The 57,671-nt window shown below is 72.2% G+C and carries 46 protein-coding genes (1 of these 46 running past the window's edge); 12 read left to right on the plus strand and 34 right to left on the minus strand.

Features of this window, described 5'->3' with window-relative positions; translation table 11 throughout:
• The 13 genes from K7862_RS05185 to K7862_RS05245 all read right to left on the minus strand — a co-directional run.
• Window positions 1-1,819, minus strand: partial view of a TIGR03767 family metallophosphoesterase gene (locus tag K7862_RS05185; RefSeq protein WP_222961083.1) — the 5' portion only. 35 nt of this gene lie to the left of the window's left edge; 1,819 of the gene's 1,854 nt are visible here — the first part of the coding sequence; its start codon is at window positions 1,817-1,819; the stop codon falls past the left edge of the window.
• Window positions 1,820-2,167: 348 nt separating this feature from the next.
• Window positions 2,168-2,776, minus strand: coding sequence for a response regulator transcription factor (locus tag K7862_RS05190; protein ID WP_222961085.1), 609 nt, complete (start codon window positions 2,774-2,776; stop codon window positions 2,168-2,170).
• Window positions 2,773-4,011, minus strand: coding sequence for a sensor histidine kinase (locus tag K7862_RS05195; RefSeq protein ID WP_308011849.1), 1,239 nt, complete (start codon window positions 4,009-4,011; stop codon window positions 2,773-2,775). Before K7862_RS05195 ends, K7862_RS05190 begins: the two co-directional genes overlap by 4 nt.
• On the minus strand, window positions 4,008-4,574 hold the full coding sequence (locus tag K7862_RS05200) for a hypothetical protein (RefSeq protein ID WP_222961087.1): 567 nt from the start codon (window positions 4,572-4,574) through the stop codon (window positions 4,008-4,010). The genes K7862_RS05195 and K7862_RS05200 overlap by 4 nt, the downstream gene beginning before the upstream one ends.
• A 106-nt stretch (window positions 4,575-4,680) precedes the next feature.
• A complete protein-coding gene (locus K7862_RS05205) occupies window positions 4,681-5,694 on the minus strand; it encodes a hypothetical protein (RefSeq protein WP_222961089.1) in 1,014 nt (337 codons plus the stop codon).
• Window positions 5,695-5,767: 73 nt separating this feature from the next.
• Window positions 5,768-6,934: a sensor histidine kinase gene (locus K7862_RS05210; protein WP_222961348.1), complete on the minus strand. Its 1,167-nt coding sequence runs from the start codon at window positions 6,932-6,934 to the stop codon at window positions 5,768-5,770.
• An 86-nt stretch (window positions 6,935-7,020) separates the two neighbouring features.
• The gene (locus K7862_RS05215; RefSeq protein ID WP_222961092.1) at window positions 7,021-7,761 is read right to left on the minus strand and encodes an ABC transporter permease; all 741 of its coding nucleotides are present in this window, start codon (window positions 7,759-7,761) and stop codon (window positions 7,021-7,023) included.
• Window positions 7,758-8,738 carry an ABC transporter ATP-binding protein gene (locus tag K7862_RS05220; protein ID WP_222961094.1) on the minus strand — a complete coding sequence of 327 codons (981 nt, stop codon included), beginning with the start codon at window positions 8,736-8,738 and terminating at the stop codon, window positions 7,758-7,760. Before K7862_RS05220 ends, K7862_RS05215 begins: the two co-directional genes overlap by 4 nt.
• Before the next feature lie 260 nt (window positions 8,739-8,998).
• Window positions 8,999-10,114, minus strand: a complete 1,116-nt coding sequence (locus K7862_RS05225; protein WP_222961097.1) for an ABC transporter ATP-binding protein — start codon at window positions 10,112-10,114, stop codon at window positions 8,999-9,001.
• 22 nt (window positions 10,115-10,136) lie between these two features.
• The gene (locus K7862_RS05230; RefSeq protein WP_222961099.1) at window positions 10,137-11,198 is read right to left on the minus strand and encodes an ABC transporter ATP-binding protein; all 1,062 of its coding nucleotides are present in this window, start codon (window positions 11,196-11,198) and stop codon (window positions 10,137-10,139) included.
• An 80-nt stretch (window positions 11,199-11,278) separates the two neighbouring features.
• Window positions 11,279-12,262, minus strand: a complete 984-nt coding sequence (locus K7862_RS05235) for an ABC transporter permease (RefSeq protein WP_222961101.1) — start codon at window positions 12,260-12,262, stop codon at window positions 11,279-11,281.
• A 99-nt stretch (window positions 12,263-12,361) separates the two neighbouring features.
• Window positions 12,362-14,149, minus strand: coding sequence for an ABC transporter substrate-binding protein (locus K7862_RS05240; protein ID WP_222961103.1), 1,788 nt, complete (start codon window positions 14,147-14,149; stop codon window positions 12,362-12,364).
• Between the two features lie 110 nt (window positions 14,150-14,259).
• Complete coding sequence (locus K7862_RS05245) at window positions 14,260-15,291, minus strand: ABC transporter permease (RefSeq protein WP_222961106.1); 1,032 nt, start codon at window positions 15,289-15,291, stop codon at window positions 14,260-14,262.
• Window positions 15,292-16,215: 924 nt separating this feature from the next.
• Between K7862_RS05245 and K7862_RS05250 the strand changes: the two genes are divergently transcribed.
• Window positions 16,216-17,112, plus strand: a complete 897-nt coding sequence (locus K7862_RS05250) for a hypothetical protein (RefSeq protein ID WP_222961108.1) — start codon at window positions 16,216-16,218, stop codon at window positions 17,110-17,112.
• Here the strand turns inward: K7862_RS05250 and K7862_RS05255 are convergent.
• Window positions 17,087-19,279 carry a S9 family peptidase gene (locus K7862_RS05255; RefSeq protein WP_222961110.1) on the minus strand — a complete coding sequence of 731 codons (2,193 nt, stop codon included), beginning with the start codon at window positions 19,277-19,279 and terminating at the stop codon, window positions 17,087-17,089. The two genes, K7862_RS05250 and K7862_RS05255, sit on opposite strands and share 26 nt — an antisense overlap.
• Before the next feature lie 278 nt (window positions 19,280-19,557).
• Here K7862_RS05255 and K7862_RS05260 point away from each other — a divergent pair, with 278 nt between their 5' ends.
• The 4 genes from K7862_RS05260 to K7862_RS05275 all read left to right on the plus strand — a co-directional run bounded on the left by K7862_RS05260 (window position 19,558) and on the right by K7862_RS05275 (window position 23,461).
• Window positions 19,558-19,752: a hypothetical protein gene (locus tag K7862_RS05260; RefSeq protein WP_222961112.1), complete on the plus strand. Its 195-nt coding sequence runs from the start codon at window positions 19,558-19,560 to the stop codon at window positions 19,750-19,752.
• Between the two features lie 32 nt (window positions 19,753-19,784).
• Window positions 19,785-20,675 (plus strand): N-acetyl-1-D-myo-inositol-2-amino-2-deoxy-alpha-D-glucopyranoside deacetylase, encoded by an 891-nt coding sequence (mshB, locus tag K7862_RS05265; protein ID WP_222961114.1) that lies wholly within the window; start codon window positions 19,785-19,787, stop codon window positions 20,673-20,675.
• On the plus strand, window positions 20,672-21,034 hold the full coding sequence (locus K7862_RS05270; protein WP_222961115.1) for a DUF6113 family protein: 363 nt from the start codon (window positions 20,672-20,674) through the stop codon (window positions 21,032-21,034). The genes mshB and K7862_RS05270 overlap by 4 nt, the downstream gene beginning before the upstream one ends.
• Before the next feature lie 153 nt (window positions 21,035-21,187).
• Window positions 21,188-23,461: a VanW family protein gene (locus K7862_RS05275; protein ID WP_222961116.1), complete on the plus strand. Its 2,274-nt coding sequence runs from the start codon at window positions 21,188-21,190 to the stop codon at window positions 23,459-23,461.
• Window positions 23,462-23,486: 25 nt separating this feature from the next.
• On the opposite strand, the gene K7862_RS05280 is transcribed toward K7862_RS05275, so the two are convergent.
• The 12 genes from K7862_RS05280 to typA all read right to left on the minus strand — a co-directional run bounded on the left by K7862_RS05280 (window position 23,487) and on the right by typA (window position 38,120).
• A complete protein-coding gene (locus K7862_RS05280; RefSeq protein ID WP_222961117.1) occupies window positions 23,487-23,765 on the minus strand; it encodes a hypothetical protein in 279 nt (92 codons plus the stop codon).
• Window positions 23,766-23,890: 125 nt separating this feature from the next.
• Window positions 23,891-25,114 carry an ABC transporter ATP-binding protein gene (locus K7862_RS05285; RefSeq protein WP_222961118.1) on the minus strand — a complete coding sequence of 408 codons (1,224 nt, stop codon included), beginning with the start codon at window positions 25,112-25,114 and terminating at the stop codon, window positions 23,891-23,893.
• The gene (locus K7862_RS05290; protein WP_222961119.1) at window positions 25,092-26,132 is read right to left on the minus strand and encodes an ABC transporter ATP-binding protein; all 1,041 of its coding nucleotides are present in this window, start codon (window positions 26,130-26,132) and stop codon (window positions 25,092-25,094) included. Before K7862_RS05290 ends, K7862_RS05285 begins: the two co-directional genes overlap by 23 nt.
• 9 nt (window positions 26,133-26,141) lie before the next feature.
• Window positions 26,142-27,146 (minus strand): ABC transporter permease, encoded by a 1,005-nt coding sequence (locus K7862_RS05295; RefSeq protein ID WP_222961121.1) that lies wholly within the window; start codon window positions 27,144-27,146, stop codon window positions 26,142-26,144.
• The gene (locus K7862_RS05300; RefSeq protein ID WP_222961123.1) at window positions 27,139-28,062 is read right to left on the minus strand and encodes an ABC transporter permease; all 924 of its coding nucleotides are present in this window, start codon (window positions 28,060-28,062) and stop codon (window positions 27,139-27,141) included. Before K7862_RS05300 ends, K7862_RS05295 begins: the two co-directional genes overlap by 8 nt.
• A gap of 64 nt (window positions 28,063-28,126) precedes the next feature.
• On the minus strand, window positions 28,127-29,761 hold the full coding sequence (locus K7862_RS05305; protein ID WP_222961126.1) for a peptide ABC transporter substrate-binding protein: 1,635 nt from the start codon (window positions 29,759-29,761) through the stop codon (window positions 28,127-28,129).
• A 297-nt stretch (window positions 29,762-30,058) separates the two neighbouring features.
• Window positions 30,059-31,099, minus strand: a complete 1,041-nt coding sequence (locus K7862_RS05310; RefSeq protein WP_222961128.1) for an ABC transporter ATP-binding protein — start codon at window positions 31,097-31,099, stop codon at window positions 30,059-30,061.
• Complete coding sequence (locus tag K7862_RS05315; protein ID WP_222961131.1) at window positions 31,092-32,120, minus strand: ABC transporter ATP-binding protein; 1,029 nt, start codon at window positions 32,118-32,120, stop codon at window positions 31,092-31,094. Before K7862_RS05315 ends, K7862_RS05310 begins: the two co-directional genes overlap by 8 nt.
• A 12-nt stretch (window positions 32,121-32,132) precedes the next feature.
• Window positions 32,133-33,068: an ABC transporter permease gene (locus K7862_RS05320; protein ID WP_222961133.1), complete on the minus strand. Its 936-nt coding sequence runs from the start codon at window positions 33,066-33,068 to the stop codon at window positions 32,133-32,135.
• On the minus strand, window positions 33,061-33,984 hold the full coding sequence (locus K7862_RS05325) for an ABC transporter permease (RefSeq protein ID WP_222961135.1): 924 nt from the start codon (window positions 33,982-33,984) through the stop codon (window positions 33,061-33,063). Before K7862_RS05325 ends, K7862_RS05320 begins: the two co-directional genes overlap by 8 nt.
• A 131-nt stretch (window positions 33,985-34,115) precedes the next feature.
• Window positions 34,116-35,753 carry a peptide ABC transporter substrate-binding protein gene (locus K7862_RS05330; RefSeq protein ID WP_222961137.1) on the minus strand — a complete coding sequence of 546 codons (1,638 nt, stop codon included), beginning with the start codon at window positions 35,751-35,753 and terminating at the stop codon, window positions 34,116-34,118.
• A 498-nt stretch (window positions 35,754-36,251) separates the two neighbouring features.
• The gene (gene typA, locus K7862_RS05335; protein ID WP_222961149.1) at window positions 36,252-38,120 is read right to left on the minus strand and encodes a translational GTPase TypA; all 1,869 of its coding nucleotides are present in this window, start codon (window positions 38,118-38,120) and stop codon (window positions 36,252-36,254) included.
• A gap of 204 nt (window positions 38,121-38,324) precedes the next feature.
• Between typA and K7862_RS05340 the strand changes: the two genes are divergently transcribed.
• Window positions 38,325-39,560, plus strand: coding sequence for a hypothetical protein (locus K7862_RS05340; RefSeq protein WP_222961151.1), 1,236 nt, complete (start codon window positions 38,325-38,327; stop codon window positions 39,558-39,560).
• 107 nt (window positions 39,561-39,667) lie between these two features.
• Here the strand turns inward: K7862_RS05340 and K7862_RS05345 are convergent, their stop codons facing one another.
• Entirely contained in the window at window positions 39,668-41,452 is a 1,785-nt protein-coding gene (locus tag K7862_RS05345) for an ABC transporter family substrate-binding protein (RefSeq protein WP_222961156.1), read from the minus strand.
• A 312-nt stretch (window positions 41,453-41,764) separates the two neighbouring features.
• Here K7862_RS05345 and K7862_RS05350 point away from each other — a divergent pair, with 312 nt between their 5' ends.
• From K7862_RS05350 to K7862_RS05375, 6 genes are all read left to right on the plus strand, one after another.
• A complete protein-coding gene (locus K7862_RS05350; protein WP_222961157.1) occupies window positions 41,765-42,052 on the plus strand; it encodes an Rv0250c family protein in 288 nt (95 codons plus the stop codon).
• 146 nt (window positions 42,053-42,198) lie between these two features.
• Window positions 42,199-43,029, plus strand: coding sequence for a succinate dehydrogenase subunit SdhC (gene sdhC, locus K7862_RS05355; RefSeq protein WP_222961160.1), 831 nt, complete (start codon window positions 42,199-42,201; stop codon window positions 43,027-43,029).
• A gap of 1 nt (window position 43,030) precedes the next feature.
• Window positions 43,031-44,980, plus strand: coding sequence for a fumarate reductase/succinate dehydrogenase flavoprotein subunit (locus K7862_RS05360; RefSeq protein ID WP_222961163.1), 1,950 nt, complete (start codon window positions 43,031-43,033; stop codon window positions 44,978-44,980).
• The gene (locus K7862_RS05365; RefSeq protein WP_222961165.1) at window positions 44,977-45,747 is read left to right on the plus strand and encodes a succinate dehydrogenase/fumarate reductase iron-sulfur subunit; all 771 of its coding nucleotides are present in this window, start codon (window positions 44,977-44,979) and stop codon (window positions 45,745-45,747) included. Before K7862_RS05360 ends, K7862_RS05365 begins: the two co-directional genes overlap by 4 nt.
• Before the next feature lie 107 nt (window positions 45,748-45,854).
• Window positions 45,855-47,987 (plus strand): TPM domain-containing protein, encoded by a 2,133-nt coding sequence (locus tag K7862_RS05370; protein ID WP_308011850.1) that lies wholly within the window; start codon window positions 45,855-45,857, stop codon window positions 47,985-47,987.
• Between the two features lie 40 nt (window positions 47,988-48,027).
• The gene (locus tag K7862_RS05375) at window positions 48,028-48,741 is read left to right on the plus strand and encodes a PspA/IM30 family protein (RefSeq protein ID WP_222961167.1); all 714 of its coding nucleotides are present in this window, start codon (window positions 48,028-48,030) and stop codon (window positions 48,739-48,741) included.
• A 65-nt stretch (window positions 48,742-48,806) separates the two neighbouring features.
• Here the strand turns inward: K7862_RS05375 and K7862_RS05380 are convergent, their stop codons facing one another.
• The 7 genes from K7862_RS05380 to K7862_RS05410 all read right to left on the minus strand — a co-directional run bounded on the left by K7862_RS05380 (window position 48,807) and on the right by K7862_RS05410 (window position 57,549).
• Window positions 48,807-51,380: a SpoIIE family protein phosphatase gene (locus K7862_RS05380; protein ID WP_222961169.1), complete on the minus strand. Its 2,574-nt coding sequence runs from the start codon at window positions 51,378-51,380 to the stop codon at window positions 48,807-48,809.
• A 235-nt stretch (window positions 51,381-51,615) separates the two neighbouring features.
• Window positions 51,616-54,129, minus strand: coding sequence for a SpoIIE family protein phosphatase (locus tag K7862_RS05385; RefSeq protein ID WP_222961170.1), 2,514 nt, complete (start codon window positions 54,127-54,129; stop codon window positions 51,616-51,618).
• Window positions 54,130-54,287: 158 nt separating this feature from the next.
• Window positions 54,288-54,689 (minus strand): (deoxy)nucleoside triphosphate pyrophosphohydrolase, encoded by a 402-nt coding sequence (locus K7862_RS05390; RefSeq protein ID WP_308011851.1) that lies wholly within the window; start codon window positions 54,687-54,689, stop codon window positions 54,288-54,290.
• Complete coding sequence (locus K7862_RS05395) at window positions 54,686-54,859, minus strand: SPOR domain-containing protein (protein WP_222961171.1); 174 nt, start codon at window positions 54,857-54,859, stop codon at window positions 54,686-54,688. Before K7862_RS05395 ends, K7862_RS05390 begins: the two co-directional genes overlap by 4 nt.
• Complete coding sequence (locus tag K7862_RS05400) at window positions 54,856-55,308, minus strand: RpiB/LacA/LacB family sugar-phosphate isomerase (RefSeq protein ID WP_222961172.1); 453 nt, start codon at window positions 55,306-55,308, stop codon at window positions 54,856-54,858. The genes K7862_RS05395 and K7862_RS05400 overlap by 4 nt, the downstream gene beginning before the upstream one ends.
• A 197-nt stretch (window positions 55,309-55,505) precedes the next feature.
• Window positions 55,506-56,258, minus strand: coding sequence for a GntR family transcriptional regulator (locus K7862_RS05405; protein ID WP_222961173.1), 753 nt, complete (start codon window positions 56,256-56,258; stop codon window positions 55,506-55,508).
• A gap of 121 nt (window positions 56,259-56,379) precedes the next feature.
• Complete coding sequence (locus K7862_RS05410; protein ID WP_222961174.1) at window positions 56,380-57,549, minus strand: DUF4190 domain-containing protein; 1,170 nt, start codon at window positions 57,547-57,549, stop codon at window positions 56,380-56,382.
• Window positions 57,550-57,671: the final 122 nt, after the last annotated feature.

The following is a 57,671-nucleotide window of genomic DNA, read 5'->3' on the forward strand; positions in this document are numbered from 1 at the left end:
CGCGCGCCGCGCCCGCCGAGGACTCCCGCACGCCACTCGTCATGGCCTCCGGCAGACCGGGCGCGTTGTAGGACAACTCCCGGTACAGCGAGGCGAGTCCGGTCTGCGAGAGGTCGCTCGTGTCGGTCCGGTAGGGCGCCGAGGACTCGATGAGGGTGGTGAACAGCGACACCGTCCCGTCGTGGTTGTCCACGAGTTCGAGCAGCCGGGCGTGGTGCGGATAGTCCACGTGCGAGGCCGTGTTGACCTCCCAGAAGGACCGGCTCGCGGTGGCGTGCGGGTGCGGGGTGATCTGGTTGACGTGGCTGTGGCCGTTGATCCAGGCCACCACGTTGGGGAAGCGGCTCAGCAGATCGATGACGTCCTGGCCGTCGTGGCGGTCCTCCTCCGGGCGGGCGGCGTCGCGGCGCCGGGTCATGCTGGGGCTGTGGTGGTGGCTGAACACCAGGATCAGCGCGTCGTCCGCCGCCGCGTTGCGCACCACGTGCCCGTCGGCGTCGTACGACACCGCGTTGTACGCGGTCAGCGTCCGCTCCAGCCAGTCCATCTGGGCGCTGCCCACCGAGCCCTGGAAGTGGCCGCTGCGGTAGGTGGTGTCGAGGCTGATGCCCATGACGCCGTCGGCGATCGGGAAGGCGTAGTACTGCAGGTCGTCGTTGAGGTGGTCCTCGGTGTAGCCGTGGCCGACGGGACCCGCGCCGCCGTACGCGGGGTCGAGGTGGGCGGCCAGGTACTCGTGCGGGGTGAACAGCGCCCGCGCGGGATCGGGGGTGACCGTGCGGGCCTTGGCGGCGTTGCGGGTCAGGATGTCCTTGAAGACCGTGCTCTTGGGATCGTCGCCACTGTTCAGCACCTTGGCGAAGGCGGCCACGTCGGCGTCCGGCACGGTCATCAGCTTGCGACCCGACACGGCGGCGTCCCGCAGTTGCTGGTCCTCGGGCGCCAGGCAGCCGCCGGGCAGGGCGTCGTGGTTGCCGGGTGCGGAGAACCACGGCACGGACAGGCCGGGGCTGGTCACCGGGCGGATCGCGGCCTCCAGGTAGCCGGGGATGTGCGGCATGCCGCGCAGCTTGTCGACATCGCGCAGGGCGCTCTCGGCCTGCCAGAACAGCCGCAGACCCGAGTTCTGCGTGCCCTCGTAGTGCGTGGGGTCCCCGGTGTTCGGCGTGATCCGGCCGCCGCTCATCGCGGTGAGGTACCACTGCAGCTCGATGGAGGAGTTGCTGTCGACGTTGTCACCGGTGGAGACCACGAACGCGGGCGGCAGGCCGGTGTGCGGGGCCGCGGTCAGCGCGTTGACCTGCTCGACGAGCGCGACCGCGCCCGGCACGGTCAGCGCCTCCTGCAGCCGCCACGAGCCGAGCGAGCCGGCCCGCAGGAACTCGGTGCGCAACGGGCTCTGCACGTCCGCGAGATGAAGGTCGGTGAGCTGCACGAAGCAGGCCAGCGGCGTGCGCCGGCCGGCCCGCTGGGCGCCGGCCGCGGCCAGATCGGTCCGCACCACCGTCGGCCAGCCGGGACCCTGGACGATCCTGCGGTAGCCGTGACCGCCGCTGATCCGGGCGGTCGTGTCGAGAGTGGTCAGGCCGTAGGGCGCGGCCCGGTGGACGGCGGCGCGGTGCGTCGCGCCCGCCACCGGGTGCGGGAGCGGGGCGGTGGGACGCACGGTGGCCGGGTGTGTCGCGGCGGCCGCGGCGGCATGGCCGCGGCCCTCGAGCGCGCCGAGCGGCCAGAGGGTGGCGGTGGCGGCCGCGGCGAGCGAGGCGCCCGAACTCAGAAGGAAATGACGGCGGTTGACAGCGGAACGGGTCCCGGTCATGAGGGGGTCCTCCGGTGCGGTGCGCCGCATCGGCACACGGTCACTGAACCGAATGTCTCCTCATGAGCGTGGGCGGCCGCGATGGCCCCGGCGTGAACGACGCCGGAACTCCACAGCGCCGTAAGCCGTCAGGTCAGGCCCGTGTCCGGCACGGCGGCCGTGCCTGGTGGGCGCCGGGGAAACGGCACTTGACGTGTGAGGGGGCGGCGCGGGAACGTCACCCGGCGTATGGGGGCTCGGGGGGTACGTCACCGGGCGTGCGGGGCTCGGGGATACGCCACCCGGCAGCGTGTCGGCGCCGGCGCGTCACAGCCCGCGCATCACACCCCCCGCATCACAGCCCGCGCATCACAGCCAGCCCCGCTCGTCGGCCACGCGCAGCGCCTCCGCACGGTTGCGGGTGGCGGTCTTGGCGATCGCGGCGGACAGGTAGTTGCGGACCGTGCCCTCCGACAGGTAGAGCCGCGCGGCGATGTCCGCCACGCCCGCGCCGGAGCGGGTGGCGTTGAGCACGTCGCGCTCGCGCGCGGTGAGCGGGGACTCGCCCGCCGCGAGGGTCGCCGCCGCCAGCGCGGGGTCGACGACCCGCTGTCCCGCCATCACGCGGCGGATCGCGTCGGCGAGCGTCTCCGGCGGCGCGTCCTTGACGACGAAGCCGACCGCCCCCGCCTCCATCGCGCGGCGCAGGTACCCGGCGCGGCCGAAGGTCGTCAGGATCACCACACGGCAGGCGGGAAGGCGTTTGGCCAGCACCGCGGCCGCGGCCAGCCCGTCCAGGCCCGGCATCTCGATGTCGAGCAGGGCGACGTCCGGCCGATGCTCGGCGGCGGCGTCGGCGACCTGGTCGCCCCGGCCCACGGAGGCGACGACCTCGAAGTCCTCCTCCAGTTCCAGCAGCGCGGACAGCGCGCCGCGGATGAGGTCCTGGTCGTCGGCGAGCAGCAGGCGGATCGTCATGCCGATGTCATGCCCATCCCGGCGAGTGACACGCGCAGCCGCCAGCCGCCCGGATCCGCCGGCCCCGCCTCCACGCTGCCGCCGGCCGCCGCCACGCGTTCCCGCAGGCCGGTCAGGCCGTTGCCCCCCACCCGGGCGGGCCGCCCGGCGGGCGCTGCGGGCCCGGCCGCACGGGGTACGGCCCCGACGCCGTCGTCGCGGATCTCCACGTGCTCGGCCGACAGCGTGATCGTGCACCGGCTGGCGTTGGCGTGCCGGACCACGTTGGTCAGGCCCTCGCGGACCACCCAGCCGAACAGCTCACGGTGCTCGGCGTCGACCATGTCGGTCGCGGTCGGCAGGTCGGCGACGATCCCTGCGGCCCGCAACAGCTCACGTCCGCGCGCGAGTTCACCGGCCAGGTTCACCTCGCGGTAGCCCGTCACGGCGGCCCGCACGTCCGCCAGCGCCTGGCGGCCGAGCTCCTCGACGGCGGTGATCTCGTCGAGCGCGCGGGACGAGCCGGCGGCGGCGAGCCGGCGGGCGAGCGCGCTCTTGACGGTGATGACCGTGAGCGAGTGGCCGAGCAGGTCGTGCAGGTCCCGGGCGATGCGGTTGCGTTCGGCCTCGGAGGCCAGCCGCGCGACCTCGGCCCTGGCCTCCACCAGTGCCAGGTTGGTGGCGGCGGTCTGCGCGAAGGCGTGCACGGTCAGCGCGGTGAAGAGCACCGCCAGGGCCTCGAAGGTGGCGGGACCGCTGTGCCACGAGGGCACGAGCGGCGGCACGACCAGGGGCGCCAGCGTGCCGGCCGCCACCACGGGCACGGCGTACCGCTGGAAGAAGATCGTGGCCAGGGAGACGGTCACCGCGGCGAGGAAGAAGGCGAACTCGCGGGCGAACGGCAGCTCGGCCACGAACAGCGCGGTCATCGCGCCCAGCAGGCACCGGTGGAACCAGGGGTGTTCGGTGACGGTGACGGCCTCCAGCAGGTAGCAGGCGCAGAAGGCCGCCACGATCAGATAGCCGGCCAGGGCCCGGTCGCCTGTGGAGTACTGCCCGAGCAAGCCCGCGGTGATGATCGGGTAGACCAGCATCCCCAGGGACAGCATCCGGCGGCGCCAGCCCTGCTGCCAGCGCAGTTCGGCGTCGGACGACCCGCTCCCCGGCCTCCCCGGCGAGGGGTCGGGGAGCGGGTCGCGCAGGGGTTCGGACGGCGGGGGGCCGGGCGGCCCCCCGCCGGGAGCGGTGGACGTCACGAGTGAGCCTTCCCCGCGGGCGGGCAGGTGAAGAGCTGCCGTACCCCGCGGCTGTTCGCGGAGGCGACGACGGCGGCCACGACCACGCCGCAGATCGCCTGGTCGGCCTTCATCCAGGCCGGGAACCAGCCCGGCAGGGTCAGGATGGCGACGATCGCGCAGAGCGAGGCGGCCGACAGGATGCGCAGCCGCCGGTAGGCGCCGCGCGAGCCGCGGGCCGCGCGGTCGGCGCACAGGAGCATCACCAGGGCGCCGCCGGCCACGAACGTGCCCCGGATCCAGACCGCGGGTTTCACCGCGGAGGCGTCGACGCGGCTGAGCACCGCGGCGGTCGCGAGGGTCAGCACGCCGACGGCCAGGTAGCCGCCGACGAGCAGCTTGATCCGGCGGAACGCCCGCACGCCCCGGACGTCGCCGAGGCGGGTGACGGAAGCGGTGACGGAAGCGGGGGAAGCGGGGGAAGCGGGGGAAGCGGGGGAAGCGGTGCCGCCGGGAGCCGCGGTGGCCTCGGCGGTGCGGGTGGACGGGGTGACGGTCGCGTGGTTCTCATCGAGTGCGTTCATACCGTCACAGTGGCCGCGGGCACCCGGGTGCGGGCAGTGTGATACCCCATCACCTCGCCATGACATTTGTCAGGGTCCGGCGGCGCGGACGGCCGCCGGGACGCGTTCAGCGGCGCTGCCACCAGTGCCGCTTGAGCGACGGCGTCACCGCGTGGATGGCCGGGCGCAGCAGGTCGAAGGTGACGACCGTGGCGCTGGCGGCCGGGGTGGTCGCCGCGGGGGCGCCCTCGGGCGCCTGCCGGGGGGCGACCGGCCGGATCGCGGGCAGCAGCAGGCCCAGGCAGACCAGCTTGATCTGGTCGTCGTCCATGGGCACGGCGGCGAAGACCGGGGCGCCGGCGAAGCCGTCCGGCAGCGGGGTGGTCCAGCGTACGGGCGCCGCCGGGTCGTCGGAGGTTCGGGTGACCGCGCCCGGCAGCAGCACCTGCGGGCGGTCGGGGTGCTTGCGCCCCGCCTGCTCCTCGACGGTGTGGCCGAGCGCGTAGGCGGGCAGCGGTTCTGCGCCGATCTGCGCGATGTCCGCCGGCTGTGCGGCGAGGCCCGCGGTGACCTCGTCGGTCGTCCAGTGCCAGCCGCGCTTCTCGGCGTGGATGTGCAGGTCGGTGGTGGGCATGACGGCCACCCCGAGGTCGCCGAGCCGCGTCCACTTGCGGGCGAAGGACGGCAGCACCAGCTCGTCGGCGGGCAGCTCGGGGGCCGCCAGGCCGTCGCGCAGCGTGAACTGGCCGAGCTCGTAGCGGGTACGGGACTCGGCGGTGACGAGGTACTGCCGGATCACCTCATGGCCGGCCGCGGTCTCGACGAGGTCGTTGTACCAGAACGCCGTGGCGAAGCTCCGGTCGGCGCGGGCGGCCTGGAACGGCAGCGTCACACGGGCGGCCGCCTCCAGCACGGCCGCCTCGACGAGGTTGACCGGCTCGGCGTCGTCCGGCGCGGCCGCGGCGGCGTCCTCCGCCGTCTCCGGCGCCTCGGCCTCCTCCGCCGCGTCGGAGCCCTCCCGGCCCCCGGCCGCGTCCGGGCTCGCGGATCCCTCCGCGGCCGCGGAGCCCTCCGGGGTCCCGGCCTCCGGGGAGGAGCCGGCGTCGTCGGAGCTGTGGGGCGTCTCAGGGGTCTCGGGCACGTCCCGGACCCTACTACCCGGCGTGCGGTGCGTCGGCCGCGCCCCACCGCCGCCGCCCGTACCGCGCGCCGGGCTACTCCCGGCCGCCGCCCGCGCGGCCGCCCTCCGCGCCCACCGGCGCCGGGTCCAGCGGGACCGACGCCCTGAGCACGAAGCCGCCGTCGCCGGAGCGGTCGGTGCGGAGAGTGCCGCCGGCCAGGATCAGGCGCTCGGTCAGGCCGGTGAGGCCGTTGCCCGGTTCGAGGTCGTCGCCCGGGCCGCGGCCGTCGTCGGAGACGGTCAGGGTGGCCAGACCGCCCGCGGTCTCCAGCGCCACCACGCAAGTGGCGGCGCCGCTGTGCCGGACGACGTTGGTGACCGCCTCGCGCAGCGCCCAGGCCAGCGCGCCCTCGGCCTCGGGGGCCAGACCGGGCGGCGGGCCGTCGGCGTGGACCCGGGCGGTGACCCCGGCCGAGGCCAGCGCGGTGCGGGCGCCGGCCAGCTCGGCCGTCAGGGTCGGCCTGCGGTAGCCGCTGACCGCCTCGCGCACGTCCACCAGCGCCTGGCGGCTGACCTTCTCGATGTCGGCGACCTGCTCGGCCGCGTCGTCCGGCCGGTCCGGCAGCATGCGGCCGGCCAGCTCACTCTTGAGGGTGATCAGCGAGAGCGAGTGCCCGAGCAGGTCGTGCAGGTCACGGGCGAGCCGCAGCCGTTCCTCGGTCGCGGCGAGCTGGGCCACCGTCTCCCGGGCCTCCCGCAGCTCCCGCATCGTGCGGACGAGCTGCTTGACCCCGACCATGGCGAACCCGCCGAGCAGCGCGGGGATGATCAGCGCCGGGTACAGGTCGCCGCCGCTGTCCACGCTCGCGCCGATCGCGGCCAGCACCGCGGTCACGGCGGGTACCGCCCACCGGGACTCCCGGAACGGCAGCGCGGCCCCGCAGGCCACCGCCACGTACACGAAGAGCACCAGCCAGGACTTGCCGAGCGTCGCCGACAGCAGGGCGGACAGCCCGGTCTGCGCGACCAGCACCGCGTACACCCACTGCTCGGGCTTCTCGCGGGCGTTGGTACGCAGGAAGACCAGCGCGAGGTAGGCGAGGACGAAGGCGGCCAGGCCCAGCGCGGCGGCCGTGGTCACCAGGACTCCGTGGCCGCCGTCGGCCAGGTCGCTGACCGGCGCGCCCAGGTACACCAGCCAGATGCCGACCCAGGCCAGCTTGACCAGCGCCTGCTTGCGGGTCTCCGGGGCGCGGCCCATGGAGGTGGAGTCGGTCTCCTCCACCTCCCGGCGCCACGCCGGCCACTGTTCCTTCTGCCGGCCCGTCTGGCTGCCCATGGGACCGATCATGCCTTCCGGGTGTCCTTGCGGTACAGCCAGGCGGCCGCCCCGGCGAACAGCAGCAGGTACACGAGGAGGACGGTGACGTCCTTGGCGTGCGGGGCGTGGCCCAGCTCGATCGACCTGCCGAGGTTGGCGTACGGCCCGGCAGGCAGGTAACCGGCCAGCGTCTGCAGCCAGTGCGGGAAGTTGTACAGCGGAACCCACAGGCCGCCGAGGATGGCGAGGCCGAAGTAGAAGATCATCGAGATCGGGCGGGCCGCGTCGGCGGTCGCGAGGTACCCGATGGCCACGCCGAGCGCGGCGAAGACCAGGCTGCCCGCCCAGGTGGCGACGCCGATGCCGACCCACTGCCAGGCGTCCAGGCGGACGTTCTTCACCGTGGCGCCCAGCACCAGCACGATCAGGATCGAGGGGAGGCTGACGGTCGCCGCCGAGGCGATCTTCGCGGCGACGTAACCCCGGCCGGGCAGCGCGGTCAGCCGGAGCTGGCGCACCCAGCCCTTCTCGCGCTCGCGGGCGATCCGCTCGGCGTTGCCCATCAGCACCGCCGTCATCGCGCCGAACGCCGCCATCGCGGTCATCAGGTAGGCCAGTGCGCTCAGGCCGGTGTCCCCCGCCGTGGCGCCCTTCTTGTAGCCCAGGCTGACGCCGAGGAAGAGCATCGCCGGGTACATCACCGAGAAGAACATGAACTTGCGGTTCCGCAGGGTACGGGTGATCTCCAGCTTGACCAGGGTCTTCATCGGTTACCCGCCTCCTCGGCGGTAGCGGCGTCGGTGATCGCGAGGAAGGCCTGCTCCAGGCCGAGGCCGGAGACCTCCAGGTTGCGCGGGTACAGGCCGAGGCCGTACACCGCGTGCATGGTCGCGTCCGCGTCGTCGGAGCGGATGCGGACCGTCGGGCCGGTGACGTCCAGGCCGACCAGGTGCGGCAGGGTGCCGAGCAGGTCGCTGTCGACGGTGCCGTCGAGGTCGAAGGTGATGCGCCGGGCGCCGGCCCTGGCCTTGATCTCGGCGGCGGTGCCGTCGGCGATCAGGCGGCCCTGGTGCAGCACCAGGACGCGGTCGGCGATGGCGTCGGCCTCTTCGAGGTAGTGGGTGGCGAAGAGCACCGCCTTGCCCTCGTCGACCTGGGCGCGCATGGTCGCCCAGAACGCCTGCCGGGCGGAGACGTCCATGCCGGTGGTCGGCTCGTCCAGCACGATGAGGTCGTTGGCGCCGGCGGTCGCCAGGGCGAACCGCACCCGCTGCTCCTGGCCGCCGGAGAGCTTGTTGACCTTGCGGTCCCGGATGTCGGTGATGCCGGCCGCGGCCATGACGTCCGCCACCGGGTAGCGCCGCGGGTGCAGGTCGCAGGCCAGGCCGACCAGCTCGCGGACGGTGACCTCCTCCATCAGACCGCCGGACTGCAGCATCGCGCCGACCCGGCCGGCCGCGATGGCCTGCGTGGGGGTCTGCCCGAAGAGGCGGACCGTGCCGTGGTCGGGGTTCTTCAGCCCGAGCAGCAGGTCCAGCGCGGTGGACTTGCCGGCGCCGTTGGGGCCGAGGAGGGCGACGGTCTCGCCCGGGTGGAGGCTCAGGCTCAGGTCCGAGACGGCCCGGACGGGCCCGAAGCTCTTGGCGACGTCGGTGAACGAGACGACGGGCTCCGCCGGGGCGGCGCCGTCCGCGGGGCTGACGGGACGCTTCCCGGTCCCGGTCTGTGCGGCAGGTGCGGTCATGGCACCCAGGGTCGCGGTCGCGGCCCCTTGCCCGGCAGTGCCGGGGGTCGTGTCTTCCGCATGACAGATGTCATGCGGCGCGGCGGACGCCCGTCACGCGGTCGGGCGTGCGGCGGGCGTGCGGGCCGGTGGCGACAGGCGCCTGCGGCCGACCCGGACGCGGGCATGGAACAGCCCGTACCCGGTCTGTTTGGGGTGTCCGGGTACGGGCTGCTTCCGAGTGGAGGACGGACTGAGCCCGGGTCAATGGGTGGAGGACGTCAGTCCTCCTCAGTCGCCGCCTCCTCGATCGCGGCCAGCGCCGGGTCGAGCACGATGTCCTCGTCCCGAGCCGTGATCGTCGGCTCCTCCGGGAAGTGGCAGGCCGTGAGGTGGCCTTCCTTGTTCCCGCCGATCTGCAGGAGCGGGGGCTCCTCCGTCGCGCACTTGTCCTGGGCCTTCCAGCACCGGGTGCGGAACCGGCAGCCGGACGGCGGGTTGATCGGCGACGGGACGTCACCGGCGAGCCGGATGCGCTCGCGGCCGTCGTCGTCCGGGTCCGCCTCGGGCGCCGCGGACAGCAGCGCGTGGGTGTACGGGTGCCGCGGCCGGTTGTAGATCGAGTCGCGGTCGCCGATCTCGACGATCTTGCCCAGGTACATCACCGCGATGCGCTGCGAGAAGTGCCGGACGATCGCCAGGTCGTGGGCGATGAACAGGAACGCGATGCCGAGTTCCTTCTGCACCTTCTGCAGCAGGTTGACGACCTGCGCCTGGATCGACACGTCCAGGGCCGAGACGGGCTCGTCCGCGACGATCAGCTTCGGGTCCAGGGCCAGGGCCCGGGCCACACCGATGCGCTGCCGCTGGCCGCCGGAGAACTCGTGCGGGAAGCGGTTGTAGTGCTCGGGGTTGAGGCCGACGATCTCCAGCAGCTCGCGCACCCGGCGCTCCCGGCCGCCGGCCGGGTTGACGTCGTTGATCTCCATCGGCGCGGAGATGATCGAGCCGACCGTCTGCCGCGGGTTCAGCGACGCGTACGGGTCCTGGAAGATCATCTGGATCTCGGACCGGATCGGCGCGAGCTGCTTGCGGTTGCGGTGCGTGATGTCCTGGCCGGCGTAGGTGATGCTGCCGCCGGTCGGCTCCAGGAGCCGGGTCACCAGCCGGCCGGTGGTCGACTTGCCGCAGCCGGACTCGCCCACCATGCCGAGCGCCTCGCCGGCGTTGATGTGGAAGTCGACGCCGTCGACCGCCCGGACGTCCCCGACCCGGCGCTTCACCACGAAGCCGCCGTGGATGGGGAAGTACTTCTGCAGGCCGTTGACCTCGAGCAGCCGCTCACCCGTCTCGGGGCGCGGAGCCGGGACCTTGTCCAGGGTCTGCTGTTCACTCATTGCTTGTGTCCTCGAGTCCTGGTCAGCGCAGCCGCGGCTGGATCTGCTCGGTGAAGATGTCGCGCTTCTGGGCCACCGTCAGGTGGCACGCGGACCCCCGCCCGGCCGGAAGCAGCGGCCGTTCCGTACTGCACCGGTCGCCGCCCACGGTGTCCACGAAGGCGCACCGGGTGTGGAACGGGCAACCCGACGGCGGGTTCAGCAGGCTCGGCGGCGAACCGGGGATCGGCGCCAGCGGCACGTCCACGTCCGCCGACAGCCGCGGGATCGAGCCCAGCAGTCCCCACGCGTAAGGGTGTTCCGGCGTCTTGAGGATGTCCCGGACGGTACCGCGCTCGACGGCGCGGCCCGCGTACATCACCAGGACGTCGTCGGCCATGTTGGCGATGACGCCGAGGTCGTGCGTGATGAAGATGATCGCGGTGCCGGTCTCCTGCTGGAGGTCCTTGAGCAGGTCCAGGATCTGGGCCTGCACGGTGACGTCCAGCGCGGTGGTCGGCTCGTCGGCGATCACCAGCTCCGGGTCGCAGACCAGCGCCATGGCGATCATCGCGCGCTGGCGCATACCGCCGGAGAACTGGTGCGGGTAGTCGTCCACCCGGGTCTTGGGCTGCGGGATGCCGACCCGTGCCAGCATCTCGATGGCGCGGTCCTTGGCCTCCTTCTTGGAGGCGCCCATGTGCTTCATGTAGGGCTCGGCGATCTGGCGCCCGACCGTGTAGTACGGCGACAGGGCGGTCAGCGAGTCCTGGAAGACCATGGACATCTTCTTGCCGCGCATCTTTTCCAGCGTCCGCGGGGAGGCGCCGGTCAGCTCCTGGCCGTCCAGCACGATCTCGCCGGCGATGGTGGTGTTGCGCGGGTTGTGCAGTCCCAGGATCGCCAGGTTGGTGACCGACTTGCCGGAGCCGGACTCGCCCACGATGCCGAGGGTCTTGCCCCGGTCGAGGTCGAACGACAGGCCGTCGACGGCCTTCACGGTGCCGTCCTCGGTGGCGAACTGCACGTACAGATCACGCACCGAAAGGAAGTGCTCGGATCCCTGAGGCGTGGGCTGGGCCTCGGGCTTCGTCAGAGTGGTCACGGGCGGGTTCTCCTACCGGGTGGTGCGCTTGTCGCGGTCGGGGGCTCCCCCGCCGGAGGCAGGGGGCGTGGCTACCGCGGTCATGCGAGCCGGATCCGCGGGTCGATGATGGCGTAGGCGGCGTCGACGACGATGTTGAAGATGACGATGGCGCTGGCGCTGAAGAGCATCACGGCCATCTCCAGCGGCAGGTCGCGCTGACCCACGGCGTTGACCGCGAGGTTGCCGAGACCGTGCAGCCCGAAGGTGTACTCGGTGATGATCGCGCCGCCGAAGACGCTGCCCAGGTCGATGCCGAAGATCGTGATGATGGACGCGGCGGCGCCGCGCAGCGCGTACCGGTAGAACACGTACTTCGAGCCCATGCCCTTGGCGCGGGCGGTGCGGATGTGGTCCTCGGAGAGCTGCTCGACCATCAGGGAGCGGGTCTGCCGACTGTAGTTGGACCAGAAGATGACCGACATCACCAGGCAGGGCAGCACGAGGCCGTTGAGCGAACCGATCGGGTCGGACGTCCACGTCGGGTCGTGACCGTGGTCGAACCAGCCCAGGTTGTCGGCGAACAGGGCGATGGCCAGCGGGCCGATGAAGTAGATCTGGACCGAGTTGCCGATCAGCGAGATCGAGCTGGCGAAGCGGTCGAAGGTCTTGCCCTGCTGCCAGGCGGACAGCATGCCGAGACCCACACCGATGATGAGGAACGCGGCGGAGCCGCCGACGGCCAGCGAGAAGGTCGTCGGGTAGCGGTCCTTCAGGAGGGGCCAGATCGCCGTGTCGTTGGCGAAGGAGAACCCGAAGCAGGGGGCCCCGCAGTTCTGCCCGTCGGGCATGGTGCGACCGACGAAGATGCCCTTGATGTAGTCCCACCACTGCTGGTAGATCGGCAGGTCCAGGCCCATGCGGTGGTGGATCGCCGCCACCAGGTCGGGGTTCGAGCAGTTCTTGCCGCACGCGAGCCGGGCGGGGTCCGCCGGCAGCACGAAGAACAGGAAGTACGTAACGATCGAGATGAGCAACAGGATGATGATCGCGCCGAGGACGCGTCGTGTGAGGAAACGGAGCATCGGGAGGCTCTTCCATGGGAGCGCGAGCTGCGGCCGCGCGGTCAGATCCGGGACCAGCCGGCCCCGGCGGGGCGCCGGGGCCGGCTGGTCGAGGAGGAACTACGGCTGCTTGACGAACACCGTGTTGGCGTTGATGACGCCGGTCACCGTGTTGTAGGTGACACCACCGAGGTTGGTGCCGTAGATGTTGAAGTACTTGTCGAACAGGAACGGCACCTGGGCGGTGTCGTTCTGCAGCGAGTACTCCGACAGCTTCTCCCAGTCAGCGGTCTGCTGCTTGAGGTCGGTCTCCGCCTTGATGCGGTCGATCTCGGAGTTGATGTGGTCGTCGTTCAGGAACGAGTAGTTGTTCGTTCCGTCCTGCAGGTTGCGGCCGTCCATGGTCGGCGGGATGACCGTCGAGGCGTTCGGCCAGTCCGCGCCCCAGCCGGTGCGGTAGATGTCGTACTGGTTGTTGACCTTGCCGACGACCGTGTAGAAGGAGGTCGGGTCGATCGGCTTGCGCACGACCTGGAAGCCCGCCTTCTCCAGCGCGTTCGCGATGGTCAGCGAGATGTTCGTCCAGCGCGGGGTGTTGGCGTACGGGAAGACCAGCTTCGGGTGCGGCTGACCGGCCTCCTGCAGCAGCTGCTTGGCCTTCTCCACGTCACCGGTCGGCTTGGCGAGCTTGCCGAACGGGTCGAACTGCTTCCAGCCGCCCACGGTCGGGCTCATCAGCGTGGTGCCGAGGTCGCCCTGCGCCGCGCCACCGAACGCCTGCTGCACCTGGGCCATCGGGAACGCGTAGGCGATGGCCTGGCGGACCTTCGGGTTGGTGATGCGCTTGGTGTTGATGTCGAGGGTCTCGACGTACGGCTGGTACTGGTTGATCGTCCGCGCCTTGTACTGGGCGCCGTTGACCAGGGTGCTCATCTGCGACACGTCGGCGGTGCCGGACAGGTCGATGGCGTTCTTGTCGGTGCCCGCGGCGGCCATGATCCGCTGGGTCAGGCCAGGCTGACCGATACCCAGGTTGAAGTTCCACGAGTCCGGGTAGGCGTTGCGGATCGGGTCCGTCTTCGGGTCCCAGTTGGGGTTCCGGACGAAGACCAGGGACTTGCCCGGCTTGTACGAGGAGATCTTGTACGGGCCGGAGGAGACCGGGTGGTTGTTGTATGCGCCCTTGTCGTCCTTGGACTTCTCGACCGGGGCGGTCACCGGCATCGCCATCGCGTACGGCGCGTCGGCGTGCGCGTCCTTGAAGTGGAAGACGATGGTCTTCGCGTCCGGCGTCGCCAGGACGCTGTCCGGGATCTCCTGGCCGGAGTACGGGCCCTTGTAGAGCTTGCGGTAGTCGGGACCGTACAGCCACTGCTGGATGTACTGCGGGCCCTGGGTCTCGAAGTCGGCGTACAGGCGCTCGATGCTGTACTTGATGTCCTTCGAGGTGATCGGCGTGCCGTCCTCGAACTTCAGGCCGTCCTTGAGGGTGTACGTCCAGGTCTTGCCGCCGTCCGACATCTTGCCGGTGTCGGTGGCCATGTCGCCGACGAGGATCGTCTTCCCGGTCTTCGGGTCGATCTTGTAGCCCGTCAGCGTACGCGCGTAGAGGACCGAGACCGACAGCTGGTCGCTGACGTACTGCTGACCCGGGTCCAGGTAGTCGAAACCGGCCTGGTCCAGGTCCTGGACCGTGCCGCCCTTGACAGCGCCGGCGACGGCCGGGGCCGGGCCGGTGGAGTCGGCCGCGGTGCCGAGGCCGTAGTTCGGAACCGTCGCCTTCGGGCCCCCCGAGCCGCCCTTGCTGCCGCCGGTGCCGCCGCCGTTGCCGCTGCTGCACGCGGCGGTCAGCGACAGCGCGCCGGCCGCCACGAGGGCTGCCGCCAAGCGAACCTTGCTGTTTCTCATGAAATCCTGCCTGTCACTGGTGAACTGCCACCGATGCCGACGTCCGTACCCGCAGGAGATCGGGCCGGTTCCGACGACCTGGACAACTTGTGAGTGGTGCTGCTAGCGGACTAGCGAAGGGTCTTCGGGTCGAGAGCGTCCCGGACCGAGTCCCCCAGCAGGTTGAAGGCGACCACGAAGATCACCATCGCGATGCCGGGGAAGAACATGAAGGTGATGTCGCTGGAGTAGTAGGTGGCGCCGGTCTGGAACATCAGGCCCCAGTCCGGAGTCGGCGCAACGATGCCGACACCGAGGTAGGACAGACCGGCCTCCGCCGTCACGAACACCGGCAGCATCAGAGTCGCCTGGACCAGGATGGTGCTCCACAGATTCGGCAGCAGCTCCTTGCGGATGATCCGCCAGGAGGACGCGCCGCTGATCCGGGCCGCCTCGACGAACTCCCGCTCCCGCAGGCTGAGGACCTGGGCGCGCACCAGGCGGCCGATGCTCATCCAGCCGAGCAGGAACTGAACACCGATCAGCACCAGAGGACGGACCCACCAGGGCTCCTGGTCGCCGATGCCGACGAACAGGGAGATGGCCACGGGGGAGAACGCGATGAAGAACAGCTGGGACGGGAAGGACAGCATGAAGTCCGAGAACCGGCCCATGAAGTAGTCGACCTTGCCGCCGATGTAGCCCTGCGTCAGGCCGAACAGCACACCGGTGCCGACGGAGATGACCGTCACGACGGCGGCGATGCCGAGCGAGGTACGGATGCCGTACATCAGCAGGGCGAACACGTCGCGACCCAGGTTCGGCTCGATGCCGAACCAGTGGGTGCCGCTGATGCCGCCGTTGGGGGCGATCGGCAGACCATAGCTGTTGAGCAGGCCGTCGTCCTGACCGTAGAAGTCATAGGCGTTCTGGCCGTAGAGCTTGACGATCAACGGCGCGGCGACGGCGATGAGAATGAAACAACCCACGATGACCGCGCACACGATGCCGGTCTTGTCCCGCTTGAAACGGAGCCAGGCGAGTTGGCGCGGCGTCCGTCCGGCGAGATCCGGGGTGCCCTTTCCACCCGGTGTGCCGGGTATGCCCTCGGGCTCGAGGGTGAGGCTGTCGGCGTCCGCCGCAGCCTGGCTTGGACTCGTCATTGGTTACATCCCCCGGGACCGAGAGCGTGCGTTGCGACGCCTTGCGTGCGTCGCGGGTTGAGCGGACTTTCGCAATGGAATCAACTTCCAGTCAAGGGGTGACGGGGGGAAGAAAGCTTGTTGTTTGGCATCTTGAGCGAAGGTTTTGCAGATCGTCCTCCGAAAGTGCTTGACATCGATCGACAAGAACGGACACACCGGATATGTCAGGGCAGAACGCGTTTACATGCTGGCAACTTGACTGTCGCGACTCCGATATACGGACCGAGCAGTCTGAACAACGTACGGCCGTGCGGGTGCCGTAAGCCGGCCGGGGGCGTTCGAGGCCCCGGCCGGCCCCCGCCGCCGACGACCCCGGAAGGGGTCCGGCGACGCCCCCCCCAACGCCCCTTTTCCGGTTGCCTGTCGGCGTTCCGCCTCCCGCGGGACGGGTATATCCGAGGCAACGACAGGCCCTCGGGGGAGGCAGGCCGATGCGACAGTCGATGCAGCCCGGCTGGGGAAGCGCCGGGTACGGGACCGGACCGGGTCCCGAAGGGGGAAGCACCGCGGGCGGGACGCTCACCCAGGGCGCCCGGATCGCCGGAGCCCTGATCTGCGCCGTCCTGCTGGGGGTGGAGATCGCCTGGATGGTCCGGGACGCCGACGCCCTCGGGTTCCACGGCGCCCTGCGCATCTGGCTCGGACTGAAGCTGCCCGGCCGCGCCGAGGACGTGCCCGCCGCCGGCGGACTGGACATCGCGCTCGCGGTGGTGCTCGCCGGCGCGCTCGTCGCGGCCCGCCGGCCCGCAGCCACCTGGGCGTTCCTCACCGCCGGACTGCTGGCGCTGGTCTACCGGGTGCCCGGGCTCTGGGTGTTCACCGCGACCTGGACGAAGGGCACGCCGCTGCGCGACCGGGCGCTGACCACGGCGGGTGCTCTTCGTGGTCGCCGGAGCCGTGCTGGTGCTGCTCGCCCTGGCGGGGCGCCGGCCGCCCGCCGGTCCGGCCGGGGAGCCGGCGCGGCCCGCAGCCGCCCCCGCGGTGCTCGGCGGACTGCTGCTCGTGGTGGTCGCGCTGGAGACCGCCGGCTGGCAGGTGTACGACATCCGGAAGTACGGCGGCCCCGACTATCCGCCCCATCTGTACAGGCACCTGCTGACCGGCGAGACCACACTCTCCTCGATGCTGTCCGCGCCCTTCGCCTATGCCGCCTGGCTCACCGCGGCGCTCACGGTGCTCGGCGCGGTCCTCGCCTTCCGCCGGGCGCCCGCCGCCCGGCCGCTGGGCATGGCCCTGGGTGTGCTGACGCTGCTCGACGGGGTCGTGGACCTGTGCTCCTGGCACGCCGAGCACGCGCTGTTCAAGGGCGGGATGCCCGACGCGGTGCTGACCGAGCAGGGCTTCGCGGTGTTCCACGTGGTGGCCGGGCTGCTGCTGGCCGTCTTCCTGGCCCAGCGCGGCGCCGCACCGGCCGCACCGCCGAGCGGGCCCGGGTGGACCCCGCAGCCGCCGCCCGCGTGGCAGGCCGGGAGCCGAACGCCGGTTTGGGGCCCGCCGTACCAGCAGCCCCAGGTGCCGCCGGGGTATCAGGTGCCCCACCAGGCGCCGGGCAGCGGGGCGTTCGGCCCGCCGTCGGAATTGCCGCCCAATCTGCCGCCCGGCACTCCCCCGCCGCCGGCCGGGCCTCCGTCCGTCCCCCCGGGCTCCGCCGGCTCCCCCGGTTCGTCCGGGCCGTCAACCCCGAAGCACGACCGTCCCTCGGGCTCCCGTCAGCGGTCGCGGCAGTGCGAAGGAAGCAGTCCGGGGCGGCGGCTCAGAGCAGCCCGAGCGCCCGCTTGAGGAAGTCCACCTGGAGCAGCAGCAGGTTCTCCGCGACCTGCTCCTGCGGGGTCATGTGCGTGACGCCGGACAGCGGCAGCACCTCGTGGGGGCGGCCCGCCGCCAGCAGGGCCGTCGACAGCCGCAGCGAGTGGGCGACGAGCACGTTGTCGTCGGCCAGGCCGTGGATGATCATCATCGGCCGGTGCGGTTCCGCCGCGTCCCGCAGGCCCTCCTCGGTGACGACGGCGTTCGCGTCGTAGACCTCGGGCTGCTCGTCGGGGTGGCCGAGGTAGCGCTCGGTGTAGTGCGTGTCGTACAGCCGCAGGTCCGTCACCGGGGCGCCGACCACGGCGGCATGGAAGACGTCCGGGCGGCGCAGCGCGGCGAGCGCCGCCAGATAACCGCCGTACGACCAGCCGCGGATGGCCACCCGCTCCAGGTCCAGCGGGAACATGCCGGACAGCGACTGCAGCGCTTCGACCTGGTCCTCGACGGAGACGTCCGCGAAGTTCCCGGCGATCGCCTTCTCCCACTCCGGGGAGCGGCCCGGGGTGCCGCGGCCGTCCGCGACGATCACCGCGAACCCCTGGTCGGCGAACCACTGCGACACCAGGTGGGGGTTGTGCGCGGCGACCACCCGCTGGCCGTGCGGCCCGCCGTAGGGGTCGAGGAGCACCGGCAGCGGACCGTCGGACTCCCGGTAGTCGGTCGGCAGCAGCACGGCCGCCGGGATGCGCCGCTCGCCGGCCTCCAGGAGTTGCGGGCGGGCGGTCAGCGACGGCGTCTCGGCGTGCGAGGCCACCTCGGCCACCACCGTGCCGCCGCGCAGCACCCGCGTCACCGTGCCGGGCCGGTCCAAGGCGGCGGAGCTGAGGACGGTCACGTCGCCGGAGCGGACCGCGCCGTGCAGTCCGGGCTCGGACGAGACGCGCACCGCGCCGGACTCGTCGACCCGGTAGACGTGCACCTGACCGGTCTCCGGGTCCTCGGCGGCGGCGCCGGCCGAGGCGGCGACCAGGATGCCCGGGCCGCCCGCGTCCAGCACCGCGCGCACGTGGAGTTCGGGTCCGGTCAGGGTCGCGTCGCCGGCCTTGAGGACGCGGGCGCCGTTCTCGTCGGTGATCCGGACCAGTTCGCCGGCCGGCGTCCGGACCGGAGTCCCGGGGAAAAGATCAAGCCAAATTCGATCTTCCTCGACGGCGAGAGTGCTGGTCGCGCCCGTCGCGGTGTCGACCTCCAGGTAGCGCTGCTCGCGCTGGTCGCGGGTCTGCACCAGGAGCAGCGGCGGGCCGCCGGCCGACCAGTGCACCGCCGCCAGGTAGGGGTGGCGGGCACGGTCCCACTCCACGTCCACCCGGCTGCCGTCGGCGAGCCGGAACAGGCTCAGCGAGACGTCGGCGTTGGCGGTGCCGGCCGCCGGGTAGGGCACGGCGACGGGCTCGCGGTCCGGGTGCGCGGGCTGGGCGATCCACCACCGCTGCACCGGGGACTCGTCCACCCGGGCCGCCAGCAGCGCCGTGCTGTCGGGCGACCACCAGTAGCCGCGGCTGCGGCCCATCTCCTCGGCCGCGATGAACTCCGCGAGGCCCCACGTCACCTCGTCGCCGTCGGGTTCGGCGATCGCCCGGTCACCCGATCCGGTGGCCTCCACGGCCCGCAGCGCGCCCTGCGCCGTGTACGCGACCCACCGCCCGTCGGGCGACGGACGCGGGTCGACGACCGGGCCCGGCACGGCCAACTCCCGCGCCCCGCCCCCGCCGGGCGTCAGGTCCGCGGTGAACAGCCGGCCGGAGAGCGCGAACGCGGCCGTCCCGGCCGCGTCGTCCACCGCGAAGGCCACGATGCCCGCCGAGCCCTCCCGGCTGCGCTCGCGGCGGGCCCGCTCGGCGGCCGGCAACTCCTCGTCGGCGCCGTTCAGCAGGGCCACGGGATCGGCCGCCACCCGCTCGGCCGGCGCCTCCCCGGCCTCCCCCTCGGCGGGCAGGTCCAGCACCCACAGCAGGTGCTCCCCGCCCCCGGCGTCCTCCGAACTCCGGCTCCCCGCGCGTGCTCTGACGAACACCACCCGCCCCCCGGCGCCCGCCGTTCCGCCCGGCTCCGCGGGCGCCACGACGAACCCCCGCGGCACCCCCAGGGTGAACCGCTGCGTCCGTGCGTGCTGGCGGGGGAATGAGAGGTACGTCATAGCCGTGACCCTAGAGGGTGCCTCCGACAATCGCCCCTCCATTTCCCGCGACGCCCCGGCCGGCTCGCCCGTGCGGCGCTGACCTGCGCGGGCGCGCCGGCCCGCGCCCCCGGCGCCCGGGCCGCCGCGCCGGCCGTTGGCCGGATCCCGTCATGCGCCCCCGCGTGCTTCCATGCCCCGACCTATGCGGTCACACGGAAAGTTATGATCCGTTGCCGTGGGTGGGTAATAAGCATGTGGCAACTGACATGACCCTGCGTACTGGGAGGTGAGCCGCTGTGGCGCTCTCGATTTCGGCGGTGCTGCTGCTGCTGATCGTCGTCGTCCTGTTGATCCGCCGGTCCGGGCTCAAGACCGGGCACGCAGTGGCCTGCACACTGCTCGGCTTCTACTTGGCGAGTTCGTCGTGGGCACCTCAGATCAACGACCTCACCACCAACGTCGCGCAGACCATCTCCAACATCAAGTTCTGAGCGCACCCCCGGGCGGGACGTAGGCTTCCCCCATGACCGACCTTCCCGCCAGGCGACTGCTGCTGGTCCACGCACACCCGGACGACGAGACGATCAACAACGGCGCCACCATGGCCAAGTACGCGGCCGACGGCGCACTCGTCACCCTGGTCACCTGCACCCTGGGCGAGGAGGGCGAGGTCATCCCGCCCGGGCTGGCACACCTGGCGGCCGACCGGGACGACACCCTCGGCCCGCATCGCATCGGTGAACTCGCCGCCGCCATGGCCGAGTTGGGCGTCACCGACCACCGTTTCCTGGGCGGCCCCGGCCGCTACCGCGACTCCGGCATGATGGGCGTCCCGCAGAACGACGTGCCGGGCTGCTTCTGGCAGGCCGACCTGGACGAGGCCGCGGGACACCTGGCCGACGTCATCCTCGAGGTCCGCCCGCAGGTGCTGGTCACCTACGACAGCAACGGCGGCTACGGCCACCCCGACCACATCCAGGCGCACCGCGTCGCCCTGCGCGGCGCGGAACTCGCCGCCCGACGCGGCCACCGCATCGCCCGCGTCTACGAGATCTGCTATCCCCGCTCGGTCGTCGAGGCGGGCTTCGAGCGGCTGGCGGCGGCCGGCAAGGACTTCCCCTTCGAGGGCGTCGCCACCGTCGACGACGTCCCCGGCGTGGTGGCCGACGACCTGGTGACCGTGGCCGTGGACGGCCGCGCGTACGCGGACCGGAAGACCGCCGCGATGCGCGCGCACGCCTCCCAGATCGCCGTGGACGGCCCGTTCTTCGCGCTCTCCAACGACCTGGGGCAGCCGTTCTTCGCCGTCGAGTACTACCGCCAGGTGCAGGGCGAGCCGCCCGCGCACTCCGGAGCGGGCCGCGCCACCGACCTGTTCGGCGACGCCGGCACGGACGAGGGGGCCGCCGCATGACCGCCCGGCCGACGCGCGTCCTCCTCTACGTGGCGCTGGGGATCCTCGGCGCCCTCGTCGCGCTCGCCGGCGGGCTGGTCCAGGACGGCTGGTTCCCCGGCGGGCTGGTGCTGGCCCTCGCGGGCTGCGTGGCGCTGTTCTACGGCGGGCTGAAGGCCACCGGCACCCGGCTGGGCGCGGTGGTGCCCGCCACGGTGTGGGTGATCTGCGTGATCCTGCTGAGCACCAGCCGTCCGGAAGGTGACTTCCTGTTCGCCGCCGGTGCCGGACCGTACATCTACCTGCTCGGGGGCGCGCTGTCGGCGCTGGTCTGCGCCACGGTGCCCCAACTGCCCCCATCTGGGCGGAACAGGGCCTGACTTGGCAGGCGGGGGGGCGCTCATGGTTGGGTGACCCCGAGCGTTCCGCCGCACCAGGGATGCCCTTCCACGACGGTCGGTATCGTGGTGCGCGCCGGCGAGCCGCCCGCGAAGAACCGTCCAGGGTGGCGAAGCACACCGGGAGAGCCTGCTTTGAGTCGTGAAACAGACAGTTCGTCCTCGGGTCCCCAGGGACGCGGCGGTGCCGCGTACCCGTCGGGCACCCCGCCGTACGGCGCCCGCCCGTTTCCGTCGCTGCACCCCCAGGAGCGCCCCCGTCCCACCGGCACTCCGGACCCGGCCGACGGCCAGGACGCGGCCGGGCCCGACGGCACCGGCGCCACGGGAGCGGACCAGCCCGCCGGGGACGGCCCCAAGACCGAGACGACACTGACCACGCGGATCCGGATCAACATCCCCGGGTCGCGGCCGATCCCGCCGGTCGTGGTCAGGACCCCGGTCGAGGAGGGCACCCAGGTCCCGGAGAGCGGCACCGCCGGTCCGGGCGGCGCGAGCGGCGGCCCCGGCGGCACGGCAGGCGCCGACGAGCAGGCCGCGGCGCCCGCCGAGGCCCCGGCGGAGCCCGAGGCCGAGCCGGAGAAGCCGGCCAGCGACTGGTTCGCGCCGCGCAAGCCGGTCAGCGCGCAGCCGCCCGCCGCCGAGCCCGGCCCGTCCTTCGGCGACGCCCCGCAGGCACCGCCCGCCGCGTCCTCCCCCGCGCCCGGCGATTCGTCCGGCGGCTTCGCGCTGCCCGACGACTTCTTCCGCCCGGCGGACCCGGCGCCGTTCCCGGAGTCCGACACCGGCTCGGGCCCCCGGCCCTTCCCGCCCGGTCCCGGCCAGGGTCCCGGCCTGTTCCCGGAGTCGGACACCGGTTCCGGCCCGCGGCCGTTCCCGCCCGGTCCGGGCCCGGTGCCGGGTGCCTTCGGCGACCCGGACACCGGCTCGATGCCCAACCCCTATCTGCCGCCTCCGGTGGGCTCCGGCTCCACCGCCGGTCCCGGGGCGCGCGCCCCCCACGACTCCCCGGCCGGAGGTATCCCCGCGCCGTTCGGCACCGAGGACTTCCCGCCCGGCGTGCCGCGGCCCGTCGACCCGCTGGCCGGGCAGGACCGCCCCGTCGACGCGTCCGGCGCGTTCGCGCCGCCCGCCGGGCCCACGACCGGTCCGGCGACCGGTTCCATGCAGGTGCCGCCGTTCGCGCCCAACGGGACGGGCGGCGCCGCGGTGCCCAACGGCCCGGCGGGCCCGGCGGGTTTCCGCCCGCCCGTACCCGGCGCCGGCGGTCCCGGACGCCCGGGGGTTCCCGGCGGCCCTGGCGTTCCGCCCGCGGACCGGGTCTCGGGCGACACGCTGGTCAGCGGCATCCCGGCGGTCCCGCCGGGTGAGGTGCGCGGCCCGCGGTCCGGCCCCGGCGAGGGTGCGGCTCCGGCTCCGGTCCCCGCGCCCGCTCCCGAGCGGGTACCCGCCTCCTCCGGCCGAAAGGGCCGCTCCAAGGTGGTCCTCGCGGGGGTCGCGGTCGGCGCCGTGGTCGTCCTGGCGTACGGCGCGGGCCTGTTGATGAACCACGCCGAGGTACCGCGGGGCACCACCGTGCTCGGGGTGAGCATCGGCAACATGACCAAGGACGACGCCGTCCAGACCCTGGACAAGGCGCTCGGCAACCGGACGACCGCGCCGCTGACCCTCACCATCGGCGGGAAGAAGCAGTCGCTCAAGCCGTCGGTGGCGGGCCTGTCCCTGGACACCGACGCGACCGTCCGCTCGGTCGCGCACACCGACTACAACCCGGTGTCGGTGATCGGCTCGCTCTTCGGCGGCAGCCGGACCGCCGACCCGGTGATCCGGGTCGACAACGACAAGCTGAAGGCCGCACTGCAGGGGATCGCCGGCCGGAACAGCAGCGGCAGCGACGGCATGGTCCGTTTCGCCGACCACAAGGCGATCGCCGTCCCCGGCAAGCCGTCCACGTCCTTCGACGTGAACGCCGCCGCGACGCAGGTCGCCGCGGCGTACCGGAACCGGGCGGCCACGGGTGCCGACCAGCCGATCCCGCTGACCGTCACCACGGTCCCGCCGAAGGTCACCCAGGCCGAACTGAACCGCGCGGTCGACGGGTTCGGGAAGACCGCGATGGCCGGCCAGGTCACCGTGCGGGCCGACGCGGCCCACAAGCTGCCGTTCAACAACTCGCTGCCGACGTTCCTGACGATGGTCCCGGACGCGCAGGGCAAGCTCGTCCCGCACATCGACCTGACGGTGCTCAAGTCGAAGTACGGCCACACCTTCGACGGGGTGCTGCTGCGGCGGAGCGACGGCAGCAAGACCGCGGTCACCCCGCAGGACGTGGCCACGGCCCTCATCCAGGCGCTGGGTTCCAGCAGCCCCGCGGGCCGCGTCGTCACCCTGCCGCACGTCGCCGGCTAGCCGGTCCGGGAGCCGGAACGGGAGGTCAGCGCCCCCCGCTCCGGCCCTCGGCCACGAGCCGCAGCCGGTCGAGGCGCGGCAGTTCGGGCGGCAGCATGTGGCGCTGCAGGGCGACGGCGAGGTCGACGCGGGCCTGTTCCACGGTGATCCGCTCCCTGGTCTGCTCGACCAGGCCGCTCAGCGCGGAGAGCAGTTCCTCGGTGCTCTCCGGCATGCCGTCGGTGCCGGCGGACGGGGCGTCCGCGCCCGTGGGCAGACCGGTCCGCCGCCCGTGCGGGCGCTCATGGTCCTGACGTCCGCGCATGACCGCCCCCAGGGGGTACGTGTCCGCTTCTGGTCTCACGATGGTCCCGCTGGGGCCTGGCCACCGGGTGAGCCGGAACCGCCGGACCCGGGACGTCAGACCCCGGGACGTCAGACCCCGGAACGTCAGACCCCGGGACCCCCGGGCGGCCCCTGCGGGTTCGCGGGCGGGCCCCCCTGGTCCCCGGGCGGGCCTTCGGGACCCCTGGGCGGCCCCTGCGGATCCGAGGGCGGGCCTCCCTGGTCCCCGGGCGGACGCCCGTCGTTCCCGGGCGGCCTCTCCTCCGGCACGACCTCCATCTCCTCCGCGAAGTGGCACGCGGAGTCGTGTTCCGCCGGGCCGCCCGTGCCGCGGAAGACCTCGGGCACGGCCAGCAGGGGCTCCTCCACCACGCAGCGCTCCTGGGCCTTCCAGCAGCGGGTGCGGAAGCGGCAGCCGGACGGCGGGTTCGCCGGCGACGGCACGTCGCCGGCGAGGATGATCCGCTCGCGCTCCTCCCGGGCCTCCGGGTTGGGCACGGGGACGGCGGACAGCAGCGCCTGGGTGTACGGGTGCGTGGGGTGCTCGTAGATCGCCGCGTCGGCCCCGACCTCGACGATCTTGCCGAGGTACATCACGCCGACCCGGTCGGAGATGTGCCGGACGATCGACAGGTCGTGGGCGATGAACATGTAGGAGAGCTGGAACTCGTCCTGCAGCTTCTCCATCAGGTTGACGACCTGCGCCTGCACCGAGACGTCGAGCGCGGACACCGGCTCGTCGGCGACGATGATCTCCGGGCGCAGGGCCAGCCCGCGGGCGATGCCGATGCGCTGCCGCTGGCCGCCGGAGAACTGGTGGGGGTAGCGGTTGATGTACTCGGGGTTGAGGCCGACCACGTCCAGCAGGTCCTGCACCCGCTTGCGGCGGTCGCCCTTGGGGGCGACCTCGGGGTGGATCTCGAACGGTTCGCCGATGATGTCGCCGACCGTCATCCGGGGGTTGAGCGAGGTGTACGGGTCCTGGAACACCATCTGGATGTTGCGGCGGACCGCCTTCAGGGCGCGGCCCTTGAGCCGGGTGATGTCCTCGCCCTTGTAGCGGATCGATCCGGCGGTGGGCTGCTCCAGGTTCATCACCAGCTTGGCGACCGTCGACTTGCCGCAGCCGGACTCGCCGACGATGCCCAGCGTCTCGCCCGGGTACAGGTCGAAGTCGACGCCGTCGACCGCCTTGACCGCGCCGATCTGCTTCTTGAACAGGATGCCCTGGGTGAGGGGGAAGTGCTTGACCAGGCCGCGGACTTCGAGGATCGGTTCGCGGGCGGTGGTCGGGGCCGGCGCCGGCTCACGTGTTGTCGGCTGACTCACCGAGGCACTCCTTCCAGAAGTGGCAGGCGCTCGCCCGGGTCGAACTCACCTGGTACAGCGGCGGGACGTCGGTGCGGCACACGGGCTGGGCCATCGGGCAGCGCGGGTTGAACGCACAACCCGGCGGGATGTGCAGCAGGTTGGGCGGCAGGCCCTTGATCGCGTACAGCTCCTGGCCCTTCTGGTCGACCCGCGGGATCGACTCGAGCAGCCCCCGGGTGTACGGGTGGGCGGGCGCGGCGTAGATGTCGTGGACGGGCGAGGTCTCGACGATCCGGCCGGCGTACATCACCGCGATCTTGTCCGCGACGTCGGCGACCACGCCGAGGTCGTGCGTGATCAGGATGAGGCCCATGTTGTACTCGCGCTGCAACTCGGCGAGCAGGTCCATCACCTGCGCCTGCACGGTGACGTCGAGGGCGGTCGTCGGCTCGTCGGCGATGATGAGTTCGGGCTCCAGCGCCATCGCCATGGCGATCATGACGCGCTGCCGCATACCGCCGGAGAACTGGTGCGGGTACTGCCGGACGCGTTCGCGGGCGGCCGGGATGCGCACCCGTTCCATCAGCTCGATCGCCTTGGCCCGGGCGTCCTTGCGGGACATGCCCCGGTGCACGGTGAACATCTCGCCGAGCTGCTCGCCCACGCTCAGCACGGGGTTGAGGGCGGACAGCGCGTCCTGGAAGATCATCGCCATCCGCGCGCCGCGTACCTTGCGCCGCTCCTCGGCGCCGAGGGTGAGCAGGTTCTGTCCCTGGAACAGCACCTGCCCGGCGGTGACGAAGCCGGGCGGGGAGTCCAGGATGCCCATGATGGCCTGCGCGGTGACCGACTTGCCCGACCCGGACTCGCCCAGCACCGCGAGCGTCTCCCCCGCGTCGACCGAGTAGTTGACGCCGTTCACCGCCTTGGCGGTGCCCTCGCGGGTGCGGAACTCCACGTGCAGGTCCCGGACGTCCAGCAGCGGGCCCTCGTCGGAACCGGCCGGCTCCGGGCTCAACTCGGCACTGGTGGCCATACGTGCTCCTCAGCGCAGCTTGGGGTCGAGGGCGTCGCGCACCGCGTCGCCGAGCATGATGAAGGCCAGCACGGTGAGGCTGAGCGCGCCCGCGGGCCACAGCAGCATGTGCGGGGCGTTGCGGATCTGGTTGGACGCGTCGGAGATGTCGATCCCCCAGGAGACGGTGGGCGGTCTGAGGCCGACACCCAGGTAGGACAGGGTGGCCTCCAGCGAGATGTACGTGCCGAGCGCGATGGTGCCGACGACGATGACCGGCGCGACGGCGTTGGGCGCGATGTGCCGCAGCAGCATCCGGGAGTTGCCGGCGCCGAGTGCCCTGGCCGCCTGGACGTAGTCGTTCTGCCGGGCGGTGATCACCGAGCCGCGCGCGATACGCGCGATCTGCGGCCAGCCGAGCAGCACCATGAAGCCGACCACCGGCCACACCGTGCTGTTGGTGACCACGGACAGGAACACCAGGCCGCCCAGGATGACCGGGATGCCGAAGAAGATGTCGCTGATCCGGGAGAGGACCGCGTCCCACCAGCCGACGAAGAATCCGGCCAGGCCGCCGAGGACGCTGCCGAGGATCACCACGCCGAGGGTGGCGCACACGCCGACGGTGACCGAGGCCCGCGCGCCGTACACGACGCGCGTGTAGACGTCCCGGCCCTGGCTGTCGAAGCCGAACGGGTGCCCGGGCTCCGGGCCGGCCTGCGACTTGGCGAGGTTGGCCTTCAGCGGGTCCTGGGTGGCGATGGTGCCCGGCCACAGCGAGATGAAGACCAGGAACAGGATGATCAGCGCGGAGATGATGAAGATCGGGTTGCGCCGCAGGTCGTGCCAGGCGTCGGACCACAGACTGCGCGGCTTGCCGGCCGGGCCGCCGGGTTCCTGGCCGTGGCCGGGCGCCTTCTCCAGGGTCTCCGCGTCGGCGTTGGCCAGGTCGAACCCGCCTCCGTAACCGCCGGCGGGAGCGACCGATCCCTTGCTGGGGTCGATGGGTTCGAGGGGGTCGTGTCCGTCAGGCATACCGAATCCTCGGGTCCAGGACCGCGTAGAGCAGGTCGACGAGCAGGTTCGCGATCAGGAAGACCAGCACCAGGATGGTGACGAAGCCGACGACCGTCGGCGCGTTGTTGCGCAGGATGCCCTGGTAGAGGTTGTAGCCGACGCCGTGGATGTTGAAGATCCGCTCGGTGACGATGGCGCCGCCCATGAGCGCGCCGATGTCGGTGCCGATGAAGGTGACCACGGGGATCAGCGAGTTGCGCAGCAGGTGACGGATGATCACCCGGCGCCGCGGCAGGCCCTTGGCCACGGCGGTGCGCACGTAGTCGCCGCGGGTGTTCTCCGCGATCGAGGTGCGCGTGAGCCGGGTGACGTAGGCCAGCGAGACCAGGGCGAGCACCAGCCCGGGCAGGATCAGCTCGTTGAGCGGGGCGCTGGGCGACACCGAGGGGGCGGTCCATTTGAGCTGGACGCCGAAGACGTACTGGAGCACGTAGCCGGTGACGAAGGTGGGGATCGAGATGACGACCAGGGTCAGCAGCAGCACCCCGGTGTCGACGGGCTTGCCGCGCTTCATACCGGTGAGCACGCCCAGGCTGATGCCGATGATGATCTCGAAGACGATGGCCACGATGGTCAGCCGGATGGTCACCGGGAACGCGTCGCCCATGAGCTGGAGCACCGACTGGCCGTTGAAGGCCACGCCGAAGTCCCCCTTGAACAGGTTGCCCATGTAGTGCACGTACTGGGCGGGCAGCGAGTGGTCGAGGTAGAGGTCGTGCCGGATCTGCGCGGCGGTGGCCGGGTCGGGCGCCCGGTCGCCGAAGAGCGCGGCCACGGGGTCGCCGAGCGCGTACACCATGAAGAAGATCAGGAAGGTGCTGCCGATGAAGACGGGGATCATCTGCAGCAGCCGCCGGATCACATAGCGTCCCATCGAGCCTCCCGGAAAGGCGGGCGGAGGCCGCACCGGGCGGACCCGGTGCGGCCTCCGGCCGGCGTCACTTGACCTTGATCTCGTTGTAGACGGGGACGCTGAACGGGTTCAGGAACACGTTGCTGACGTTCTGCGAGTAGCCCGCGCTGCCGTTCTGGTACCAGAGCGGGATCGCCGGCATGTCGATGACGAGCTGCTTCTCCGCGTCCTGGAACTTGGACACGGACTCCGAGGAGCTGGGGGCGGCGTTGGCCTGGTTCACCAGGTTGTCGAAGTTGGCGTTGCTGTAGTGCGAGTCGTTCGACGACGCGTTGGTGTAGTACTGCGGCTGCAGGAAGTCCTGGATCAGCGGGTAGTCCATCTGCCAGCCGGCCCGGAACGGGTCGTTCATCTGCTTGTTGGTGATCTTGTTCCGGAAGTCGGCGAAGGTGCCGACGGGGGCGCCGACGCAGGCGTTCTGGTTGCCCAGCGAGTTGTTGATGCTGTTGCACACCGCGTCCACCCACTCCTTGTGGGAGCCGGTGTCGGCGTTGTACGAGATGGTGATGTGGCCGCCGGGCAGGCCGCCGGCCTGCTGGATCGTCTGCTTGGCCTTGCTGGGGTTGTACGTGCACTCCTGGCCGCACAGCCCCTGCTTGAAGCCGCCGGCGTCACCGAGCACCGGCGAGGTCCAGTCGCTCGCGGGGGTGCGGGTGTTCTGGAAGATCTGCTGGGTGATCTGCTGGCGGTTGATCGCCATCGACAGGCCCTGCCGGACCTTCGCGGAGTTCGCGGTGTTCCAGCGCGAGCTGTAGAGCGGGAACGAGATGGTCTGGATGATGCCGGCCGGGACGTTGATGTACCGGCTGCCCAGGTCGCTCTTGACGTTCTTCAGCTGGGAGGCGGGGATGTCGTCGACCAGGTCGAGGTTGCCCGCCTGCAGGTCGGTGTACGCGGTGTTGTTGTCGGTGTACACCCGCAGGTCGACGCCCTTGTTGACGGCGGCGTCCGAGCCCTTGTAACCGTCCCACTTCACCAGGTTCATCCCGGTGCCCTTGGTGTACGACTGGATCTCGTACGGGCCGTTGCCGATCGGCTTCGCCAGCCACGCCGCGTGGTTGGTGAAGAACGCCTGCGGCAGCGGGTAGAACGCGGAGTACCCCAGGGTGTCGGGGAACAGTGCGAACTTCGAGCTGAGCTTGACGGTGAACTCGGTGTCCGAGACCTTGTGCAGGCCCGACAGCTTGGTGGCGGCGGTGGCGCCGGAGGTGTTCGGGTGCACCTGGGCGTAGCCCAGGATCGGCTCGAAGAACGACGCGTTGAGCTGAGCGTTCTTCAGGGCGGCGCCGTAGTTCCAGGCGTTGATGAACGAGTCGGCGTTCACCGGTTCGCCGTTGCTGAACGTCCAGCCGGACTTGAGCTTGATGTCGAAGGTCTGCGAGTCGCTGCTGGTGATCGACTGGGCGATCCAGTTCTCGGCCGCGGCGGTCTTCGGGTTGTACTTCTTCAGGCCGCGGAAGATCATGTCGAGCACCTTGCCGCCCTGCACCTCGTTGGTGTCGGCCGGCTCAAGGGGGTTCTGCGGGTCACCCCAGGAGGCACGCACGACGCCGTTGGAACTGCCGCTGCTGCCGCCGCTGCTGCCGCCGCCGCAGGCCCCGGCCGTCAGGGCGACCGCAACCGCACCCGCGGCCCACTTCACGCGCGTGGCTCCGCGCATCGTGTGCCTCCTCCATGGTCACAAATGAGACTTCATCACCCATGACACAGCAATCGAGGCAAACTGGCACTCATTCACCTCCGTGTCGCGTCGCCCAATGTGTTGGCCAGAGATCGACAGGTGGTGACACGTTCCCGCGGGCGACGGCGCGAAAGGCCGCTGTACGAGCCGGCGGCGTCCCGGTGGGAGAGCGGGACCGTCCGACCGCGCAGGCAGCACGAAGAGGGGTGCCCCGGCCCTTCCCTCCCAGGCCGGGACACCCCTCGTCACCGGCGGCCGTCAGGCCGCCGCCCTCTGCTACGCCGCGTGCACGACGTCCTTCTCGGCCGCGAAGTGGCAGGCCGACTCGTGCGCCGCCGGGGTGTCCTGGCCGGCGAAGACCGACGGGACGGCGAGCAGCGGCACCTCCTGGGAGCAGCGCTCCTGCGCCTTCCAGCAGCGGGTGCGGAAGCGGCAGCCGGACGGCGGGTTCGCCGGCGACGGCACGTCACCGGTGAGGATGATGCGCTCGCGGTGCTCACGCGCCTCGGGGTCCGGCACCGGCACCGCGGACAGCAGCGCCTGCGTGTACGGGTGGGTGGGGTGGTCGTAGATCTCGGCGTCGGTGCCGATCTCCGCCATCTTGCCCAGGTACATCACGCCGACCCGGTCGGAGATGTGCCGCACAATCGACAGGTCGTGCGCGATGAAGATGTACGACAGGCCGAACTCGTCCTGCAGCTTCTCCATCAGGTTGACGACCTGCGCCTGCACCGAGACGTCCAGCGCCGAGACGGGCTCGTCGCAGATGATCACCTCGGGGTTGAGCGCCAGCCCGCGGGCGATGCCGATGCGCTGCCGCTGACCGCCGGAGAACTGGTGCGGGTAGCGGTTGAGGTACTCGGGGTTGAGGCCCACGACGTCGAGCAGCTCCTGCACCCGCTTGCGGCGGTCGCCCTTGGGCGCGACCTCCGGGTGGATGTCGAAGGGCTCACCGATGATGTCGCCGACCGTCATCCGCGGGTTGAGCGAGGTGTACGGGTCCTGGAACACCATCTGGATGTTGCGGCGCACGGCCTTGAGCGCGCGCCCCGACAGCCGGGTGATGTCCTGGCCCTTGTAGAACACCTCACCCGAGGTGGCCTGCTCCAGGTTCATCAGCAGCTTGGCGACCGTGGACTTGCCGCAGCCGGACTCGCCGACGATGCCCAGGGTCTCGCCCGGGTACAGGTCGAAGGAGATGCCGTCGACGGCCTTGACCGCGCCGATCTGCTTCTTGAACAGGATGCCCTGGGTCAGCGGGAAGTGCTTGACCAGGTTCCGCACCGACAGGATCGGCTCCAGCGTGGAGTCACTCACCGAGGGTCTCCTTCCAGAAGTGGCAGGCGCTGCCACGCCCGGGGCCGGCCGTGTGGAGCACGGGGACCTCGGTACGGCAGATGTCCTGCGCCATCGGGCAGCGCGGGTTGAAGGCGCAGCCCGACGGGATGTGCAGCAGGTTGGGCGGCAGGCCCTTGATCGCGTAGAGCTCCTGGCCCTTGCGGTCCAGGCGCGGGATCGACTGCAGCAGGCCCTTGGTGTACGGGTGGGCCGGAGCGGCGTAGATCTGGTGCACCGGGGCGGTCTCGACGATCCGGCCGGCGTACATCACCGCGATCTTGTCCGCGACGTCGGCGACCACGCCGAGGTCGTGGGTGATCAGGATGAGGCCCATGTTGTACTCGCGCTGCAGCTCCGCGAGCAGGTCCATCACCTGCGCCTGCACCGTCACGTCGAGCGCGGTCGTCGGCTCGTCGGCGATGATCAGGTCGGGCTCCAGGGCGAGCGCCATCGCGATCATGATGCGCTGGCGCATACCGCCGGAGAACTGGTGCGGGTAGTCGTTGACCCGCTCCGCCGCGGCGGGGATGCGCACCCGGTCCATCAGCTCGATGGCCTTGGCCTTGGCCGCCTTGCGGGACAGGCCCTGGTGGACCCGGAACATCTCGCCGAGCTGGTAGCCGACCGACAGCACCGGGTTGAGCGAGGACAGCGCGTCCTGGAAGATCATCGCGATCTTCCGGCCGCGGATCTTGCGCCGCTGCTCGCCGGACATGGCGAGCATGTCCTGGCCCTGGAACAGGATCTGGCCCTGGGGGATGCGGCCGGGCGGCATGTCGAGGATGCCCATGATGGCCTGCGCGGTGACGGACTTGCCCGAACCGGACTCACCCAGCACCGCGAGCGTCTCCCCGGCCTGAACCGAGTAGTTGACGCCGTTCACGGCCTTGGCGACCCCGTCACGGGTGTGGAACTCCACGTGCAGGTCGCGTACTTCCAGCAGAGGGGCGGTCTGCGCGGCCTGAGGGGCCGCGGTCGCGCCTTCGGAGATGACAGTCAACGTACGCCTCCCTCAGCGCAGCTTGGGGTCGAGGGCGTCGCGCACCGCGTCGCCCAGCATGATGAACGCCAGCACCGTGATGCTCAGCGCGCCCGCGGGCCACAGCAGCATGTGCGGGGCGTTGCGGATCTGGTTGGACGCCTGCGAGATGTCGATGCCCCAGGAGACGGCCGGCGGCTTCAGGCCGACGCCCAGGAACGACAGGGTCGCCTCCAGCGAGATGTAGGTGCCGAGCGCGATGGTCGACACCACGATGATCGGCGCGAGCGCGTTGGGCAGGATGTGCCGCAGCAGCATCCGGGTGTTGCCCGCGCCCAGCGCTCTGGCCGCCTGCACGTAGTCCTGCTGCTTGGCCGTGATCACCGCGCCGCGCGCGATACGCGCGATCTGCGGCCAGCCGAGCAGCACCATGAACAGGGTGACGGTGGCCACCGAGCCGCCCTTGACGACGGACAGGAACACCACGCCGCCGAGCAGGATCGGAATGCCGAAGAAGATGTTGCTGACCATGGAGATCAGCGAGTCCCAGATGCCGCCGAAGAAGCCGGCCAGGCCGCCCAGCAGGGAGCCGAGCACGGTGGCGCCCAGGGTGGTCAGGATGCCGACCGCGACGGAGTCGCGGGCGCCGTACACCGTGCGGGTGTAGACGTCGCAGCCCTGGGTGTCGAAGCCGAAGGGGTGGCCGCCGGTCGGGCCCATCTGCGACTTGGCCAGGTCGCACGCGAGCGGGTTGCCGCTGGCGATGGCGCTCGGCCAGATCGCGATGACGATCAGGAACAGGATGAGCAGGCCGGAGATGTAGAACATCGGCTTGCGCCGCAGGTCGCGCCACGCGTCGCCGGCCAGGCTGCGCGCCTTCTCCCGCTGCGGGTCCGCCGGTGCCGCCGGCACCGCGACGCCGGCCACGGTGGCCTCGGTCAGGGGCTTGGGGTCGGTCAGTTCAGGCATACCGGATCCTCGGGTCCAGGACCGCGTACAGCAGGTCGACGAGCAGGTTGGCGGCGAGGAAGATCAGCACCAGGATGGTGACGAAGCCGACCACGGTCGGCGGGTTCTGCCGCAGGATGCCCTGGTAGAGCTGGTAGCCGACGCCGTGGATGTTGAAGATCCGCTCGGTGACGACGGCGCCGGCCATCAGGCCGCCGATGTCGGTGCCGAGGAAGGTCACCACGGGTATCAGCGAGTTGCGCAGCAGGTGGACGGTGACCACGCGCCGCCGCGGCAGGCCCTTGGCGACCGCGGTGCGCAGGTAGTCCGCGCGCGAGTTCTCGGCCACCGAGGTCCGGGTCAGGCGGGCGACGTACGCCAGCGAGACACCGGCGAGCACGATGCCGGGGAGTATGAGGTCGCCGATCGGGGCGCCCTCGGCGACCGCCGGGTTGGCCAGCCCCCACTTGAGGCCGACGAAGTACTGCAGCAGGTAGCCGGTGACGAACGTCGGGATGGCGACGACGAGCAGCGTGAACGCGAGCACGCTGCTGTCGGCGAACCGGCCGCGGCGCAGTCCGGCGAGCAGACCCAGGCCGATGCCGACGACCGCCTCGATGGCGAACGCGACCAGCGTCAGCCGCAGGGTGACCGGGAAGGCCGTGCCCATGAGCTCGGTGACCGGCTGGCCCGTGGCGGACTTGCCGAAGTGACCGGTGAAGATCTGCCCCATGTAGTGCACGTACTGCAGCGGCAGCGGGTGGTCGAGGTAGAGGTCGTGCCTGATCTGCGCCGCCGTTGCGGGGTCCGGCGCACGGTCTCCGAACATGGCGGCCACCGGGTCGCCGAGTGCGTAGACCATGACGAAGATCAAAAAGGTGGTGCCGATGAAGACCGGAACCATCTGGAGCAGTCGCCTGATGACGTAGCGCCCCATCTGCCCTCCAGGGATCGGGCAGATGCCGGCCGGGGCTCGTGACCCCGGCCGGCATCCGCACCGCGAGCGGTTGCTGTCAGTTCCCCCCAGCGCGCCCGCCCCGGTGCGGGGCGGGCGCTCTGTGCATCAGGTCAGCCGTTGTTGACCGTGATGTCGGTGTAGACGGGGTAGCTGAAAGCGTTCTCCGTCACGTTGGACACGCGCGACGACCAGCCGGCCTCGCCGTTCTGGTACCAGAGCGGGATGACGGGCATGTCCTTGAAGAGCAGCTTCTCGGCGCTCTGGTAGAGCACCGTCGCCTTGGCCGTGTCCGGCTCGGCGTTCGCCTTCTTGATGAGGGCGTCGAACTGCGGGTTGTTGTAGTGCGAGTCGTTCGAGCTGCCGTCGCTCGCGTAGAGCGGCGTCAGGAAGTCGTCGATCAGCGGGTAGTCCATCTGCCAGCCGGAGCGGAACGGCTGGGTCATCTGGCCCTTGGTGATCTGGTTGCGGAAGTCCGCGAAGGTGCCGGTCGGGGCGCCCACGCAGGCCTTGTCGTTGCCCAGCACGTTGTTGATGCTGTTGCACACCGCGTCGACCCACTGCTTGTGCGAGCCGGAGTCGGCGTTGTAGCCGATGGTCATGTGACCGCCGGGGATGCCGCCGCCCTCCTGGATCAGCTGCTTGGCCTTCGCCGGGTTGTACGTGGTGGCGTCACCCGCGATGTCCGAGCTGTAGCCGCCGGCCGTGCCCAGCACCGGGGAGGTGAGGTCGTTGGCCGGGGTACGGGTGCCCTGGAAGATCTTCTGGGTGATGGTCTTGCGGTCGATCGCCATCGACAGGCCCAGGCGGACCTTGTCCATGCCGGGGGCGTTCCAGGACTTCTGGTTCAGCGGGAACGAGATGGTCTGGATGATGCCGGCCGGCTGGTTCAGGTAGCGGCCGCCCAGGTCGGACTTGGCGTGGCTGAGCTGCTCGGCCGGGATGTCGTCGAGGACGTCCAGGTTGCCCGCCTGCAGGTCGGCGTAGGCGGTGTTGCTGTCGGTGTAGACCTTCAGCAGCACGCCCTTGTTCTTGGGCTTGCTCGGACCGGTGTAGTACGGGTTCGGGACCAGCTTCATGCTGGAGCCCTTCGTGTACGACACGATCTTGTACGGACCGTCGCCGACCGGCTTGTTGAGGTAGCCGGCGTGGTCGGTGAAGAAGGACTTCGGCAGCGGCGCGAACGCCTTGTAGCCGAGGCGGTCCGGCCAGGTCGAGAACTTCTGCGTCAGCTTGACCGTGAAGGTGTGGTCGTCCACGACCTTCAGACCGGACATGGTCTTGGCGGTCGGGGCCGCGCCCTCCTTCGCCGGGTGCACGGCGTCGTAGCCGTCGATGTCCGCGAAGAAGTACGAGTTCAGCTGCTTGTTCGTGACCAGCGCGCCGTAGTTCCAGGCGTCCACGAACGAGCTGGCCGTGACCGGCGTGCCGTCCGAGAACTTCAGGTTCGGCTTCACCTTGATCGTGAAGTTCTGCTGGTCGGTGGTGGTGATCGAGTCCGCGGCCTCAAGGTTGGCCTTCCCCGTCTTGGGGTCGTACTCCTTGAGGTCCATGAAGATCATGTCCAGGACCTTGCCGCCCTGGACCTCGTTGGTGTTCGCCGGCTCAAGCGGGTTCTGGGGGTCGCCCCACCAGGCCCGGACGACGCCGTCGTCGGAACCGCCGCTGCTCGAACCCGAACCGCAGGCGGTTGCTGCCAGGGCGACGACCGCCGCACCTATGACCCACTTGGCGCTCTTGGCACCGCGCATGGGTATGCCTCCTCAGGAGTCACTGTCACTACGTGAAAGAGAAGGCCCGGCGTGCGCTGACACCCCTGACAGCCGCCGCGGCCTTCTCCGCTCGTGAGTCGGCGCTCCCCATCAGCGCTTGACCCATTGACCCGAGCTCAACTTCGTCCACTATCGGGCACGTATGGGGGCGGATGGCGCCGTCCCGGGTCTCGCTTGGGTCACGATCGCGTCCGGAATCCGGACATTCCGCAACGTACACAGACAGGAACTAATCGGGCATTGTGAGCAGTATCACGCCGCTGAGCGGTGAACAGTGTCCGAATATCGGACACTGTTGTGTTCCTCAGGGGTTCGCCCCGCCCGGGCGGAGGGCACGCCAAAGGGGCGCGGGGAACCGCGCGACCAGCCACCCGCCGGCCGGTGATCCGGCACGGACCGAACGGCCCCTCCGGGCCGGTGACGACCCGCGGCGCCGCGGTGGCTGAGCGCGCGGTTCCCCGCGCCCCTCAACGCACGCTACGCGTGCTTCGCGCGGGACGCGGCGCGTCCCCGCTCCTTCTGGTCCAGGACGACCTTGCGGATCCGCACCGTCTCCGGCGTCACCTCGATGCACTCGTCGTCGCGGCAGAACTCCAGCGACTGCTCGAGCGACAGCTTCCGCGGCGGCACGATCGACTCGGCCACGTCCGCGGTCGAGGACCGCATGTTGGTGAGCTTCTTCTCCTTGGTGATGTTGACGTCCATGTCGTCGGAGCGGGAGTTCTCACCGACGATCATGCCCTCGTACACCTCGGTGCCGGGGTCGCAGAAGAGCACGCCGCGCTCCTGCAGGTTGGTCATCGCGAAGGCGGTGACCGCGCCGGAGCGGTCGGCGACCAGCGAGCCGTTGTTGCGGGTGCGCAGCTCGCCGAACCACGGCTCGTGGCCCTCGAAGATCGAGTGCGCGATGCCGGTGCCGCGGGTCTGCGTCAGGAACTCGGTACGGAACCCGATGAGGCCGCGGGACGGCACGATCCACTCCATGCGGATCCAGCCGGACCCGTGGTTGGTCATGGTCTCCATACGGCCCTTGCGGGCGGCCATGAGCTGGGTGATGGCGCCCAGGTGCTCCTCGGGGGAGTCGATGGTCATCCGCTCGATCGGCTCGTGGACCTTGCCGCCGACGTCCTTGGTGACGACCTCCGGCTTGCCGACGGTGAGCTCGAAGCCCTCCCGGCGCATGGTCTCCACCAGGATGGCCAGCGCCAGCTCGCCGCGGCCCTGGACCTCCCAGGCGTCCGGGCGCTCGGTCGGCAGCACGCGCAGCGACACGTTGCCGACCAGCTCGCGCTCCAGGCGGTCCTTCACCAGGCGGGCGGTGACCTTGTGGCCCTTGCCGCCCTTGCCGACCAGCGGCGAGGTGTTGGTGCCGATGGTCATCGAGATGGCCGGCTCGTCCACCGTGATCAGCGGCAGCGCGATCGGGTTCTCCGGGTCGGCGAGGGTCTCGCCGATCATGATGTCCGGGATGCCGGCCACCGCGCAGATGTCGCCGGGGCCCGCGCTCTCGGCGGGCTTGCGGGTCAGCGCCTCGGTCATCATCAGCTCGGTGATGCGGACGTTGGCGATGCTGCCGTCGCGCTTGATCCACGCGACGGTCTGGCCCTTCTTCAGGTGGCCCTGCTCGACGCGCAGCAGCGCGATACGGCCGAGGAAGTTGTCGGCGTCGAGGTTGGTCACGTGCGCCTGGAGCGGCGCGTCCTCGTCGTACGTCGGGGCGGGGACGTGCTCCAGCAGCGTGGAGAAGAACGGCTCCAGGCTGGTGGAGTCGGCCGGCACCGTGCCGTTGTCCGGCTTGGTGAGCGAGGCGATGCCGTCACGGGCGCACGCGTAGACGATCGGGAACTCGATCTGGTCCTCGTCCGCGTCCAGGTCCAGGAACAGGTCGTACGTCTCGTTGACGACCTCGTCGATCCGGGAGTCCGGGCGGTCGGTCTTGTTGATGCACAGGATCACCGGCAGCCGGGCGGACAATGCCTTGCGCAGCACGAAGCGGGTCTGCGGCAGCGGGCCCTCGGAGGCGTCCACCAGCAGCACCACCGCGTCCACCATCGACAGGCCGCGCTCGACCTCACCGCCGAAGTCGGCGTGGCCGGGGGTGTCGATGATGTTGATCGTGATGGGGTCGCCGCCGTCCTTCGGGTGGTACTTGACGGCGGTGTTCTTCGCGAGAATGGTGATGCCCTTCTCGCGCTCCAGGTCGTTGGAGTCCATCACGCGGTCGTCCACGTGCTGGTGCGCGGCGAAGGCTCCCGCCTGCTTGAGCATGGCGTCGACCAGGGTCGTCTTGCCGTGGTCGACGTGGGCGACGATGGCGACGTTACGGATGTCGTGGCGCGTGGACATGCGGCGGCGTTTCTCCCGGAAATCGTGGATGACGTCGCGTCCCTTGCCCCGACGCACACGCCTGCCGGGCGCACTTCCGCCACGGCCTCACCCCATGGTACGGGGCCGACGGCCGCGCGGGCGCCCGCCGGGGGTCCCGGCCCCCGCATGGGAAGCGCCGAACCGCTGGTGGGAAGGGGCTTCCGCCTGCCAGGATCCTGGTTCGTGTCCATGTCACAGACCCCCGACGCGCCCTCCCCCGCGCCCTCCGACGTCCTCACCCCGCTGAGCCCTGCCGAGGGCGGCGGCCGTCTGCGCGGCGGAAACGCGGCACGCCGGGTGCTGGTCCTGATGTTCGCGGCCGCCGTCACCTCCGGCACCGCCGGCCTTCGGCCGGGCTCCGGTCTGTCCGGCGGGCTCTGGCTGGCCCTGTACGCCGCCGGCTTCCTGCCGGGGTTCTGGCTGCCTCTGCTGGTCGTGCGGCTGTCGTCCCGCCGCGTGGGCCTGGCACCGGTCCTCACCACCGTCGGCGTGGGGCACTGGGGTGGATCGACCGTGCGCCACGGACGCCTGGTGGTCTTCCGCCAGGTCCCGCTCCTCCCGCCGGTCTGGTTGCTGGCACTGACCGAGCCGGCGGTCCCGCTCGGACGGCTGCGGGCGGCGACGGCGGCCGGCTCGCTGCTCTCGGCCGTAAGCGCGGCCGCACTGCTGGCGTGCGGCGGCCCGGCCGCCGTCGCGGGCTGGGGCGCCGCCTGGGCGGTCATGATGACGCTCGCAACGAGCATCATCATGCCTGGCTCCTTCGTCGCGATGCTGTTCCGGCCGCCGTCCGGCGGAGCGGCCGGGTTGGCCGAGCTACGGCACGGGCCGGCCGAGCTGGCAGCGGTGCGGGCCCTCGCGGCAGGGCGCCTGACGGCGGCCCGTGAGGCGCTCTCCGAGCCGTGCGCCGAACCGGGAGCCAGCCGGAGCCTGGCGGAGGCCACCCTCGCTCTCGCCGAGGGCGACGTCGAGGAGGCCGCCCGCGGGGCACTGCGGGTGTACCGGCAGAGCCGGCGGACCGAGAGGCGGGCGGGAGCCGTGCGTGTCCACGCGCAGGCGCTGGCCGAGGGCATCGCGGCGGGCCGGTGGACCGCCGAGCAGGCCGGACCGGCCCTGGACGCCGCGGTGGCCGCCCTGCGGACGATCCACCCGAAGCTGCTGAGGGTCTCCGAGCTGCCGGCCACGCTGGCCACGCTGAACGGCCGGACCCACGATGCGGTCGCCCTGGCCACCAGGGCCGCGGCGATCGCGCCGGACGCGCTCAGCCGGGCCCGTGTGCTGGCGGTCCGGGCGGAGGTCCTGGCCGCCGCGGGCGACGGGGACGAGGCCCGGAGGGCCCTCACCCAGGCCCGCCGCCTGGCCCCGGGCCTCACCCGCACCGCCCTCGCCGCGCGCACCGTTGCGCCCGAGGGCACCTCGTGAAGAGGGTTCCCCGCGCCCGGCTCAAGGGCTGAAGGGGCGAGCGGCGCCGCGCGCCCGGCGGGTCCGGGGCCCGGTCGCCCGGGGCACCGGGTCCCCTGCCGGGAGGACTACTTCCGGAACCCGATGTTCTGGTACGCCGGGGTCTGGAAGCCGAAGGCTCCCGCGTTGGCGACGGTGGTGCGCAGCGCCACCACCTCGGGGCGCTGGTAGAGGGGGATGGAGCCGGCGGCGGCCCAGATGCGGGCATCGGCCTCGGCCGTCAGGGAGCGGGCCTGGGAGGCGTCCAGCTCCGAGCCCGCCCGGCTGAGCAGCTGGTCGATCTGGTCGGTGCCGACCCGGCTGTAGTTCTGCGCGACGGACAGCGACCCGTCGGGCGCCGGCACCGGCTTGGCGAAGATCGGCGTGTCGTCGGTGGCCGGGTACGCGCTGCCGGGCCACGAGTACAGCGCCAGGTCGAAGTCGCCGGCGGCGATGTGGTCCTGGAAGTAGCCGGCGTCGGCGACCTTGTCGATCTCGGTGCGCACCCCGATCACCGACAGCATGCGGGCGATCCGGCCGCCCACGTCGTCCAGCATCGGCGAGTCCGAAGGCAGCACCATCCGCAGCGAGAGCTGCTTGCCGTCCTTGGCCACCGCCCGGGTGGGCTCGACCACGGTGAGCGTGCCGGAGGCCGCGCTGCGCCCGGGACCGGCCGCCTTCTCGCCGGTCTTGGCGGGCGACCGCTGCCAGCCCGCGTCGGCCAGCAGCGCCTGGGCCTGCGCCACGTCGGTCTTGCCGAGCGCCGAGCTGTGGTCGGCGTAGCCGTTCTGGGAGGGCAGCACCAGGTGGTTGCCCAGCGGCTGCGCGGGCAGCCCCAGCGGCTTGAGCACCGCCGACGCGATCTGCTTGCGGTCGATGGCCCGCGCCACCGCGTGGCGGACCCGCTCGTCGGCCAGCGCGCCGGTCGAGCCGTTGATGGCGAGCTGCGCGTAGGCCGCGTCGGGCGCCTTGCGCACGCCGACCCCCTTGGTCCTGGTGACCGCGCTGAGCGCGCCGGGGTCGATCTCGGCCACGTCGAGCTTGTCCGACGCGAGCTGCGCGGCCCGCTGGGCGCGCGGCACCGCGGTGAGCACGAGGGTGTCGAGCTTGGCCCGCTCGCCCCACCAGGAGGGGTTGCGGACCAGGGTGACCGTGCCGGCCTTGGTGTCCAGGTCCTTGACGGTGAAGGGCCCGGCGACCGCGGGGAGCTTGGTGCGGGCGGTGTCGTTGAAGGCGTCGGCGCTGCCGGTCACCGAGGTGGGGTAGAGGGGGCTGAACAGCGAGCGCCAGTCGGCGTACGGGGTGGCGAAGGTGACCTTGACCTGGTGGGCGTCGCTGCCCTGGGCGATGCCCGAGATCCGGTCGTACCCGGCGTTGCGGGCGGTCCAGAACGCCGCGTTCCTGCCGCCCAGGGCCTTCCACTGGGAGGTGAAGTCGGCGGCGCCGACCGGCCGTCCGTCGCTCCACCTGGCCTTGGGGTTGAGGTCGTAGGTGACGACCTGGCGCGGGTCGGTCGAGGTGACCTCCGCCTTGGTGACGAAGTCGCGGTCGAGCCGGGGGGCGCCGTGCTCGTCGAGGGTGAACAGGTGCGGCAGTGTCGCGGCGGCGATCATCGCGGTGCCGCCGTCGGCGTCGGACTGGTAGGCGTTGAGGGTGGGGGGCGTCTCGTCGACGGCCCAGCGCATGGTGCCGCCGTCGCGCACACCGGCGCGGGCCACGGTCGCCACGTCCGTGCCGGCGGTGCCGGCCGCGTGCGTCCCCGAGGAGGAGCAGGCGGCGGTGAGGCTGAGCACGGCCCCCGTGGTGAGGGCCACGGCGACCCGTACCGCCCGTCGCCCGGGCGCGGAAGCGGTCGCGTTCGTGCTGCGGTTCATGGGGGGACACCTCCGCGGGCCCGGCGGCTCGTACGGTGGCAGCCGCACCGGCCGGGATCCTCATCTGGTCTGATGTGCCTTTTGTCGGAATTACACCGCGCTCATGGCATCCCATGGCCGCCGCGGTCCCGGGGCGACCCGCCGCGCGACCACCCCGGACCACCCGTCCGGCCGACAATCGCCGGTTGCGTTACCACGTCCGGTGGGAATCCGTGCAGGCGTCTTCACAAAGAGTGGTGTGACGCGCAACACTCGCATCCGCGACAGCGAAGCGTCACCCACCGCACGGCGGCAGATGGTGAGGGCAGTGCCATGTCCCTGCATGACGACCTGACTTCGGTCCAACGACGGCTCGACGACCTGATGCGCTGCGTCGCGCGGCTCGACGAACAGGCCGGCGACACCCTCGACATGCGCCGGGTCCGGGCCGACGCGGGCCACCTCCGGGACAGCCTCGCGATGCTGTGCGCCTCCGCGCCGGCCGCCGCGGGCTCCCGCCCCGTCGAGATGGTCACCGTCTCCGACGCCCCGTACGACCGCATGCTCTGGGTCGACGCCGAGGACGAGGGGCTGGGCTCGCCCTACCGGCACGCCCCCTGAGCCACCGGCCCGCGCCGGTCCCCTGCCGGGCCGGACCCGGCACGGGCCGCCCACGCACCCGCCCGCCACCGCGCTTCCCAGCGGGCCGCGCACCTGTCACGCGCGGTGCCGCCGCGCCCCCATCCCCGTCCGTTCGGAGTCACCCTTTGGCCACCGGAACCACACCCACCACCCCCGTCACGGAAGCGAGCGGAGGCCGCGCCCACGGACGCGCCGCGATCGCGGCCCGGCATCTGCGGACCGACCGGTGGTGGGTGCCGCCGCTGGTCACCGCCCTCGGCCTGGGCGCGTTCATCGCCTACGCCACCTGGCGGGCCTTCGCCAACAGCGACTACTACGCCGCGCCCTACGTCTCGCCCTTCTACTCGCCGTGCCTGGCCTCGAACTGCACGAGCATGAAGGGCGGCGCCGACTGGCCCCTGTTCGGCGACTGGTGGGGCCTGTCCCCCGCGCTGCTCGTGCTGGTCTTCCCGCTCGGCTTCCGGCTGACCTGCTACTACTACCGCAAGGCCTACTACCGGGGGATCTGGTGGTCCCCGCCGGCCTGCGCGGTGGCCGAGCCGCACGCGAAGTACACCGGCGAGACCCGCTTCCCGCTGATCCTGCAGAACGTCCACCGGTACTTCTTCTACCTGGCGCTGATCGTCGCGGGCATCCTCACCTACGACGCCGTGCTCGGCTTCCGCGACCCGAGCGGCGACTGGGGCCACATGGGCCTGGGGACCGTGGTGCTGCTGGTCAACATCGCCCTGATCTGGGCCTACACCGTCTCCTGCCACTCCTGCCGGCACGTCATCGGCGGCAAGCTCCGGCACTTCTCCAAGCACCCGGTGCGCTACCGGCTGTGGAACCGGGTCGGCGCGCTGACCGCCCGCCACATGCTGCTCGCGTGGTCCTCGCTGATCAGCGTCGGCGTGGCGGACCTGTACGTGTACCTGGTGGCCAGCGGCGCCTTCGACGATCCGAGGTTCTTCTGAGATGACGAATGTGGAACGGCACGCGTACGACGTGGTCGTGGTCGGCGCGGGCGGGGCAGGGCTGCGCGCGGCGATCGAGGCGCGTGAGCGCGGGATGCGGACCGCGGTGATCTGCAAGTCGCTGTTCGGCAAGGCGCACACCGTGATGGCCGAGGGCGGGATCGCGGCCAGCATGGGCAACGCCAACGAGCACGACAACTGGCAGGTGCACTTCCGCGACACCATGCGCGGCGGCAAGTTCCTCAACCACTGGCGGATGGCGGAACTGCACGCCAAGGAGGCGCCGGACCGGGTCTGGGAGCTGGAGACCTGGGGGGCGCTGTTCGACCGCACCGCCGACGGCCGGATCTCGCAGCGCAACTTCGGCGGCCACGAGTACCCCCGGCTGGCGCACGTCGGCGACCGCACCGGCCTGGAGCTGATCCGCACCCTCCAGCAGAAGATCGTCTCGCTGCAGCAGGAGGACCACGCCGAGACCGGTGACTACGAGGCCCGCCTGAAGGTGTTCCAGGAGTGCACCGTCACCCGGATCCTGAAGGACCGTGACCGGGTGGCCGGCGTCTTCGGGTACGTCCGCGAGTCCGGCCGGCTGTTCGTCATCGACGCGCCCGCGGTCGTACTGGCCACCGGCGGCATCGGCAAGTCGTTCAAGGTGACCTCCAACTCCTGGGAGTACACCGGCGACGGCCACGCGCTCGCGCTGCTGGCCGGGGCGCCGCTGATCAACATGGAGTTCATCCAGTTCCACCCGACGGGCATGGTCTGGCCGCCGTCGGTGAAGGGGATCCTCGTCACCGAGTCGGTGCGCGGCGACGGCGGGGTGCTGCGCAACAGCGAGGGCGAGCGGTTCATGTTCGGCTACGTCCCGGACGTGTTCAAGGAGAAGTACGCGCAGAGCGAGGAGGAGGCCGACGGCTGGTACACCGACCCGGACACCCACCGCCGCCCGCCGGAACTGCTCCCGCGCGACGAGGTGGCCCGCGCGATCAACAGCGAGGTGAAGGCCGGGCGCGGCACCCCGCACGGCGGCGTCTTCCTGGACGTGTCCACCCGGCTGTCGGCCGAGGAGATCAAGCGCCGGCTGCCGTCGATGCACCACCAGTTCAAGGAGCTGGCCGACGTCGACATCACCGCCGAGGCCATGGAGGTGGGCCCGACCTGCCACTACATGATGGGCGGGGTCGACGTGGAGCCGGACACCGCGGCCGCCCGCGGGGTGCCGGGCCTGTTCGCGGCCGGTGAGGTCGCCGGCGGCATGCACGGCTCCAACCGGCTCGGCGGCAACTCGCTGTCCGACCTGCTGGTCTTCGGGCGCCGCGCCGGCCTGTTCGCGGCCGAGTACGCGGCCGGGCTCGGCCCGGACTCCCGCGCGTCGGCGACCGCGGAGCAGGTCGACGCGGCGGCCGCGGAGGTCCTGCGGCCGTTCGGGGCGGCCGAGGGCGCGGGGACGGGATCCGGCGGCGACGGCTCGGGGGCCGCCGCCGAGAACCCGTACACCCTGCACCAGGAACTGCAGCAGGTGATGAACGACCTGGTCGGCATCATCCGGCGCGGCCCGGAGATGGAGCAGGCGATGGAGCGGCTGACCGGCCTGCGGGAACGGTCCAGGCAGGTCGGCGTCGAGGGCCACCGGCAGTTCAACCCGGGCTGGCACCTGGCCATGGACCTGCGGAACATGCTGCTGGTCAGCGAGTGCGTGGCCCGTGCCGCGCTGGAGCGCACCGAGAGCCGCGGCGGCCACACCCGCGACGACCACCCGGACATGGACCGCCTGTGGCGCAAGGTCAACCTCGTGTGCGAGCTGGCGGCCGAGCCGCCCGCGGAGGACGCCGGCGCACCCGCGGTCACCCTGCGCCGCCGCCCGATGGACCCGATCCGCCCGGACCTGCTCGCCCTGTTCGAACGGGACGAGCTGCTCAAATACCTGACCGACGAGGAGCTCGACGCGTGAGCAGTTACACAGCGCACTTCAAGGTGTGGCGCGGCGACGCGGACGGCGGCGGCCTGCAGGACTTCCAGGTGGAGGTGAACGACGGCGAGGTGGTCCTCGACATCATCCACCGCCTGCAGGCCACGCAGGCGTCGGACCTCGCGGTGCGCTGGAACTGCAAGGCCGGCAAGTGCGGGTCGTGCAGCGCCGAGGTCAACGGCCACCCGCGGCTGATGTGCATGACGCGGATGTCGGTGTTCCGCCGGGACGAGACCGTGACGGTCACTCCGATGCGCACCTTCCCGGTGATCCGCGACCTGGTCACCGACGTCTCGTTCAACTACACCAAGGCCCGCGAGGTGCCCGCGTTCGTCCCGCCCAAGGGCGTGGCCGCCGGGGAGTACCGGATGGCGCAGCAGGACGTGGAGCGCTCGCAGGAGTTCCGCAAGTGCATCGAGTGCTTCCTGTGCCAGAACACCTGCCACGTGGTGCGCGACCACGAGGAGAACAAGGAGGCCTTCGCCGGACCGCGGTTCCTGATGCGCATCGCGGAACTGGACATGCACCCGCTGGACGCCGCCGAGGAGACCGGGCTGAACCGCGCGGCCTCGGCCCAGGAGGACCACGGCCTGGGCTACTGCAACATCACCAAGTGCTGCACCGACGTGTGCCCGGAGAACATCCACATCACCGACAACGCGCTGATCCCGCTCAAGGAGCGCGCGGTGGACCGCAAGTACGACCCGCTGGTCTGGCTCGGGTCGAAGATCCGCCGCCGGGGGCAGTAGCCCGGCACCGGGCCGCCCGGCTGAAGTCGCGCCACGGACGAACCCCACATAGCCTCCGAAAAAGGAGCCACCCGCAGCGGCGTGGCGCGGCAGCGGGAGGCGGCGCGGTGCGGACAAGACGTCGGGCCTTCCCCGCCCTGCTCGCGGCCTGCGCGGCCGTCGCACTGAGTTCCGCGTCGCCCGCCCGGGCCGTCACCCGGTCGGGCGACGGCCCGATCCCGCTCGCCCGGACGGGCCAGGTCACCGACCGGGTCGGCGCGCTCGGCGGCCGCGGGCCCGAGGTGGGCAGCGCGCTGCAGCGGCTCTACTCCGCCCAGCGTCTGCAGCTCTTCGTCGCCTACGTGAGCACCTTCTCCGGACGCAGCCCGCAGGACTGGGCCAACGCCACCGCGGTCAAGAACGGCCTGGGCCGCAAGGACCTGCTGCTCGCGGTGGCCACCCACGACCGCCAGTACGCGGTCTCCGCCGACCAGGACTCCGGTCTGACGCAGGACCAGCTCAACGAGGTCAGCGACCGGGCCATCGAGCCGGCGCTGCGCGAGAACGACTGGGCGGGCGCGGCGATCGGCGCCTGCGACGGCTATGACGCGGTGCTCACCGGCCGGGCGGTGGCCGCGCCGGCCATCTCCCCCGGTGCCGCCGACCCCGGCGGCGCCCCCAGCGGCGCCGGCACCAACGAGGCCGCCGCGCTGTGGATCCCGGTCGCCGCCGTCGCCGCGGCCGGCTTCCTCGGCCTGTGGGCGTACCGCAGGCGCCGGATGCCCGCGAGCGGGCCGCCGGGCCACCGGCCCGCACCCACCTGGCGGGCGCCGGGCGGCGGCCGGACCGCCAAACAGCCCACCCCCCTCACTCCGCTGCCCGAGCTGGACGCCCAGGCCCGCCAGCTCCTGGTGGCCACCGACGACGCGGTCCGCACCAGCCAGGAGGACGTCGGCTTCGCCGCCGCCCAGTTCGGCGACGAGGCCGCCAAGCCGTTCGGCGAGGCCGTGGACTACGCCAGGGGCGAGCTGACCGCGGCGTTCCGGATGCGGCAGCGGCTGGACGACGCCTTCCCCGAGGACGACGACACCCGGCGGCAGATGCTCGACGAGATCCTGTCGCGCTGCACCCAGGCCAACCGCCGCCTGGACGCGGAGTCCGAGGCGTTCGACCGGCTGCGGGCGATGGAGGCCAACGCCGCGCAGGTGCTGGAACAGGCCGAACAGGCGCTGGCCGCGCTGCCGGGCCGGATCGCCGCGGCCGAGGACGCCCTGGGCCCGCTGGGCCGGCGGTACGCCGACTCCGCCCTCGAACCGGTGGCCGGCCATCCGGCGGAGGCCAGGGACCGCATGGAGTTCGCCCGCACCACCCTGGACCAGGCGCGCGCGGCGCTGGCCACCGACCGGGGGCGCGCCGCGGTCTTCGTCCGGGCCGCCGAGGGCGCGCTGGACCAGTCGGCGACCCTCGCGGACTCGGTGACGCGCCGTGAGCAGGAGCTGCGCGCCGCCGAGGCCGCGCTGCGGGACGCGCTCGCCGAGACCGGCGCCGACCTGGCCGAGGCCCATGGCCTGGCCGGCGGCTCCGCCCCCGGCTCGACGGCCGGCCTGCAGGGCTTGATCGCCCGCGCCGAGGCGGTCGTGACCGGTGTTCAGCAGGAGATGACGGCCGGGCGCTACGACCCCATCGCCGCGCTGCGCCGGGTGGAGGAGGCCGACGCCGCCCTCGACGAGGCGCTGTCCGGGGCCCGCGACCGGGACGACGCCGTCCGGCGCGCCCGCGCCCTGCTCGACCAGGCGCTGCTGGCCGCCCGCAGCGAGGTCGCCGCCGCCCGCGACATCGTCACCACGCACCGCGGCGCGATCGGCAGCCAGGCCCGCACCCGGCTGGCGGAGGCGGAGCGGCGGCTGCGGCTGGCCGAGGCGTCGGCCGTCACGGACCCGGCGGCCGCGCTGGAGCACGCGCACGACGCGGACCGGCTGGCCCGCGAGGCGCAGGCGTTCGCCGGTCAGGACGTCAGCGGCTTCGCCGACTTGGGCGGGTTCGGCGGGTTCGGCGGCCACGGCGTGGGCAGGCGCACCACCGGAGGCATGGGCGGCATGGGCGGCGCCCTGCTCGGCGGGATCCTGCTGGGCGGTGTGCTCGGCGGCGGAGGCGGCGGCTTCGGCGGCACGGGCGGCGACTTCGGCGGATTCGGCGGCGGACCGGGCAGTTTCGGCGGCGGCCAGACCCGCGGCCGCATGGGCGGCGGCGGACGGTTCTAGCCGCCCGCTTCGGGCACAACCCACGGAGCAGGGAGTTCGGATGACCAAGCAGACCATTCTCGGCCGGGTGGCCCAGCTCGCCAGGGCGAACGTCAACGCGCTGCTGGACCAGGCCGAGGACCCGCAGAAGATGATGGACCAGCTGATCCGGGACTACACGGCCAACATCGGCGAGGCCGAGACCGCGGTCGCCGGCACCATCGGCAATCTGAGGCTGCTGGAGCAGGACCACGCGGAGGACGTGGGCGCCGCGGCGGAGTGGGGCGGCAAGGCCGCCTCGGCCAGCCGCCGGGCCGACCAGCTCCGGCTCGCGGGCAGCGCGGATGCCGACCGCTTCGACAACCTCGCCAAGGTCGCGCTCGGCCGGCAGCTCCAGTCGGAGAAGGAGGCGAAGGCGGCCGAGCCGATCATCGCCGCGCAGACCGAGATGGTCGACAAGCTCAAGGCCGGCCTGGACCAGATGAAGGCCCGGCTGGCCCAGTTGCAGTCCCGGCGGGACGAACTGGTGGCCCGTTCGCGGTCGGCCCAGGCGCAGAACACCATGCTGGACGCCGTCAAGAGCATCGACGTCCTGGACCCGGCGAGCGAGCTGGGCCGCTTCGAGGACAAGGTGCGGCGCGAGGAGGCACGCGCCCAGGGCCGGGACGAACTGGCCGCGTCCTCGCTGGACCACCAGTTCGAGTCCCTGGACGCCCTCTCGGACGCCGCCGAGGTCGACGCCCGCCTCGCCCGCCTGAAGGCCGCCTCCGCCTGAGATCCGCCCCCGGCTGAGGACCGCCTCCCGCTGACGGCCCCGGGTACGCCCCCGCGGGATGAGGGTCAGTACATGCTGAGCAGGTCCTCCACCGAGGGACCGGCGGAGGCGGCGCCGCCGCGCAGGGCCAGTTCGAACCAGACGGTCTTGCCCCGGTGGGTGCGGCGGCTGCCCCAGGACTGGCTGAGCATCGTGACCAGTTGCAGGCCGCGGCCCCCCTCGTCGGTGTCGCGGGCCCGGCGGCGGCGCGGCTGCATCAGCGCGCTGTCCCACACCTCGCACACCAGCGTCCGGTCCAGCAGCAGGCGCAGCCTGATGTCGCCGTAGCCGTGCCGCAGCGCGTTGGTGACCAGCTCGCTGACCAGCAGCTCGGTGGTGTCCACCAGGTCATCGAGACCCCAGGCCAGCAGCTGGTCCCGGGCCAGCTCACGGGCCCTGGCCACCGAGGTGGGCTGCGGCTCCAGCGTCCAGTCGCCGACCTTGTCCGGGGACAGCCCGCGGATCCGGGCCATCAGCAGCGCGATGTCGTCCTCGCCGTGCGCGGTGTCCAGGGTGGCCAGCACGTGGTCGCAGACGTCCTCCAGCGGGCGCGGCGGCCCGGCCAGCGAGTCCCGGAAGGCGTCCAGGCCCTCGTCCAGCGGGTGGCTGCGGGACTCCACCAGACCGTCGGTGTACAGCGCCAGCAGTGCCCCGTCGGCGAGCTGCACCTCGATCTCCTCGAACGGCTCGCCGCCGACGCCCAGCGGCACGCCGCGCGGCAGTTCGAGCAGCAGCGGGCTCTCCCCCGGCTCGACCAGCACCGGCGGCAGGTGCCCGGCGTTGGCGATCGTGCAGCGCCGGGTGACCGCGTCGTAGACGACGTAGATGCAGGTCGCCAGGTAGACCTCGGCGAGGTCCGCGTCGCCGGGGTCCTTGGACCGGCGGGCCATGCCCTGCCGGGGCGCGCCCAGGCCGCCGACGACCTCGTCCAACGCGGCCAGCACCTCGGCGGGTTCGAGGTCGAGCATGGCCAGCGTGCGCACGGCGGTGCGCAGTTCGCCCATCGCGACGGCGGCGCGCAGGCCGCGGCCCATGACGTCGCCGACGACGAGCGCGGTGCGGTGGCCGGGCAGCTCGATGACGTCGAACCAGTCGCCGCCGACCTCGGTCTCCATGCTGCCGGGCAGGTAGCGGCAGGCGATGTCCAGGCCGGCCGCCTCCGGGTCGTCCGGGGGCAGCAGGCTGCGCTGCAGGATCAGGGCCCGCTCGTGCTCCCTGCGGTACAGCCGGGCGTTGTCCAGGAAGATCGCGGCGCGCGCGGCCAGTTCCTCGGCGAGCATCCGGTCGCGTTCGGCGAACGGCTCGCTTCCCTTGGCCCGGGAGAACTGCACCAGGCCCAGCACGGTGTCCCGGGCCACCATCGGCACCACCAGGGTGGACTGCACGAGCGTGCCGCCCAGGTCGTTGGCGCCCTCGCCGTCCAGGACCTGCGGCTGCGCGGTGCGCAGGGCGCGGGCGCTGGCCGAGCCGAAGCGGTAGCGGTGCACGGCGCCGACCGAGACCGGCCCCTCGCCGGGACTCACGTCGTCGTCGCCGGCCATCACCACCGGCGCGTCGGAGACGGCGCTGGCGAAGGCGACGCGGCGCACCTGGCCGCTGCCGTCGGTGGCGCCGGTCAGCTCCTCCTCGCCGGACAGCAGCACCTGGTAGAGGTCGACCGAGGCCAGGTCGCAGAAGTGCGGGACGGCGACGTCCAGCAGTTCGCGGGCGGTGGTCTCCAGGTCCAGGGAGGTGCCGATGCGCGAACCGGCCTCGTTGAGCAGGGCCAGGTTGCGCCGGGCGTGCGCCGCCTCGCGTTCGGCGCGCTGGCGCCCGGTGACGTCCATGGCGAGCCCCGCGACGCCGATCGGGCGCCCGGCGTGCCCGCCCTGCCCGGGGATGCCGCCGCTGTGCAGCCGGTACAGGGACATCGCCCAGCGGCGCCTAACGGGGTCGCCGGGCACGGTGCCGACCAGCGGCATGTCCAGCACCGGTTCGCCGGTCTCCAGGACCTGCCGCAGCGCGGCCGTGAGCCGGTCCGCCTCGACGCGGGAGAGGAAGTCGTGCGGGCCGCGGCCGCGGTGGCCCTCGGCGGGGCGCCCGAAGACCTCGGCGAAGCGCTCGTTGACGCGGATCAGCCGCAGGTGGGTGTCGAACAGCACGAAGCCCATCGGGGACTGCCCGAAGACCGCCTGCGAGGCGGCCACGTCGGTCTCGATCTGCCGGAGCGTGGCCACGTCCAGCGCGATGCACACCGCGCCGTCGTCGGAGGGCATCACGTAGACCTCGGCCAGGCCGTTGCCGCCGGAGGCGTCCTTGTACGGCACCAGGCCGTTCCACTCGCGGCCGTCGAGGATCTGCGCCAGCCGCTCGTGGGCGCGGACCTGGACATCCGGCGGGGCGAAGGCGGCGATCGGGTCGCGGCCGAGGGCCTCCTCCGCGGCCACGCCGAAGAACTCCTCGGCGCGCCGGCTCCAGTGGTCGATGCGCCCGGCACGGTCCAGCGAGAACGACGCGACGCGTATGTAGTCGTACATCGAGCCGGGCGGGCTCGACTGCCAGACCCCGGCGCGTGCCGCCGGGTCCGCGTCGTCTCCGGGGGGGACCTCCCCTGCTGGCATGTCGCTCACTCGCCCGACCCCTCCAGCTCAGCACACACATGGACCGGTTGGAGCCGAGTATTCAGCATGCAGACCGTCCAGCACACGGTCTTGTCGATCACAGCATCATCTCGGCTCCCGGGTACGGGGACGGACCCCCGGAACACCGCGGCCGCGTCTTTCGCTTCCGTCCCTTCGGCATACCCGGCACAGTGGCGTCGAATCATGCAGCGGGGGGCGCCCGGCGGCATCCGGCTCAGGGAAGCGCCAGTTCGAACCACACGGTCTTGCCGAGGGGGCCGTGGCGCGTTCCCCAGCGCCGGGACGTCCGGGCGACGAGCTGCAGCCCCCGGCCGCCCTCGTCGGTCTCGGCGGCGTTCCGCTCGCGCGGCGGGTCCGGCAGCGGGTCGGAGACCTCCACCAGCAGCGACGAGCCACGGACCATCCGCACCCCGATCGGACCGTGCGCGTACCGCAGCGAGTTGGTGACCAGCTCGCTGACCAGCAGCACCGTCACGTCCGACAGCGGCAGCAGATCCCAGTGCACCAGGGTGTCGCGCACCCGGCGGCGGGCCAGCCGCACCGCGCTGGCCTCCGCGGGGAAGGTCCAGCCCGCGGTGGACCCGGCGGGCAGGCCGCCGAGCCGGGCCATGAGCAGCGCCACGTCGTCCGGTTCGCGGCCCGGCTCCATGGTGGCCAGCAGGTCGTCGCAGGCGTCCTCCAGCGAGTGCAGCGGGCGGCTCAGGGTCGCGCGCAGGCGTTCCAGCCCGGCGCTGATGTCGTGGCCGCGGGACTCCACCAGGCCGTCGGTGTACAGCACCAGCACCGCGCCGTCCGGCACCTCCAGCTCGGTGGTCTCGAACCGTACGCCGCCCACGCCGAGCGGGACGCCGGTGGGCAGTTCGAGCAGCCGGGCGTGGCAGTCGTCGCGGTTCTCCGGCGGCCCCGGCTCCACCAGCACCGGGGGCACGTGGCCGGCCTGCGCGAGGGTGCAGCGCCGCGTGGACGGGTCGTACACCGCGTAGACGGCGGTGGCCATCCACCCCTCGATCTGCCCGCGGGCCAGGTCGTCGCCCAACTCGTTGACGCGGCTCAGCAGTTCGTCGGGCGGCATGTCCAGACCCGCCAGGGTGCGGACCGCGGTGCGCAGCCGGCCCATGGTCGCGGCGGCCCCCAGGCCGTGGCCCATCACGTCGCCGACCACGAAGGCCAGCCGGCCGCCGGCCAGCGGGATGACGTCGAACCAGTCGCCGCCGACCTCCGCGCCGCTGCTGCCCGGCACGTACCGGAACGCCACCGCCACGCCCGGCGGTTCCGGCACGGTCTGCGGGAGCAGGCTGCGCTGGAGCATCAGCGCGCCCTCGCGCTCGCGCACGTACAGCCGGGCGTTGTCCAGGGCGGCGCCGGCGCGGTCGGCGAGTTCGGTGGCCGGCGCCAGGTCGTCCCGGTCGAACGGCTCGCGCCCCACGGACCGGCTGACCACCAGCAGTCCGAGCACCACCCCGCGCGCCCGCAGCGGCGCCACCAGCATCGAGGTGATGCCCAGTTCGACGGCGGCCTCGATCTTCGGGTCGTCGGGGAAGGTGGTGCGGCGCAGGTCCTCCTCGGTGCACACCAGCCGCGGCTCGCCGGTGACCAGCGCCGTCCCGAACACCGAGTCCTTCGTGAAGTCGACGAGCTGGCCCCGCCGCAGCATCCGGCTGACCGCCGGGCTCCACTCGACCGCGCCCACCCCGAGCTGCCGCATGGGAGTGGTCGCGGTGTACGGCACGCTGGGCAGCTCCCCGCCCTCGGCCGCCTCGGCGTGCAGGATGACGCCGGCGTAGTCGGCGAACGCGGGCACGAGCGCCTCGGCGAGGGCTTCGGCCGCCCGGTGGACGTCGAGCACGCCGGCGATCCGCGAACCCACGTCGTTGAGCAGCGCCAGCCGCTGCCGGGCCCGCTCGGCCTTGGCTGCGTCGCGCATCCGCTCGGTGACGTCCATGACGGTCGCGCTGATGCCGAGCACCCGTCCGGCCCGATCCACCAGCCGGTGGTACGACAGCGAGCGGTGGCCTGCGCCGCGCGGCGCAGGCGCCACCAGGTCGATCACCGGACGGCCGGACGCCAGCACCTCGCGCTGCAGCGTGGTCAGCTCGCCCGCCGCGGCCGGGCCGAGGACCTGGGCGACGGTCCGGCCGAGGTGCGCGGCGACCGGCAGGCCGTTCATGTCGGCCAGGGCCTGGTTGACCCGGACGTAGCGCAGGTCGCGGTCGAAGATGGCGACGCCGAGCGGCGAGGAGTCGAAGAGCGCGTCCAGGGCGGCCAGGTCCTGCTCCAGCGTCTGCAGCCGGCTGGTCTCCACCATCGACGCCAGCACGAACGGGCGGCCGTCGCCGTCGACCAGCAGGGTCGCCCGGGTCTCCACCTGGACGGAGTGGCCGTCGCGGTGGCGCAGCGACAGGATGCCGTCCCAGCGGCCGGTCCGCAGCAGGTCGGCGAGGATGTGCCCGGCCTCGCCGGGCTCCGGGACGGTGCGCAGGCGCGCGTGTCCGGTGGGCGTGGTCTCCACGGCCTGAGCCGGGCCGAACAGCCCGCCGACCCGGCGGCCCACGATGTGCTCGCCCGCCCAGCCCAGCACCTCCTCGGCCAGCGGGCTCCACAGCAGGACGCGCCCGCTGGTGTCGAGCATGACGACGGCGACGCGGAGGGTGTCGAGGAGGGCGCCCCGGGGGCGCTCGGCCGGGGGTGGGGGCACATCGTCCGGCGACGCGTCGCCGCTGTCGCTCATGCCTCGGGCACCCCCGACCGGGTCGGGGCCGGTCGCACCACCCGGCCACACGAAGGGTTATCTCCCCCTTACCCCATCATCAGAGCTTTTTGTCGCTTTTGCCGGGTCAGCACCTTTCGGCCGCCGTCCCGGAGGTACGCCGGAGGCAGCCGCCGGGTTCATGCGCCGGGCGGCGAGAGCGCGGCGATCAGCGGGATCAGCGGCCGGTCGGCGGGGAGCCAGTCGAGGGCGGGGGCCTCGGCGGCGGTGACCCAGCGGATCTCGTCGTGGTCCTGCAGCGGGCGCGGGGTGCCGTCGAGGATGACGGCCGTCCACACGTGCAGGACGAGGCCGGCGGTCAACGGCCAGGCGCCGGGGACCCGTTCCAGGGGCCGCACGGTGATGCCCAGCTCCTCGCGCAGCTCCCGCACCAGGGCGTCCTCGACCCGCTCGCCCGGCTCGACCTTGCCGCCGGGCAGCTCCCAGCGGCCGGCCAGGTCGGGCGGCGCCGTACGGCGTGCGGCGAGCAGCCGGTCGCCGTCCAGTACGGCGCCCGCGACCACGACCCGCGGCTTGTTCACGCCTGGGCCGCTTTCGGCGCGATCCGTTCGATCACATAGGCCTGCCGGTCCCCCGCACCCAGCGTGGCCGCCACCCGCTCGGCCTCCGCCCGGGTGGCGTACCGGCCCACCCGGTAGCGGTTGCCGCTCTCGTCCTGGCGTATCAGGACCCACACCAGCTCCGCCGTCACGACGGTCGTCCCCCTTCGAGCGCGCTGAGATGCGCGACGTTGTCCCGGTCGTCCGGATCCTGGCTGGGTACGCCGGCGAACCAGGCGTCGAGGATCTCCCCGAGTACCGGCCCCGACAGCGTGCGCAGGCTCAGCGCCAGCGCGTTCGCGTCGTTCCACCTGCGCGCGCCGTCCGCGGTGTAGGCGTCGCCGCACAGCGCGGCTCGCACGCCGGGCACCTTGTTGGCGGCGATGGACGCACCCGTCCCGGTCCAGCAGCAGACGACGGCTTGGTCAGCTCCGCCCTCCGCCACCGCGCGCGCCGCCGCCTCCGCACTCCAGGCCCAGTCGGCGCGGTCGTCGGAGCGCAGCGCCCCGTAGGCCGCGACGATGTGCCCGCGGTGCCGCAGCTCGTCGACGAGCTGCCGGGCCACGGGCTCATCCATGTCCGAGGAAACGGCGATGCGCATATGCGCGACCCTACGCCCGAGGTTCACAGCGCGGGTACGGATTACCACGAAGAGGAACCGATCCGGCCAGGCGCAGGCACGAAAAATTGACGCCCCGTCAACCCGCGGCGCCGGAATTCACCCCAAGGAGTGAGCCACTGCCGCCGGTGGGACGCGCCACCGCCGCTCGCCGGCCGCCGCGGGCCGGCCCACGGCCGTCACCGCACCGGCAGGTGGTACACCGCGCGGTAGCGCTCGGCGGGGATGACCACGTCCGCGGTCTCCACGGGGCGGCCGGACGCGAAATAGGTGCGGCGGATCTCGATGACGATGTGCCCGGGGACCCCGCCGAGCGCGGCGGCCTCCTCGGCGAGCCCGGGGCGCGCCCCGACCTCCTCGGCCATGTGGTCGACCATCACCTCGATCGCCGCCATCCGCGGCACCACGCCCTGCCCGCCGACCGGGCCCTCCTCCGGCAGCAGCACCGGCGTGCGGGCGGTCAGCGCGAGCGGCTCCCAGGAGGTGGACAGCATCGACGGCTCGCCCTCGGTGCGGAACACGTACTGGGTGCGCATCACCCGTTCGCCGGGCGCGATGGCCAGCCGCTCGGCGATGTCCGGGCCGGCCACGTCCTGCACGCTGCGTGACTCCCAGGTGCCCTTGCTGCCCTCGTCCGCCTGCTCCTGCCGGTACGGCGAGGGCGGACCGGAGGGCCGGTAGCCGCTGCGCACGATGCGGCGCGGCCGGGGCCGCTCACGGACGTAGGTGCCCGAACCCGAGCGGCCCTCGACGAAGCCCTCGGCCATCAGCACCTTGCGGGCCTCCAGGGCGACGGTGTCGGAGACGCCGTACTCGGTCCTGATCCGGGCCTGCGAGGGCAGCCGGGCGTGCGGGGGCAGCGTGCCGTCGAGGATCTTGCGCCGCAGGTCCTCGGCGACGCGGAGGTAGGCGGGCTGGTCACCGAAGGCCACGGGCCCCTCCCAGGGGGTTGACTGTCTGCGACAGCTTGGCAACCGTCGGTGCTCGTCCGCAAGCCTTCCCCTGAGCCTCACCGAACGCGTCCGCCCCGGCGCGCCCGGCGGGGGCGCCGCCTCAGACCCCCACGCCCGAGGAGCCGCCGGGCGACTTCACCGAGCCCGTCACCTTGCCGCCCTGGCTGCCGAAGAAGCAGGTCACGTCGCGGTCGCCGCGGTCCCAGCCCTCACGGGGCGGCAGGTAGTAGTAGATGTCCATGCCGTCGGAGAGCGAGGCGTCACCCAGGTAGTCGTCGGCGTACGACCCGCACTTGTCGTCCGCGACCCCCGAGATCGCGTCCACGCCCGGGTAGTCGTCACCCAGGCTGGAGTCGAGCGGGAAGACCGCGTACGTCTCCGCGTCGTGCTTGCCGGCACAGGGGACGACGTCGACGGTGGTCGACCGCGTGCCCTGTTCCCCGTAGTCCGACAGCGAGTGCCCGACGGTGTTGAAGCACTGGCCGGCCTTGAGGTCCTGGACCTGCGTGTTGCCCTCGTTCATGGCGCCGATCACCGCGAGGGTGACGATCAGTGCCGTCAGGACGGTCGACACGCTGCTGATGACGATGCCCGCGATCGCCAGGCCGCGGCCGCGCTGGCCGTTGCGGCGGATCTGGCGCAGCCCGAAGATGCCGAAGATCAGGCCGAGGAAGGGCACGCAGCCCGCCGCCAGCGAGACCACGAGCGCGGTGATGGCCAGGCCGTTGGTGGTCGGCTCGGCCGGGTACCAGCCGGGGCCGGGGTAGCCGTACGGGCCGGGCACCGAACCGTACGGGCCGCCGGCCGGGTACGGCCCCCCGGCCGGATAGGGCTGGGTCCCGTAGGGCTGGGTCCCGTAGGGCTGGGTCCCGTACGGCGGCTGCTGCCCGAACGGCGGCGTGCCATAGGGCGCCTGGGCGTGCGGCGCCTGCCCGTGGGGCGGCTGCGCGCCGTGCGGGGCGGGCGGCACGGGCGGCGGCCCGGCGGGTCCGCCCGCGGCCGGCGAGGGCAGGTCGGCGCCGACGGTGAGCGCGGCGTCGAACGGCGGCGGCGCGGGAGTGGGCGCGGGGGCGGGATGCGCCGTGCCGTCGGCCTGGGTCGGGATCGCCGCGGACGGCCACGCGTCCCGGGACGGACGCGCGTCCTCGGGCGCCGGGGCGCCCGCGGAGGAGCTGTCCGGGGAGGCGGTGCCGGCGGCCGGCGGCGCGGTCTCGTGCGACGGCGCGTCCTCGGGCGACGACGGAGACTCGGGCGGCGGGGGTATGTCCACCCGGGGAGTGTACGGGCCGCCCGGCGGGCCGGGTGGCCAGGCCGGGAACGGCGCCAACTGCCGTCGCTGTCGTACGTGTTCCGTCGTTCCCCTTGACCGGTATTGGTCTAGGCCAATAGCGT

It is taken from the genome of Actinacidiphila acidipaludis, from assembly GCF_019890725.1.
Taxonomy (GTDB): Bacteria; Actinomycetota; Actinomycetes; order Streptomycetales; family Streptomycetaceae; genus Actinacidiphila; species Actinacidiphila acidipaludis.

What these genes read in the sequence shown, in the direction of transcription:
- K7862_RS05190 (WP_222961085.1), bottom strand. Translation starts at nt 2,776, where the DNA reads ATGACGATCCGCCTGCTGCTCGCCGACGACCAGGACCTCATCCGCGGC.
- K7862_RS05200 (WP_222961087.1), bottom strand. Translation starts at nt 4,574, where the DNA reads ATGAACGCACTCGATGAGAACCACGCGACCGTCACCCCGTCCACCCGC.
- K7862_RS05210 (WP_222961348.1), bottom strand. Translation starts at nt 6,934, where the DNA reads ATGGGCCGCGCCCCGGAGACCCGCAAGCAGGCGCTGGTCAAGCTGGCC.
- K7862_RS05215 (WP_222961092.1), bottom strand. Translation starts at nt 7,761, where the DNA reads ATGAAGACCCTGGTCAAGCTGGAGATCACCCGTACCCTGCGGAACCGC.
- K7862_RS05220 (WP_222961094.1), bottom strand. Translation starts at nt 8,738, where the DNA reads ATGACCGCACCTGCCGCACAGACCGGGACCGGGAAGCGTCCCGTCAGC.
- K7862_RS05225 (WP_222961097.1), bottom strand. Translation starts at nt 10,114, where the DNA reads ATGAGTGAACAGCAGACCCTGGACAAGGTCCCGGCTCCGCGCCCCGAG.
- K7862_RS05235 (WP_222961101.1), bottom strand. Translation starts at nt 12,262, where the DNA reads ATGCTCCGTTTCCTCACACGACGCGTCCTCGGCGCGATCATCATCCTG.
- K7862_RS05240 (WP_222961103.1), bottom strand. Translation starts at nt 14,149, where the DNA reads ATGAGAAACAGCAAGGTTCGCTTGGCGGCAGCCCTCGTGGCGGCCGGC.
- K7862_RS05245 (WP_222961106.1), bottom strand. Translation starts at nt 15,291, where the DNA reads ATGACGAGTCCAAGCCAGGCTGCGGCGGACGCCGACAGCCTCACCCTC.
- K7862_RS05255 (WP_222961110.1), bottom strand. Translation starts at nt 19,279, where the DNA reads ATGACGTACCTCTCATTCCCCCGCCAGCACGCACGGACGCAGCGGTTC.
- mshB (WP_222961114.1), top strand. Translation starts at nt 19,785, where the DNA reads ATGACCGACCTTCCCGCCAGGCGACTGCTGCTGGTCCACGCACACCCG.
- K7862_RS05270 (WP_222961115.1), top strand. Translation starts at nt 20,672, where the DNA reads ATGACCGCCCGGCCGACGCGCGTCCTCCTCTACGTGGCGCTGGGGATC.
- K7862_RS05280 (WP_222961117.1), bottom strand. Translation starts at nt 23,765, where the DNA reads ATGCGCGGACGTCAGGACCATGAGCGCCCGCACGGGCGGCGGACCGGT.
- K7862_RS05290 (WP_222961119.1), bottom strand. Translation starts at nt 26,132, where the DNA reads ATGGCCACCAGTGCCGAGTTGAGCCCGGAGCCGGCCGGTTCCGACGAG.
- K7862_RS05295 (WP_222961121.1), bottom strand. Translation starts at nt 27,146, where the DNA reads ATGCCTGACGGACACGACCCCCTCGAACCCATCGACCCCAGCAAGGGA.
- K7862_RS05300 (WP_222961123.1), bottom strand. Translation starts at nt 28,062, where the DNA reads ATGGGACGCTATGTGATCCGGCGGCTGCTGCAGATGATCCCCGTCTTC.
- K7862_RS05305 (WP_222961126.1), bottom strand. Translation starts at nt 29,761, where the DNA reads ATGCGCGGAGCCACGCGCGTGAAGTGGGCCGCGGGTGCGGTTGCGGTC.
- K7862_RS05320 (WP_222961133.1), bottom strand. Translation starts at nt 33,068, where the DNA reads ATGCCTGAACTGACCGACCCCAAGCCCCTGACCGAGGCCACCGTGGCC.
- K7862_RS05325 (WP_222961135.1), bottom strand. Translation starts at nt 33,984, where the DNA reads ATGGGGCGCTACGTCATCAGGCGACTGCTCCAGATGGTTCCGGTCTTC.
- K7862_RS05330 (WP_222961137.1), bottom strand. Translation starts at nt 35,753, where the DNA reads ATGCGCGGTGCCAAGAGCGCCAAGTGGGTCATAGGTGCGGCGGTCGTC.
- typA (WP_222961149.1), bottom strand. Translation starts at nt 38,120, where the DNA reads ATGTCCACGCGCCACGACATCCGTAACGTCGCCATCGTCGCCCACGTC.
- K7862_RS05345 (WP_222961156.1), bottom strand. Translation starts at nt 41,452, where the DNA reads ATGAACCGCAGCACGAACGCGACCGCTTCCGCGCCCGGGCGACGGGCG.
- K7862_RS05350 (WP_222961157.1), top strand. Translation starts at nt 41,765, where the DNA reads ATGTCCCTGCATGACGACCTGACTTCGGTCCAACGACGGCTCGACGAC.
- K7862_RS05360 (WP_222961163.1), top strand. Translation starts at nt 43,031, where the DNA reads ATGACGAATGTGGAACGGCACGCGTACGACGTGGTCGTGGTCGGCGCG.
- K7862_RS05375 (WP_222961167.1), top strand. Translation starts at nt 48,028, where the DNA reads ATGACCAAGCAGACCATTCTCGGCCGGGTGGCCCAGCTCGCCAGGGCG.
- K7862_RS05380 (WP_222961169.1), bottom strand. Translation starts at nt 51,380, where the DNA reads ATGCCAGCAGGGGAGGTCCCCCCCGGAGACGACGCGGACCCGGCGGCA.
- K7862_RS05385 (WP_222961170.1), bottom strand. Translation starts at nt 54,129, where the DNA reads ATGAGCGACAGCGGCGACGCGTCGCCGGACGATGTGCCCCCACCCCCG.
- K7862_RS05400 (WP_222961172.1), bottom strand. Translation starts at nt 55,308, where the DNA reads ATGCGCATCGCCGTTTCCTCGGACATGGATGAGCCCGTGGCCCGGCAG.